The organism is Halomonas pelophila, assembly GCF_040196315.1.
Classification (GTDB): domain Bacteria; phylum Pseudomonadota; class Gammaproteobacteria; order Pseudomonadales; family Halomonadaceae; genus Halomonas; species Halomonas pelophila.
This window is the reverse complement of record NZ_JBEGCI010000007.1, coordinates 56764-112018: the sequence shown is the minus strand read 5'-3', so window position 1 is coordinate 112018 and position 55255 is coordinate 56764. Positions and strand designations below refer to the sequence as shown.

The 55255-nt window shown below is 68.0% G+C and carries 52 protein-coding genes (2 of these 52 running past the window's edge); 21 read left to right on the top strand and 31 right to left on the bottom strand.

Annotated features, from left to right (window positions below; all coding sequences use genetic code 11):
* Window positions 1-211, top strand: partial view of a glycosyltransferase gene (locus ABE957_RS09755; protein ID WP_349758484.1) — the final stretch only. The gene continues 1118 nt to the left of window position 1, outside the view; the window shows 211 of its 1329 coding nt (coding positions 1119-1329); its start codon lies off the left edge, out of view; the stop codon is at window positions 209-211.
* 6 nt (window positions 212-217) lie between these two features.
* Here the strand turns inward: ABE957_RS09755 and ABE957_RS09750 are convergent, their stop codons facing one another.
* Window positions 218-898 (bottom strand): TVP38/TMEM64 family protein, encoded by a 681-nt coding sequence (locus tag ABE957_RS09750; RefSeq protein ID WP_349758483.1) that lies wholly within the window; start codon window positions 896-898, stop codon window positions 218-220.
* A 95-nt stretch (window positions 899-993) separates the two neighbouring features.
* Window positions 994-2166 carry a TauD/TfdA family dioxygenase gene (locus ABE957_RS09745; protein WP_349758482.1) on the bottom strand — a complete coding sequence of 391 codons (1173 nt, stop codon included), beginning with the start codon at window positions 2164-2166 and terminating at the stop codon, window positions 994-996.
* A 108-nt stretch (window positions 2167-2274) separates the two neighbouring features.
* Between ABE957_RS09745 and ABE957_RS09740 the strand changes: the two genes are divergently transcribed.
* Window positions 2275-3150: a LysR substrate-binding domain-containing protein gene (locus ABE957_RS09740; protein ID WP_349758481.1), complete on the top strand. Its 876-nt coding sequence runs from the start codon at window positions 2275-2277 to the stop codon at window positions 3148-3150.
* A gap of 36 nt (window positions 3151-3186) precedes the next feature.
* On the opposite strand, the gene ltaE is transcribed toward ABE957_RS09740, so the two are convergent.
* From ltaE to glcD, 9 genes are all read right to left on the bottom strand, one after another.
* Complete coding sequence (gene ltaE, locus ABE957_RS09735; RefSeq protein WP_349758480.1) at window positions 3187-4191, bottom strand: low-specificity L-threonine aldolase; 1005 nt, start codon at window positions 4189-4191, stop codon at window positions 3187-3189.
* Window positions 4192-4271: 80 nt separating this feature from the next.
* On the bottom strand, window positions 4272-5093 hold the full coding sequence (locus ABE957_RS09730) for a M90 family metallopeptidase (RefSeq protein WP_349758479.1): 822 nt from the start codon (window positions 5091-5093) through the stop codon (window positions 4272-4274).
* Between the two features lie 4 nt (window positions 5094-5097).
* A complete protein-coding gene (locus ABE957_RS09725) occupies window positions 5098-6669 on the bottom strand; it encodes a GNAT family N-acetyltransferase (protein ID WP_349758478.1) in 1572 nt (523 codons plus the stop codon).
* Window positions 6670-6842: 173 nt separating this feature from the next.
* A complete protein-coding gene (locus ABE957_RS09720) occupies window positions 6843-8615 on the bottom strand; it encodes a PHA/PHB synthase family protein (RefSeq protein ID WP_349758477.1) in 1773 nt (590 codons plus the stop codon).
* 176 nt (window positions 8616-8791) lie between these two features.
* Window positions 8792-9058: a DksA/TraR family C4-type zinc finger protein gene (locus ABE957_RS09715; protein WP_349758562.1), complete on the bottom strand. Its 267-nt coding sequence runs from the start codon at window positions 9056-9058 to the stop codon at window positions 8792-8794.
* 155 nt (window positions 9059-9213) lie between these two features.
* Window positions 9214-9615 carry a heme-binding protein gene (locus ABE957_RS09710; RefSeq protein ID WP_349758476.1) on the bottom strand — a complete coding sequence of 134 codons (402 nt, stop codon included), beginning with the start codon at window positions 9613-9615 and terminating at the stop codon, window positions 9214-9216.
* A gap of 291 nt (window positions 9616-9906) precedes the next feature.
* A complete protein-coding gene (gene glcF / locus ABE957_RS09705) occupies window positions 9907-11151 on the bottom strand; it encodes a glycolate oxidase subunit GlcF (protein WP_349758475.1) in 1245 nt (414 codons plus the stop codon).
* A 22-nt stretch (window positions 11152-11173) separates the two neighbouring features.
* The gene (gene glcE / locus ABE957_RS09700; protein ID WP_349758474.1) at window positions 11174-12277 is read right to left on the bottom strand and encodes a glycolate oxidase subunit GlcE; all 1104 of its coding nucleotides are present in this window, start codon (window positions 12275-12277) and stop codon (window positions 11174-11176) included.
* A 9-nt stretch (window positions 12278-12286) separates the two neighbouring features.
* A complete protein-coding gene (glcD, locus tag ABE957_RS09695; RefSeq protein WP_349758473.1) occupies window positions 12287-13786 on the bottom strand; it encodes a glycolate oxidase subunit GlcD in 1500 nt (499 codons plus the stop codon).
* 192 nt (window positions 13787-13978) lie between these two features.
* On the opposite strand from glcD, the gene glcC reads away from it, so the two are divergent.
* A complete protein-coding gene (gene glcC, locus ABE957_RS09690) occupies window positions 13979-14758 on the top strand; it encodes a transcriptional regulator GlcC (protein ID WP_349758472.1) in 780 nt (259 codons plus the stop codon).
* A gap of 126 nt (window positions 14759-14884) precedes the next feature.
* Here glcC and ABE957_RS09685 read toward each other — a convergent pair whose 3' ends face one another.
* Complete coding sequence (locus ABE957_RS09685; RefSeq protein ID WP_349758471.1) at window positions 14885-16585, bottom strand: L-lactate permease; 1701 nt, start codon at window positions 16583-16585, stop codon at window positions 14885-14887.
* A 341-nt stretch (window positions 16586-16926) separates the two neighbouring features.
* On the opposite strand from ABE957_RS09685, the gene ABE957_RS09680 reads away from it, so the two are divergent.
* Both ABE957_RS09680 and ABE957_RS09675 read left to right on the top strand, forming a co-directional pair.
* The gene (locus ABE957_RS09680; RefSeq protein ID WP_349758470.1) at window positions 16927-17634 is read left to right on the top strand and encodes a glutathione S-transferase N-terminal domain-containing protein; all 708 of its coding nucleotides are present in this window, start codon (window positions 16927-16929) and stop codon (window positions 17632-17634) included.
* Between the two features lie 236 nt (window positions 17635-17870).
* Window positions 17871-18227, top strand: coding sequence for a phasin family protein (locus tag ABE957_RS09675; RefSeq protein ID WP_349758469.1), 357 nt, complete (start codon window positions 17871-17873; stop codon window positions 18225-18227).
* 118 nt (window positions 18228-18345) lie between these two features.
* Here ABE957_RS09675 and ABE957_RS09670 read toward each other — a convergent pair whose 3' ends face one another.
* Window positions 18346-18969, bottom strand: coding sequence for a phosphoribosyltransferase (locus ABE957_RS09670; protein ID WP_349758468.1), 624 nt, complete (start codon window positions 18967-18969; stop codon window positions 18346-18348).
* Window positions 18970-19253: 284 nt separating this feature from the next.
* Between ABE957_RS09670 and ABE957_RS09665 the strand changes: the two genes are divergently transcribed.
* Both ABE957_RS09665 and ABE957_RS09660 read left to right on the top strand, forming a co-directional pair.
* Complete coding sequence (locus tag ABE957_RS09665) at window positions 19254-20117, top strand: hypothetical protein (protein WP_349758467.1); 864 nt, start codon at window positions 19254-19256, stop codon at window positions 20115-20117.
* A gap of 185 nt (window positions 20118-20302) precedes the next feature.
* The gene (locus tag ABE957_RS09660; protein ID WP_349758466.1) at window positions 20303-21739 is read left to right on the top strand and encodes a uracil-xanthine permease family protein; all 1437 of its coding nucleotides are present in this window, start codon (window positions 20303-20305) and stop codon (window positions 21737-21739) included.
* Window positions 21740-21954: 215 nt separating this feature from the next.
* On the opposite strand, the gene uraD is transcribed toward ABE957_RS09660, so the two are convergent.
* Complete coding sequence (gene uraD, locus ABE957_RS09655) at window positions 21955-22479, bottom strand: 2-oxo-4-hydroxy-4-carboxy-5-ureidoimidazoline decarboxylase (protein WP_349758465.1); 525 nt, start codon at window positions 22477-22479, stop codon at window positions 21955-21957.
* A 200-nt stretch (window positions 22480-22679) separates the two neighbouring features.
* Here uraD and uraH point away from each other — a divergent pair, with 200 nt between their 5' ends.
* From uraH to ABE957_RS09640, 3 genes are all read left to right on the top strand, one after another.
* The gene (uraH, locus tag ABE957_RS09650; protein ID WP_349758464.1) at window positions 22680-23033 is read left to right on the top strand and encodes a hydroxyisourate hydrolase; all 354 of its coding nucleotides are present in this window, start codon (window positions 22680-22682) and stop codon (window positions 23031-23033) included.
* Between the two features lie 76 nt (window positions 23034-23109).
* Window positions 23110-24348: a urate hydroxylase PuuD gene (locus ABE957_RS09645; protein ID WP_349758463.1), complete on the top strand. Its 1239-nt coding sequence runs from the start codon at window positions 23110-23112 to the stop codon at window positions 24346-24348.
* A 125-nt stretch (window positions 24349-24473) separates the two neighbouring features.
* The gene (locus tag ABE957_RS09640) at window positions 24474-25214 is read left to right on the top strand and encodes a GntR family transcriptional regulator (protein WP_349758462.1); all 741 of its coding nucleotides are present in this window, start codon (window positions 24474-24476) and stop codon (window positions 25212-25214) included.
* A 113-nt stretch (window positions 25215-25327) separates the two neighbouring features.
* Here ABE957_RS09640 and ABE957_RS09635 read toward each other — a convergent pair whose 3' ends face one another.
* The 11 genes from ABE957_RS09635 to ABE957_RS09585 form a co-directional block, all read right to left on the bottom strand.
* Window positions 25328-26803: an amidohydrolase family protein gene (locus tag ABE957_RS09635; protein ID WP_349758461.1), complete on the bottom strand. Its 1476-nt coding sequence runs from the start codon at window positions 26801-26803 to the stop codon at window positions 25328-25330.
* A 29-nt stretch (window positions 26804-26832) separates the two neighbouring features.
* Complete coding sequence (locus tag ABE957_RS09630; RefSeq protein ID WP_349758460.1) at window positions 26833-28020, bottom strand: amidohydrolase family protein; 1188 nt, start codon at window positions 28018-28020, stop codon at window positions 26833-26835.
* Window positions 28021-28046: 26 nt separating this feature from the next.
* Window positions 28047-28748 (bottom strand): flavin reductase family protein, encoded by a 702-nt coding sequence (locus tag ABE957_RS09625; RefSeq protein ID WP_349758459.1) that lies wholly within the window; start codon window positions 28746-28748, stop codon window positions 28047-28049.
* A gap of 32 nt (window positions 28749-28780) precedes the next feature.
* On the bottom strand, window positions 28781-29878 hold the full coding sequence (locus tag ABE957_RS09620) for an ABC transporter ATP-binding protein (RefSeq protein ID WP_349758458.1): 1098 nt from the start codon (window positions 29876-29878) through the stop codon (window positions 28781-28783).
* 13 nt (window positions 29879-29891) lie between these two features.
* Window positions 29892-30932, bottom strand: a complete 1041-nt coding sequence (locus ABE957_RS09615) for an ABC transporter ATP-binding protein (protein WP_349758457.1) — start codon at window positions 30930-30932, stop codon at window positions 29892-29894.
* Between the two features lie 11 nt (window positions 30933-30943).
* Window positions 30944-31879 (bottom strand): ABC transporter permease, encoded by a 936-nt coding sequence (locus ABE957_RS09610; protein ID WP_138182070.1) that lies wholly within the window; start codon window positions 31877-31879, stop codon window positions 30944-30946.
* An 11-nt stretch (window positions 31880-31890) separates the two neighbouring features.
* Window positions 31891-32880 carry an ABC transporter permease gene (locus tag ABE957_RS09605; RefSeq protein ID WP_349758456.1) on the bottom strand — a complete coding sequence of 330 codons (990 nt, stop codon included), beginning with the start codon at window positions 32878-32880 and terminating at the stop codon, window positions 31891-31893.
* Between the two features lie 81 nt (window positions 32881-32961).
* Entirely contained in the window at window positions 32962-34536 is a 1575-nt protein-coding gene (locus ABE957_RS09600; RefSeq protein WP_349758455.1) for an ABC transporter substrate-binding protein, read from the bottom strand.
* Between the two features lie 744 nt (window positions 34537-35280).
* Window positions 35281-36732, bottom strand: coding sequence for an NCS1 family nucleobase:cation symporter-1 (locus ABE957_RS09595; protein ID WP_349758454.1), 1452 nt, complete (start codon window positions 36730-36732; stop codon window positions 35281-35283).
* 99 nt (window positions 36733-36831) lie between these two features.
* Window positions 36832-38208: an NCS1 family transporter gene (locus ABE957_RS09590; protein ID WP_349758453.1), complete on the bottom strand. Its 1377-nt coding sequence runs from the start codon at window positions 38206-38208 to the stop codon at window positions 36832-36834.
* A 103-nt stretch (window positions 38209-38311) separates the two neighbouring features.
* Window positions 38312-39058, bottom strand: coding sequence for an aspartate/glutamate racemase family protein (locus tag ABE957_RS09585; RefSeq protein ID WP_349758452.1), 747 nt, complete (start codon window positions 39056-39058; stop codon window positions 38312-38314).
* Window positions 39059-39493: 435 nt separating this feature from the next.
* On the opposite strand from ABE957_RS09585, the gene ABE957_RS09580 reads away from it, so the two are divergent.
* The 5 genes from ABE957_RS09580 (at window position 39494) to ABE957_RS09560 (ending at window position 43382) form a co-directional block, all read left to right on the top strand.
* Complete coding sequence (locus tag ABE957_RS09580; RefSeq protein WP_349758451.1) at window positions 39494-40153, top strand: aspartate/glutamate racemase family protein; 660 nt, start codon at window positions 39494-39496, stop codon at window positions 40151-40153.
* A gap of 122 nt (window positions 40154-40275) precedes the next feature.
* Window positions 40276-41208 (top strand): allantoinase PuuE, encoded by a 933-nt coding sequence (puuE, locus tag ABE957_RS09575; protein WP_349758450.1) that lies wholly within the window; start codon window positions 40276-40278, stop codon window positions 41206-41208.
* A gap of 66 nt (window positions 41209-41274) precedes the next feature.
* On the top strand, window positions 41275-41811 hold the full coding sequence (locus ABE957_RS09570; RefSeq protein WP_349758449.1) for an ureidoglycolate lyase: 537 nt from the start codon (window positions 41275-41277) through the stop codon (window positions 41809-41811).
* Window positions 41808-42647 (top strand): bifunctional allantoicase/(S)-ureidoglycine aminohydrolase, encoded by an 840-nt coding sequence (locus tag ABE957_RS09565; protein WP_349758448.1) that lies wholly within the window; start codon window positions 41808-41810, stop codon window positions 42645-42647. Before ABE957_RS09570 ends, ABE957_RS09565 begins: the two co-directional genes overlap by 4 nt.
* Before the next feature lie 225 nt (window positions 42648-42872).
* Entirely contained in the window at window positions 42873-43382 is a 510-nt protein-coding gene (locus ABE957_RS09560) for a GlcG/HbpS family heme-binding protein (protein WP_349758447.1), read from the top strand.
* Between the two features lie 67 nt (window positions 43383-43449).
* Here the strand turns inward: ABE957_RS09560 and ABE957_RS09555 are convergent, their stop codons facing one another.
* The 6 genes from ABE957_RS09555 to ABE957_RS09530 form a co-directional block, all read right to left on the bottom strand.
* Window positions 43450-44157, bottom strand: coding sequence for a GntR family transcriptional regulator (locus ABE957_RS09555; RefSeq protein ID WP_349758445.1), 708 nt, complete (start codon window positions 44155-44157; stop codon window positions 43450-43452).
* Window positions 44158-44291: 134 nt separating this feature from the next.
* The gene (locus ABE957_RS09550; RefSeq protein ID WP_349758444.1) at window positions 44292-45056 is read right to left on the bottom strand and encodes an aspartate/glutamate racemase family protein; all 765 of its coding nucleotides are present in this window, start codon (window positions 45054-45056) and stop codon (window positions 44292-44294) included.
* Between the two features lie 107 nt (window positions 45057-45163).
* Window positions 45164-46444: a TRAP transporter large permease gene (locus tag ABE957_RS09545; RefSeq protein WP_349758443.1), complete on the bottom strand. Its 1281-nt coding sequence runs from the start codon at window positions 46442-46444 to the stop codon at window positions 45164-45166.
* Entirely contained in the window at window positions 46441-46998 is a 558-nt protein-coding gene (locus ABE957_RS09540; RefSeq protein WP_349758442.1) for a TRAP transporter small permease, read from the bottom strand. Before ABE957_RS09540 ends, ABE957_RS09545 begins: the two co-directional genes overlap by 4 nt.
* On the bottom strand, window positions 46995-47993 hold the full coding sequence (locus ABE957_RS09535) for a TRAP transporter substrate-binding protein (protein ID WP_349758441.1): 999 nt from the start codon (window positions 47991-47993) through the stop codon (window positions 46995-46997). Before ABE957_RS09535 ends, ABE957_RS09540 begins: the two co-directional genes overlap by 4 nt.
* A gap of 452 nt (window positions 47994-48445) precedes the next feature.
* On the bottom strand, window positions 48446-49144 hold the full coding sequence (locus tag ABE957_RS09530; RefSeq protein ID WP_349758440.1) for a GntR family transcriptional regulator: 699 nt from the start codon (window positions 49142-49144) through the stop codon (window positions 48446-48448).
* A 194-nt stretch (window positions 49145-49338) separates the two neighbouring features.
* On the opposite strand from ABE957_RS09530, the gene ABE957_RS09525 reads away from it, so the two are divergent.
* From ABE957_RS09525 to ABE957_RS09500, 6 genes are all read left to right on the top strand, one after another.
* Entirely contained in the window at window positions 49339-50076 is a 738-nt protein-coding gene (locus ABE957_RS09525) for a maleate cis-trans isomerase family protein (protein ID WP_349758439.1), read from the top strand.
* Window positions 50077-50143: 67 nt separating this feature from the next.
* Window positions 50144-51196, top strand: coding sequence for a TRAP transporter substrate-binding protein (locus ABE957_RS09520; RefSeq protein ID WP_349758438.1), 1053 nt, complete (start codon window positions 50144-50146; stop codon window positions 51194-51196).
* A 52-nt stretch (window positions 51197-51248) separates the two neighbouring features.
* Window positions 51249-51884 (top strand): TRAP transporter small permease subunit, encoded by a 636-nt coding sequence (locus tag ABE957_RS09515; RefSeq protein ID WP_349758437.1) that lies wholly within the window; start codon window positions 51249-51251, stop codon window positions 51882-51884.
* Complete coding sequence (locus ABE957_RS09510) at window positions 51881-53182, top strand: TRAP transporter large permease (RefSeq protein WP_315586331.1); 1302 nt, start codon at window positions 51881-51883, stop codon at window positions 53180-53182. Before ABE957_RS09515 ends, ABE957_RS09510 begins: the two co-directional genes overlap by 4 nt.
* Window positions 53183-53250: 68 nt before the next feature.
* A complete protein-coding gene (gene hydA / locus ABE957_RS09505; protein WP_349758436.1) occupies window positions 53251-54681 on the top strand; it encodes a dihydropyrimidinase in 1431 nt (476 codons plus the stop codon).
* A gap of 2 nt (window positions 54682-54683) precedes the next feature.
* Window positions 54684-55255, top strand: partial view of a 2-keto-4-pentenoate hydratase gene (locus ABE957_RS09500; protein ID WP_349758435.1) — the 5' portion only. 190 nt of this gene lie beyond the right edge of the window; 572 of the gene's 762 nt are visible here — the first part of the coding sequence; it begins with the start codon at window positions 54684-54686; its stop codon lies off the right edge, out of view.

Here is a 55255-nt window from a genome sequence, read left to right as displayed (position 1 = left end):
TCGCCAGGCGATCGCCCGGGGCGGGCCCTTCACCCATGCCGACGAGGGGGGCTGGGAGCGGATCCGCCATCGGCTGGGCGCCGAGTGGCAGATGCTGCGCCACCGCGGTCGCCTGCTGCGTCACCTGGTGCAGGAGGAGTGGGAGCAGGAGCGTCCCGCCTGGTGGCCCGGCCACCGCGAGGAGGACGAGACCGAGGCGCCGCGGGAGTAGCGCGCCTCAGCGGGCGCGGCGTCGGCGGTCCGACCAGCGTTTCAGCCCGACCAGCAGGGCCACCCCGACCAGCAGGCCGCCGACCGCCCAGTAAAGCTCGCTGCGGCTGTCGGCGGTGGCCAGCTGGCCCAGCTGGCTGCCGAGCAGGGTGACGCCGGCGAGCCCCGGGGCGATGCCCAGCAGCGAGCCGATCATGTAGTCGCGAAAGCGCAGGCGGAAGGCCCCGGCCATCATGTTGGTCAGGGTGAAGGGCGCCAGCGGCAGCAGGTTGACCAGGGTCATGGTGCGGATGCCGCGCCCCGAGAGGTAGCGCGACAGGCCGTGCAGGCGCCGGCCGCCGTGGCGCATCAGCGCCTCGCGACCGAGCCGGCGCCCGACCCACCAGGTCAGCATCGAGGCGGCCAGGGTGCCGGCCAGCGCGTAGCCAAAGCCCCACCAGGGACCGAACAGCAGGCCGGTCAGTGCCACCAGCAGGCTGAGCGGGAACATCACCAGCGAGGCGCCGGCGTAGATCCCCATCACCACCAGCACCGCCCAGGGCGCGTCGCGCCAGGCCACCGCCCCCGTCACCAGCGTCATCAGGGTCTCCACCGTCAGCAGGTCGTGCATGGCGAGCCACTGCCAGAGCAGGCCGAGGGCCAGCAGGGCGACCAGCAGGCCGGTGACGAGGACGAGGCGGTGGCTCATGGCGCGCGGTTCCGTGGAGGCGGGGCCCCCAAGCATACGGCAGCGCGGGCGAGCGCCAAAGCGGGGCGCCTCGCCGCCTTCCTCCGGGCGTGTCGTCAGTTCCGGCGGGCCAGCACCCGCAGGCGGGACTCGCACATGTCGAGGTCGAGGTAGGTGCCCTGCAGATGGCGCCGGCCGGTGCTCGGGTCGAAGGCGTTGCGCCCGTGCATCACCCGGCGGTTATCGAAGGCGACCATCTCGCCCGGGGCCAGGGAGAACTCGAGCCGGTTCTCGGGATCCTGTGCCAGCGCCCAGAAGGCGCGGTAGGCGTCGTACCAGGCATCGATCTCCTCTAGGGGGAGGCGCAGGGTGTCGCGGATCCAGTTGTTGAGCCGGACCTCGACGACCCGGCCCTGCTCGTCGAGGGAGAGCAGCGGTGCGCTCCACACCAGGTCATGCGCCTCGTCCTGGAAGCGGAAGTCGATCTCGGTCTCGCTGAGCCGGCGGAACGCCTCTGGGTCCTGGCGACGCAGGGCCTCGGCCGCGGCGAAGCCGTCGAAGAAGGTGGACTCGCCGCCCTCGGCGTCGTTCTCCAGGCAGTAGAGCAGCTGGATGTCCGGCGGATGGCGCCAGTTGGGCAGGTCGGTGTGCAGCGCCAGGCCGATGGTGGTGTAGGCGGCGTTGTTCGGGTTGGGCTTGGACTGCACGTCGAAGCGGGCTCCGAAGTTGGTGGCGCGCAGCGGCCCGATGCGGCCCGCCAGGCGGCTGACCTCCTCGTCGGCCAGCGGGCCGTTCTCGAGCAGCACCAAGCCATCGCGCAACAGGGCGGTGAGCCAGGCGCGCTCGCCCTCGGCGCCGGCCACGAAGTCGGCGTGGTCGACGCGGGTCGGGCGATAGTCCGGGGCCCAGGGGCGGCGAGCCGGCACGGCATCCTCTCGCGCCTGGCCCGGGCGGCGCTGATGCAGCCAGACGGCGTCGAAGTGGCTGACGTGGCCGTCGGCCCAGGTCAGGATCAGGTTGCCGTCCTCGAGCCCCGTGGCCGGCGCCTGTTCCGGCACCTCGAGGGCCATGTAGAGGCGCTCGCGGGTCATCGGGTGGCGGCACTCGGCGCAGGCGCAGTGGTCGCGCAGCCAGGTCAGCGGAAACCGGGCCCGGTCGCCGTTGCGCCAGCGCAGGGCCAGCTGTCGTCCGGCCTCCGTGGCCTCGATGAGCTCCGGCCCCTCGGCGTGCGGGGCAAGTTCGCCCATGGGCAGCACGGCACGTGCCTCGGCAATCGGCGTATCGGTCATGATCGGCTCCTCCCTTATCGAAGGCGCTCATGGTGGCGGCTGGTCGGTACGCCGACAAACGATTAATCTGGCCCCTATGACCCCATTCAGCTTATGTGTAGGTTATTCATGAATCGGCTTCCTCCCCTGCTGTGGCTGCAGGCCTTCGAGACGGCGGCGCGCACCCTGAGTTTCACCGCTGCCGGCCAGGAGCTGGGCGTGACCCAGGCGGCGATCAGCCAGCGGGTGCGCCTGCTCGAGGATCGCCTGGGCCAGAAGCTCTTCGTGCGTCATCCGCGCAGCCTCGGTCTGACCCCGGCGGGGCAGGCCTGGTTGCCGTGCCTGCAGGATGGCTTCACGCGCCTGGCCGAGGGCACCGAGGAGGTCTTCGGCGGCGGCGGGGACGCGCCGGTCACCCTGCGCACCACGCCGGTGGTGCAGCAGAACTGGCTGGCGCCGCGCCTGTGCGCCTTTCGCCGCGAGCATCCCGAGGTGGCGCTGAGGCTCGTCAGTGCCATCTGGCCGGATGACTTCGGTCCCGAAGGCGCGGATCTGGAGATCCGCTACGGTCAGGGCAACTGGCCAGGCATGGAGGCGGTCTCCCTCGGCAGGGAGACGATGCTGCCGGTGTGTGCCCCGGCGCTGGCCGAGCGCATCACCGAGCCGGCGGACCTGGCGGAACACACCCTGCTGCACGCCGTGGGGTTCGAGGTGGGCTGGCCCACCTGGCTGGAGGCTGTGGGGGTGCCGACGCTGGCCTCGCGCTGCGCGCCGCTGACCTGCGATACCCAGACCATGACGCTGTCGCTCGCGGCGCTGGGCGAGGGCGTCGCCCTGACCCATCGCCGTCTGGTGGAAAACCGCGACGATCTGGTGGCGGCGCTCGATTGGCCGGTCGATAGCGATGAGGCGTTCTGGCTGGTACGCCCGGCACGCGCGCCCGCCCGGCCGGAGGCGGCGATGCTCTGGGACTGGCTGAGGGAGCGTCTGGCCCTGGACGCTTGAGGAGGCCACCGGCCGCTGGCGCCCCGGGCCAGGGCGCTACCCCGCCAGATAGCCCCTGAAGGCCGCCAGGGTCGCGTCGATGGCGGCATCATCCAGGTCGCGGTGCACCACCAGGCGTGTGTCGTAGAGCACGTCGATCAGGATCTCGCGCTCGGCCAACCAGGCCCGCAGCGGGGTAATGTGCCGCTCCGGCATCCGCAGGAACACCATGTTGGTGGCCTGGGAGATCACCTCGATCTCCGGCAGCGTGCGCAGGCCCTCGGCCAGATGCTCGGCGCGGCGATGGTCCTGGGCGAGATCCGCCACCTGGTGGTCCAGCGCGTAGTGACAGGCGGCGGCGATGATGCCGGACTGGCGCATGCCGCCACCCAGCATCTTGCGCCAGCGGCGCGCCGCGTCGATCAGCGCCTGCGAGCCCGCGAGTGCCGAGCCCATCGGCGCGCCCAGCCCCTTGGAGAAGCACAGGGAGACCGTGTCGAAGGGCGCACAGAGCCTGGCCAGCGAGGTGTCGGTGGCCACCGCGGCGTTGAACAGTCGGGCGCCGTCCAGGTGAGTCGCCAGGCCGTGCTGCCGGGCCAGGTCGGTGGCCTGGTGCAGGTAGTCGGCGTCGATCACGCGTCCGCCGATGGTGTTCTCCAGCGCCAGCAGGCGGGTACGGGCGAAGTGGAAGTCGTCGGGCTTGATGGCGGCCCGAATGCGCTCCAGCGGCAGCGAGCCATCGGCGGCGTGCTCCACCGGCTGTGGCTGGATGCCGCCCAGCACCGCCGCGCCGCCGGCCTCGTACTTGTAGGTGTGGGCCTGCTGGCCGGCGATGTACTCATCGCCACGTTGGCAGTGGGCGAGCAGGGCGGCCAGGTTGCTCTGGGTGCCGCTGGGAAAGAGCAGGGCGGCGGCCTTGCCGGCACGCCTGGCCACGGCGGCCTCGAAGCGGGCCACGCTGGGGTCATCGCCCCAGACGTCATCGCCCACCGGGGCGGCATGCATGGCGTCGCGCATGGCGGCGCTGGGGCGGGTGACGGTATCGCTGCGCAGATCGATCATGGGGGCTTCCTTGCGGTGACGGGCGTTGGGGTCCGTGGCGCTTGGCCTCGGGAGGCTGATCCATCGAGGCCGGCGCGGGTCTACCAGGGGCGCAGGGCACCGGCGTCGGCCGGGAGGCGCGCCAGCGGGTCCTGATGGAAATAGCGCGAGAGCAGGCCGTAGAGCGCCGGGTAGGCCCGGTGGAGACGGGCGGGATCGCTGAAGAAGTGCTCGCAGCAGACCGCGAAGCACTCGCCGGGGTGGCTCGCGGCGTAGTCGTCGATGGGCGTCGGCTCGCCGCGGGCGAGGCGCGCCTGGAGATCCTCCCAGACCCCCATGAAGATGCGATACCACTCCCGCGGGTCGATCTCTCTCGGTAGCGGCGGGAAGCCGTCGACGTCCAGGGAGTTGCCGAGGTCGAGCTTGTGGGCCAGCTCGTGGATCAGCACGTTGAAGCCGTCGAGCCCGCCGCTCGCCATCAGGTCGGGCCAGGCGACCACCACCGGGCCCTGCAGGGAGGTCTCGCCGGCGCGCTCGTCGTCGTACTCGTGCACCACGCCGAACTCGTCCATCTCCTCCACGCGGCGCTGGAAGGCGTCGGGCAGGATCAGGATCTCGTGGACGTTGGCGAAGGCATCAAGGTGTTCGCTGTCGCACCAGCCCAGGGTCAGCAGGCAGGCCTGGCCGGCCAGGGCGAGCCGGGCCGGGGCGTCGAAGGTGACCGTCCCGGCGAGCTCCGGGTGCAGGCTCAGCCGCTTGGCATGCACGAACGCCCAGGCTCGCTGACCCAGCCGCTCGGCCTGGTCGTCGGGCAGGGCGGCGAGCAATGCCACCCGCTCCCGGGCCTCGGCCCACTCGGCGGCGGGGAAGGGGTGGCGCGCCTCGAAGCGCCGGCTCCCCAGGCGCAGCAGCCGGCCGAGCATGGCGTCAGCTCTCCTCCAGGTTGGCCCCGGACTTCCAGGACCAGTCGCGCCAGCGCAGGTCGAACAGATCCTTGCGCCGATCCTTGAGGTTGGTCACCGAGCCCTCGGCGCGCACCACGGTCAGCCGAGTCAGGTCCAGATCCGAGAACATGATCATCTCGGTGTTGGGCGTGGTCTCGGAGAGCACGGCGTCGTGGGGGAAGGCGAAGTCAGAGGGCGAGAAGACCGACGACTGGGCGTACTGGATTTCCATGTTCTCGATGGAGGGCACGTTGCCGACGCTGCCGCACAGCACCACGTAGCACTCGTTCTCGATGGCCCGGGCCTGGGCGCAGTGACGCACCCGCAGGTAGCCGTTCTTGGTGTCGGTCCAGAAGGGCACGAAGAGGATGTCCATGTCCTGGTCGGCGAGCAGGCGCGAGAGCTCGGGGAACTCGACGTCGTAGCAGATCAGGATGCCCACGCGACCGGCGTCGGTGTCGAAGACCTTGAGCTCGTCACCGCCCTCGATCACCCAGTCGCGGCGCTCCTGGGGGGTGATGTGCAGCTTGGACTGGGCATCCACGCTGCCGTCGCGATGGAACAGGTAGGAGACGTTGTAGAGCCGGCCATCCTCGTGCTCCTCGATCATCGACCCGGCGATGATGTTGATGTTGCAGGAGATCGCCATGCGCGAGAGCTCGGTCTTGAACTGCTCGGTGAAGCCGGCGAGGAAGCGGATGGCGGCCATCTGGTCCTGCTGGGCGGCGCGGTCCTGCAGCCCCATCAGCGGCGCGTTGAAGAGCTCGGGGAAGACGGCGAAGTCGCTCTGGTAGTCGGAGAGCGCATCGACGAAGTACTCGACCTGCTGCAGCACCGACTCCACCGATGAGAACTCGCGCATCTGCCACTGCACCGCGCCCACGCGCACCTGGGTCGGGCGATTCTCCAACACCCGCTCGGCCGGCTCGAAGAGGATGTTGTTCCACTCCAGCAGGGTCGCGTAGCCCTGGGACTTCTCGTCCTCCGGCAGGTACTTGCGCAGCAGCCGCTTGACCTGGAAGTCGTTGGCCAGCTGGAAGGAGAGGATCGGGTCGTGGATCTCCTTGCGGGCCACCTTGTCGAGGTACTCGGCCGGGGAGAGCTCGTGGGCGTGCTGGTAGTAGTGGGGGATGCGCCCGCCGGCGAGTATCGAGCGCAGGTTCATGGAGCGGCATAACTCCTTGCGCGCCTCGTAGAGGCGCCTGCCCAAACGGTAGCCGCGATAGTCCGGGTGGATCAGCACGTCGAGGCCGTACATGGCGTCGCCATCCGCATCGTTGAGGATGGTCTCGCGCTTGCCGATCAGGTCGTCGTAGCGGTGCGGGTTGGAGAAGGTGTCGTAGTCGACCAGCACGGTCAGGGCCACGCCGACGATGGTCTCGTCGTCCTCGATGAGGATCTGGCCGTCGGGGAACTCCGTGATCAGCTTGTCGATGGTGGCCTCGGGCCAGGCGCCGCCGATGTCGTGGTAGACCCGGTCCATCAGGGCCTTGAGCTGCGGGTAGTCGTCCGGGGTCAGGTTGCGCAGGTTGAGGTGCAGGTCGTCGAGGGACATGTGTGCCGGGGCTCCCGCCTAATAAATGGTTGCAGTCTACCATGGGGTCGAGCCGCGCATGATGCAACGCCGCGGCGGCTCGTGACGGGCCAGCGGGACGTTTCCGGCCACGTCGATGCCATCGTCTGCCGCGTGATCGGCGCCTGATCCAGCGATCGTCAGTCCATCAACCGCTAGTCCATCAAGACATAGCGTCCGGGCGCCTCGTAAAGCGGCGGGTAGTCGGCCGAGCCCATCGCCGGCGGCGGCTGTAGGCCACCGGAGTGCGCGGCCAGCCAGCCCTGCCAGGCGGGCCACCAGGAACCCGCATTCTGCGGCGTGCGGGCAAGCCAGGTGTCGGGATCGACATAGGCCTCGCCCTCAGTGGTGGTGGCCATGCGGTAGTGGCGCTTGGCGTCGGTGGGCGGGCAGACGATGCCGACGTTGTGACCGCCGCTGGTCAGCAGGAAGGTGAGCGTTGGCGTGTCGGCAAGCAGGTGAATCTTGTAGGTCGAACGCCAGGGTGCCACGTGGTCCCACTCGGTGCCCACCGCGAAGATCGGCACCCGGATGTCGCTGACCGTCACCGGTCGACCCTCGACCTGGAAGCGGCCCTCGGCGAGGTCGTTGTCGAGGAACAGCCGGCGCAGGTACTCGCTGTGCATGCGGTAGGGCATGCGGGTGGCATCTGCGTTCCAGGCCATCAGGTCGTTGAGCGGGCGATGCTCGCCCAGCAGGTATTCGCTGATCAGGCGCGACCAGATCAGGTCGTTGGAGCGCAGCAGCTGGAAGGCACCGGCCATCTGCTTGGTGTCGAGCACCCCCTGGGCCCACATGGTGTCCTCGAGGAAGGAGAGCTGCTTGTCGTCGATGAACAGCATCAGTTCGCCGGCCTCGCGGAAGTCGGTCTGGGCGGCGAGCAGCGTCATCGAGGCCAGGCGAGGATCGCCATCGCGGGCCAGGGTGGCGCCGGCGATGGCCAGCAGGGTGCCGCCCAGGCAGTAGCCGACGCCGTGCACCGGCGCGCCGGGGCAGATCGACTCGATCATCGCGAGGCTCTCCATGATGCCCAGGCGTCGGTAGTCGTCGAGCCCGATATCCCGATCCTCTCCGGTGGGGTTGCGCCAGGAGATCATGAACACCGTATGGCCCTGTCCGACCAGGTGGCGCACCAGGGAGTTATCCGGCGAGAGATCGAGGATGTAGTACTTCATGATCCAGGCCGGCACGATCAGCACCGGTTCGGGGTGCACCTGGTCGGTGGCCGGGGCGTACTGGATCAGCTCGATCAGGTGGTTGCGGTAGACCACCTGGCCGGGCGTCACGGCGACCGCCTCGCCGGGCACGAACTGTTCGGCCCCGGCCGGCTTCTCGCCCCGCAGCTGGCGCTGCCAGTCGTCGGCGAACTGCTCGGCGCCCCACCTCAGGTTGGCGCCACCGGTCGCCAGGGTCTTGTCCAGCACCCGCGGGTTGGTGAGCAGGAAGTTGGCGGGGGAGACGGTGTCGAGCAGCTGGCGCGCGCCGAACTCCAGCGCCTGTTCGTGGTGCGGCGACAGGCCGGCGAGCCCCGTGGTGGCGTTGTACCACCACTGCTGCTGCAGCAGGAACGACTGGTAGAGCAGGTTGAAGGGGAAGCGGCGCCAGGCCGGATCGCGGAAGCGTCGATCCTGGGGCAGCGGTTCGATGCAGGGAGCGGCCTCGGGATCGAGCGCCGACTGGCTGGCCCATAGCGCCAGGCGCAGCTGTTTCTTCAGCGCCTTGTGGACCAGGACCGCCTGCTTGCCCGGCGACACCGCCACGCTGGTCAGCCAGTCGACGTAGCTGAGGATCATCGCCGCCGGCGAGAGGCCGAACGTCAGCCTCGATAGCGAGGCCCGCATCAGCCGATCGGTGCTCTCGGCAAGGCCCGTCTCCTCGAGGCTCGGGCCGGTATCGCTCGCCTTGGCCTGGCTGTCGGGTTCGATCATGGCGGTTCACCTCGGGCTGGCGGGGCCTCTCGGCCGATGCCCTTCAGTGTAGCCAGCCCTGGCGGCGCGACGGCCCCAGGCTAAGGGCAGCACGAAAGGCGTGAGTCCCGCCGGCGCCCTGCACAGAACGCCGCCCCGCTTCCGGCCGGAAGCGGGGCGGCGAGAGTAGTGGCGCGTCAGCGCAGCTGGCTGTCCTTGCTGCCGCGGCGGTTGTATCCGGCGGCTGGGCCTTGTCGCTTGTCCCGTTCGGCCTGGCACCTGATACAGAAGCGCACTCCCCGTATTGCGTCGCGGCGGGCCTGGGGGATCGGTTCCCCGCACTCCTCGCAGTGCTCGGCGCTCTCGCCGTCCGGCAACTGTTGCCGCGAACGTGCCAGGGCATCCTCGACGGTGCTGTCGATCTGCTCCTGGACGGCACCATCCTTCGACCATCCACCTGCCATGAGCTCCTCCGAGACGCTTGAGGCGTCGACCCGCGCGGACATGGCCTCAGTCTGGACCACGCCCGGGATGAGTTCCATGTCCTGCCGGCCCAGGGTGGCCGGCACCAAAAGGCCCCGCCATGGCGGGGCCTCGAGAAGGGCAGGGCGGTCGGCGCTCAGCCGAGGGCGGCGACCGCGGCCTTGGCCACCTGGACGTCCTGGGGCGGCGTGACGCCGGAGATGCCGACGCTACCGGTCACCTGGCCCTCGACGATCACCGGCACGCCGCCGGCCAGCAGTGCCTGCATCGGCGCGGTGACGAAGGCGGTGCGGCCGTTGTTGATCATGTCCTCGAAGACCTGGGTCTCCTTGCGGCCGATGGCGGCGTTGCGCGCCTTCTCGGTGGCCACGTTGGCGCTGAAGGGCGGCGCGCCGTCGAGACGACGCAGGCCGAGCAGGTGGCCGCCGTCGTCGGCCACGGCGATGGTCACGGCCCAGCCGTTGGCCTCGGCTTCCTTCTGGCCGGCGTCGAGCAGGGCGTTGACGTCGTCCAGGGTCAGCATGGGTTTGGTTTTCATCGGAGAAACTCCTTGGTTTGATGGAAAGCTACTACGAATTGCAGGTGACTCGGAGCTGCTTCGGCGGCAAGCCAGCGGGGAGGCGCTATGAATACATCCTTGTACGCTACCGACGCCATCCCTGGCGTAGGACCTCCCCCTCTGCTTGCCACCGACGCCCCTCGTTATGAGTGCGAGGCGAGCATCAGGCCAGTGCCTCGTCGACGATCTCGATCCAGTGTCGCACCGGGGTGCGGTTGGCGCCGGCGAGGGGAGTCTGGCAGCTGAATGATTGAGCGCGGTGACGATCCGTCATGCCAGTGCCTCGTCGACGATCTCGATCCAGTGTCGCACCGGGGTGCGGTTGGCGCCGGCGAGGTGGGTCTGGCAACCGATGTTGGCGGTGACGATCACCTCCGGGTTGCCGGCCTCCAGCGCATCGAGCTTGTTGTCGCGCAGCTCGGTGGCGAGCGCCGGCTGGGTGACGGAGTAGGTGCCGGCCGAGCCGCAGCAGAGGTGGGCGTCCTGGACCGGGGTCAGGGTGAAGCCGAAACCCCGCAGCACCTGTTCCACGGCGCCGCTGAGCTTCTGGGCATGCTGCAGGGTGCAGGGGCAGTGGAAGGCGAGGCGGCGACTCTCCTTGGCCTCGAGGGCCGAGAGGTCCTCGTCGCGCAGCACCTCCACCAGGTCCCTGGCCAGCGCGCTGACGCGTTCGGCCTTCTCGGCATAGTCGGGGTCGTCGGCGAGCATCTCGGCGTACTCCTTGACGAAGGCGCCGCAGCCGCTGGCGGTCTGCACGATGGCTTCCACGCCGGCCCCGCTTGCCGGTGCGATATGCGGCCACCAGGCATCGATGTTGGCGCGCATGCGGGCCCGCCCGGCCGCCTGGGCATTGAGATGGAAGTCGACGGCGCCGCAGCAGCCGGCCTCGGGGGCCGGGGTCAGGCCGATGCCGAGCCGGTCGAGCACCCGCGCGGTGGCGGCATTGGTGTTGGGCGAGAGCCCGGGCTGCACGCACCCCTCGAGGATCAGCATCTGCCGCGCATGGCGCTTGCCCTCGGGACGGGCTCCGGCATCCACCGGCGTCGGGGGCATCTTGTTGGCCAGCGCGCCGGGCACCAGTGGGCGGAAGGTCTGACCCAGCTTGAGCAGTGCCTTGAAGCGCGCGGGCTCGACCAGCGCCTTGCGCAGTCCGAAGCGCAGGGCACGGTCGGCGGGCTTGCGCGGCACCCGCCGCTCGATCTCGGCGCGGCCGATGTTGAGGAGCTTGTGGTACTCCACCCCGGAGGGGCAGGTGGTCTCGCAGTTGAGGCAGGTGAGGCAGCGGTCGAGGTGCAGCCGAGTCTCCTCGGTGACCTGGGTGTCGTCTTCCGGACTCTCGAGCATCTCCTTCATCAGGTAGATGCGTCCGCGGGGGCCGTCGCGCTCGTCGCCCAGCAGCTGGTAGGTCGGGCAGGTGGCGTTGCAGAAGCCGCAGTGAACGCAGGTGCGCAGGACCCGGTCGGCCTCGCGGATATGGGGTTTCTGGAGGTCTTCCTCGGTAAAGTGCGTCTGCATCTCGGCTGTTCCCCCTAGTGTCTCAGATCGCCGCGTAGAGTCGGCCAGGATTGAAGATGCCCTTCGGGTCCAGCTGGGCCTTCAGATTGCGATGGTACTTCTCCACCACGGGTTCCAGCGGCATGAAGGGGTCGGCCTGGCCACGGCCCTCGCGGGCTCCCAGGCAGGTCGCGTGGCCGCCGGCGCGGGCGCAGGCCTCGCGCAGAGTGGCCGCGTCGAGGTCGCTGCGCAGCCAGCGCTGGGTGCCGGCCCAGTCGTAGAGCAGGTCCGCCTCCTCAACGCCGGGCAGGCGCAGCGACGGGGTGTTGTGTGGCAGCGAGAGGCGCCAGAGGGGACGCGCGTCCTCGCGGGAGAAGAAATCCAGGCGCTGCTCGCGCAGCGCCTCCCAGAAGCCGTTGTCCAGGTCGTCGCCCCCCAGCCGCTCGCGGGTGGCGGCCACCGAGCTCGGCCCGCCCTCCAGGCGCAGGTGCAGGGCGCCGTCGTGCCAGGCGGCGGCGGTGAGGGGCAGCGGCGAGCGGCCCCACTCGGCCAGCCTGGCCATGGCCTCGGCCAGCGACATCTCCAGGCGCAGGCTGTGGCGGGCGCCGGGGCGCGGCAGCACCTTGAGCGAGACCTCGGTGACCAGCCCCAGGGTGCCCTGGGCACCGACCATCAGCCGCGACAGGTCGTAGCCGGCGACGTTCTTCATCACCTCGCCGCCGAAGCGCTGCTGCTGCCCGTCCTGGGTGATCAGGCGGATGCCCAGCACGAAGTCGCGCACGCTGCCGGCCCAGGGGCGGCGCGGGCCGGAGAGGCCGGTGGCGACCATGCCGCCGACGGTGGCGTCCGCGCCGAAGTGGGGCGGCTCGCAGCCGAGCATCTGGCCCTGCTCGGCCAGGGTCGCCTCGAGCTCGGTCAGCGGCGTGCCGGCGCGCACCGAGACGATCAGCTCCACCGGGTCGTAGGAGCTGATGCCGCGGTGCTCGCGGGTCGAGAGCGTCTCGCCCTCGACGGGGCGGCCATAGAAGGCCTTGGTGTCACCGCCGGCGATGCGCAGCGGGGTGCCCGCCTCGGCGGCCCGACGCACGCGCTCGCCGAGCGCCTCGCTGATGTCCTGGTCGGTCGATGTGGGGCGTGTCTCGGCCATGGAAAATCCTCAGAATCGGGGCAGCTCGGGGTGCGGGAGCTCGTTGTTGTGGACGTGCATGGCGCCGAACTCGGCGCAGCGGGCCAGCGTCGGGATGTTCTTGCCCGGGTTGAGCAGGCGGCCGGGATCGAAGGCGGCCTTCACCGCATGGAAGACGGTCAGCTCGCTCGGCGCGAACTGGGCGCACATCTGGTTGATCTTCTCGCGGCCCACCCCGTGCTCGCCGGTGATCGAGCCGCCGGCCTCGACGCACAGCTCGAGGATCTTGCCGCCAAAGGCCTCGGCCTGCTCGAGCTCGCCGGGACGGTTGGCATCGAAGAGGATCAGCGGGTGCATGTTGCCGTCGCCGGCGTGGAAGACGTTGGCGACGCGCAGGCCATACGCCTCGGAGAGCTCGGCGATGCCCTTGAGCACCCGCGGCAGCTCCCGGCGGGGGATGGTGCCGTCCATGCAGTAGTAGTCCGGCGACATGCGCCCCACCGCCGGGAAGGCGTTCTTGCGCCCGGCCCAGAACAGCGCGCGCTCGGCCTCGTCGCGGGCCTGCTGGATATCGGTGGCGCCGGCCTTCTCGAGCACCGCGCGCACCGTGGCGCAGTCGTCGTCGACGTCGGCCTCCACGCCGTCGAGCTCGCAGAGCAGGATGGCCTCGGCCTCGACGGGGTAGCCGGCCTTGACGAAATCCTCGGCGGCGCGGATGGCGAGCTTGTCCATCATCTCGAGCCCGCCGGGAATGATGCCCGCGGCGATGATGTCGCCGACCGCGCGGCCGGCCTTCTCGACGTCGTCGAAGCTCGCCATCAGCACCTTGGCGGTCTCGGGCTTGGGCAGCAGCTTGACGGTGATCTCGGTGACCACGCCGAGCATGCCCTCGGAGCCGGTGAACAGCGCCAGCAGGTCGAGGCCCGCGGCGTCCAGCGCCTCGCTGCCGAGCGTCATGCGCTCGCCCTCGATGGTGATCACCTCCACCTTCATCACGTTGTGCACGGTCAGCCCGTACTTCAGGCAGTGTACGCCGCCGGCGTTCTCGGCGACGTTGCCGCCGATCGAGCAGGCGATCTGCGACGAGGGATCGGGGGCGTAGTAGAGGCCGTAGGGCGCCGCCGCCTCGGAGATGGCCAGATTACGCACGCCCGGCTGGAGGCGAGCGATGCGGGCATCCGGGTCGACGTCGAGGATGCGATTGAAGCGCGACATGACAAGCAGCACGCCCTGCTCCAGCGGCAGGGCACCGCCGGAGAGGCCGGTGCCGGCGCCGCGGGTCACCACCGGCACGCCCATCGCCCGGCAGCGCTTCATCAGCGTCTCGACCTGCTCGAGAGTCTCGGGCAGCGCCACCAGCATCGGCAGCACCCGATAGGCCGCGAGGCCGTCGCACTCGAAGGGGCGCAGGTCCTCCTCGCGGTGCAGCAGCGTGAGGCCGGGCGCCGCCTGCTGCAGGTCGGCCAGGACCTCGGCCTTGTCGGTGTGGGCCAGCTCGCCGTCGAGCCGCTCGTCGTAGAGGATGTTCATGGGGCTTCCTCGCTTGCGTGCCCATCGCCCACCCGGGCCGGGCACATGACCTGTGTAGCACCAATCTGTGCCTTAATGGTGGGCGTGTCCAGCCTCTGGTTCGCTGGTCAGACCAGTCGTTGGTAGCATTGTGGAAAGTTTTTCCACAATACACCCTTGAGGCTCGCCCTGGCATCCCCGGAGAGCACGATCATGCCCCGATATCATGAAGAGCTGCGGATCACCTCGCGCACGCCCGACGCCATCGCGGCCCGGCTCGAGGAGCTGATCCTCGACGGCGTGTTCCGCCCGGGCCAGCTGCTGCCCTCCGAGCGGCGGCTCAGCGAGCGCCTGCAGGTGTCGCGCGCCTCCCTGCGCGAGGGGCTGCGGACGCTGCGCAGCAAGGGCGTGATCGAGACCCGACAGGGTCGGGGCTCGGTGGTCGCCCCGCTGGTGGCGAGGCCCCTGGACTCCCCGCTGATGTACCTCTTTCGCGACCACCCGCGGACCCTTTTCGACCTGCTGGAGGTGCGCGCGCTGCTCGAGGGGGAGTCGGCCAGCCTGGCGGCCAGCCGCGGCACGGCCTCGGACCGGGTGCTGATCACCCGCCGCTACCAGGAGATGGTCGACTACGTGGAGGCCGCCGAGACGATCGATGCCGAGCGCCTGGCGCGCCTCGATCACGGCTTCCACCTGGCCATCTGCCAGGCCTCCCATAACCCGGTGCTGGTCCACACCCTGCAGAGCCTGACCGACCTGCTGCTGAGCTCGGTGTTCGCCTCGGTTAAGAACCTCTATCACCGACCTCGGTCCCGCGAGATGATCAATCGCCAGCACGCCCGGCTCTATCGCGCGGTGGTCGAGGGCGAGCCCGAGCTCGCCCGCCGCGCCGCCCTGGAGCACCTCTCGAGCATCGGCGAGCAGCTGGGCGAGATCGAGGCGGAGGAGCAGCGCCTCGAGCGCTCGGCCATGCGCCTCGAGGGCTGGGAGTAGTGGTCCTGCGCCGAGCGCCTGCAGCGCCTGCGAAAACGCACCGCCCCCCCCGGCCAGGCCGTGGGGGCGGTGCGTCGTTGTGGGCTCGCCTGGCCTCGGGCCAGGCTCATGCCAGGACAGGGCCGATCAGCCGAGACCCAGCAGCGGGTCGCCGATGCCCAGCACGTAGAAGGCCACCAGGCCGATCGCGCCGGCGGCGACGAGGTAGTAGAGCGTCGGCAGGATGGTCTTGCGGATGGTCTCGCCCTCGCGGCCGAGCAGGCCCACGGTGGCGGAGGCCGCGACCACGTTGTGGATGGCGATCATGTTGCCCGCCGCGGCGCCCACGGCCTGCAGGGCGACCATCATGGCGGTGGAGACGCCGAGCTGCTGGGCGACGTTGAACTGGAAGTCGGAGAGCATCAGGTTCGAGACGGTGTTCGACCCGGCGATGAAGGCCCCCAGGGCGCCCACGGCCGGCGCGAAGAGCGGATAGACATCGCCCACCCCGTCGGCGACGAGCTGCGCCATGGCCACCGGCATGGAGACCAGGTCGGCGCCGTTGACGCCCGAGTTGATCAGGATCCGTACCATGGGGATGGTGAAGATCAGCACGAAGCCGGCGCCCAGCAGGGTGCGGCTGGACTCGCCGAAGGCTGCCTTGAGCTCACCCAGACGCATGCGATGCAGCACGGCGGTGACCAGCACCACCGCCAGCAGGATGCCGCCGGGCAGGTAGAGCGGCTGGATGCTGCCGGAGACGCCGGCCTCGCCCAGGATGTCGCTCCAGCCGAAGGCGAACGAGGTGAGCGCACTCTTGAGCGGCTCGATGGTGCGCGAGGCCACCAGGAACACGGCCAGCAGCACGTAGGGCACCCAGCCCATGACGGTAGTGATCGGGGTCTTGCCCACCACGTCATCGGTCTTGATCACCAGCTTGCCGATCCACTGGTCCGGCCAGGCGGAGGAGGGTGGGAAGTCCCAGGTGTCCTTGGGGAGCAGGAAGCCGCGACGGGCCGCCGGCACGACGATGGCGAGGCCCACCATGGCGCCGATCATCGACGGGAATTCCGGCCCCAGCAGCACGCCGGCCAGCGCGTAGGGCACCACGAAGCAGATGCCGGCGAAGAGCGCGAAGGGGGTGATGGAGAGCCCCTCCTTCCAGGAGCGGTTGGCGCCGAAGAAGCGCACCATGATCACTACCATGATCAGCGGCATCAGCACGCCGACGATGGCGTGAATCACCGCGACCTCACCGGCGATCAGGTGAAAGTACGCAAGCCAGCTCTGGCCGCCGGCGTCCAGGGCCTCGGTGATGCCGGCGCGGTCCAGGCCACCGGTGACACCGACCACGATCGGCGTGCCCACCGCGCCGAAGGAGACCGGCGTCGACTGGATCATCATGCCCACCACCACGGCGGCCAGCGCCGGGAAGCCGAGCGCCACCATCAGCGGCGCGGCCACGGCGGCCGGGGTGCCGAACCCCGAGGCGCCCTCGATGAAGCAGCCGAACAGCCAGGCGACGATGATCGCCTGCACCCGGCGGTCCGGGCTGATGCCCGAGAAGCCGTTGCGGATGGCGGTGATCCCCCCGGAGTGCTTGAGGGTGTTGAGCAGCAGGATGGCGCCGAAGATGATCCACAGGATCGCCACGGTCAGCATCAGCCCCTGCAGGGTCGAGGCCAAGACCCGAGTGAAGCTCATCTGCCAGGCGAGCAGGCCGATGAGCGCGGTGACCACGAAGACGATCGGCATGGCGACCCGGGCGGCCATGCGCAGGCCGATCAGCAGCACCCCGGCCAGCACCAGAGGCACGAAGGCGAGCAGCGCGAGTGTGGTTTCGTTCATGAAGAAGTTCCTTTCGCGTGGGAACGGTGGAGCGTTGGCGTGCCCGCTCAGGGCATGGTGAGCGGGCGACCTTAAGCGCAAGCCGCGGCCTTGACCACTGCTGGGACATTGGTATGACCAATGGGGATGGCCTCGGTTGCCTCGTTGTCGGCACGTGAAATGATTGCCTATTCAATAGCTTGTCTTGCGCATGGGCGCCTCGCTGAGGCCGCGAGGAGCGCGGAGCATTAGACTAATGGGCAAGTCGCTGTCGCCGGATTACCGCGTGCGCGCGGCGTTTGGCGGCGGCCGCAAAGGCTGGCACTATCGAGGATCCCTGAACCCGACACTGAGGAGGCGGCATGACACGGGTGCTCTATGATCTCTGCGGCATCGACGAGGGGCTGCGTTTCTCGCCCTTCTGCTGGCGCGTGCGCTACGCCCTGGCCCACAAGGGCCTCGAGGTGCAGACCCGGCCCTGGCGCTTCAACGACACCGAAGCCTTGGCCTTCGCCGATCACGACAAGGTGCCGGTACTGGTCGACGGCGAGGAGGTGATCACCGACAGCTACGAGATCCTGCGCTACCTGGATCGCGCCTATCCCGAGGCGCCGCTGCTCGGCGAGGGGTTGGCCGAGGCGCGGGGACGCTTCTTCAAGCACTACGCCGAGCGGGTGATAGCCCCGGCCATGCTGCGCACCATCATCATGGACCTGCTCAACGCCATTCATCCCGACGACCGCGCCTATTTCCGCGAGACCCGCGAGAAGCGCTTCGGCCGCACCCTCGAGGAGTTCCACTCCCCGGCCAAGGGGCTGGCCCAGCTGGATGCCGCCCTGGAGCCGCTGCGCGCCCAGCTCGCGGATAGCGACTTCCTCGACGGCGATGCCCCGGCCGGCGCCGACTACCTGGTCTTCGGCAACTTCATGTGGGCGCGCTGCGTCTCCAGCGCCGACCTGGTCTCCAACGCCGACCCGGTGCACGGCTGGCTCGAGCGCATGCTCGACCAGCACGACGGCCTCGGGCGCCGGGCCCTGCGCGTCACCGACATCGAAGGCGCCTATCGCTGAGGGGCGGGTCTTGCTCTGCGGAGAGCGCTTGTCTCCCGTTGAGGGCGCTTGTGTCACATGCTGAAGGCTCTCGCCCCTCGCAACGCCCGGCCTCGGCCGGGCGTTGTCGTTCTGTGCCGTTCAGGGACGTGAAGCATCGAGCATCCTGGGATATTGCGCTGCACAAAACTGACTGCTATGTTGCATTGCAGCACGGGGCCGAATCCCCCGCTGTCCACTACCGATGGAGGTGTTACATGAGCAAGGCAACCACACAGCAAGCGACCGAACAGCTCGAGTCCACGTTCGTGGCACCCGCTCGCCGTCTCGGCGCCCTCAACCTCGACTACACCGAGAAGCTGGTCGCCGCCCAGTTCGACGCCGTGCGGGCCCTGACCGACCTGGGGCTCTCCCAGGCCCGCGGTTGGCTCGACGTGCGTGACGCCGAGGGTCTCAAGAAGGCCGTGGACGCCCAGCAGAAGGCCAGTCAGGACATGGGCGAGCGCCTGCGCGGCGACGCCGAGAAGATCATGAACCTGAACCAGGAATACGTTCGCGAGAGCCAGAAGCTCGCCGAGGACGGCCTCAAGGCCGCCACCCCGGCCGCCAAGTAAGGCTCTCGCCACCGAGCATGGCAAGCACCGGCATCGCCGGTCTTCACGGGTCGTCACCTTCGGGTGGCGCCCGTGTTCTTTTTTGACCCTCCTCCCGGTTTGATCCTCCTTCTGGTCTTCAGCCGTGCTTGCGTCCCAGCAGCGCGATCACCTCCTCGTCTTCCACCTGGCCGAAGTCGGCGAAGAACTGCCCAACGGCCCGGAAGTGGGGGGAGGCCTCCAGGCAGACCACCTCATCGGCCAGCGACTCGAGCCGTGCCACGGTCTCGGGCGGCGCCGCCCCCAGGGCGGCGATCAGTCGCCGCGGGCCCCGGGCCCGCAGGGCGGTGAGGGCGGCCGCCATGGTCGCCCCGGTGGCGCTGCCGTCGTCCACCACCACCACGATGCGCCCCTTGGGGTCGATGGCCGAGCGCACCGGGGTATAGCGCCGGCGGCGCTCCTCGATCAGGGCCTGCTGGTGCTCCACCTCTCGATTCACCGCATCCTCGCGGTAGTAGGCGGCGGCGGGCTCGAGTGCCACGCGGCCGTTCTCGTCGACCGCGCCGATGGCGTACTCCGGGTTGCCCGGCGCGCCCACCTTGCGCACCAGCACCACGTCCAGCTCGCCGTTCAGGGCATCGGCCATCCAGCGTCCCATGGGCACCGCGCCGCGGGGGATGGCCAGGATCAGCGGGTTCTCGGTCTTCAGGTAGGCGAGGCGGTCGATGAGGTGCTCGGCCGCCTCGCGGCGATCACGAAACATGGCGGGCTCCCGGCAGGCAGGTGTTCTCTCAGTGTAGGCCCTCGCTCCCAGCAGTCGCCCCTTCTTGCCGCGCTTCTCGCCCCGCCGGGTGGGTGCTTGGCGGGCGTCTGCCGGCCGCCCTGCTGCGGGAATGTGTCCCGTTTATGTATTTAACGGAAATCATTTCCAGTATACAAAATTGTTCGGTAGGGTTGGACATGTTATCCGTCCGGTGGCGACATCCCTTGGATGCACATCGGCGCGGAACGGTCTCGGTATAACACCAACAACCGGAGATGCTTTCCATGTCCCACAGCTCCTCCCTGCCGCTGGCCGCGGGTGCGGCCCTGTGCCTCGCCGTCGCGTCCGTCACGGCTCAGGCCGCCACCTGGAGCGATACCGCCATCGGCTATCGCTACGGCACCCAGTTCCAGGAACCCGGCAATTCCGATGACGTTGCCAAGCACGTTCTGCAGCTCACCCACGCGAGCGGCTATTCGCTGGGCCAGAACTTCTTCAACCTCGATCTGCTGCAGTCCGACAGCGCCGATCCCGCCCGCAACAGCGACGAGGGGGCGACCGAGGCCTATCTGGTCTATCGCCACCAGCTGCACGTCGGCAAGGTGTTCGGCGTGCCGCTGGCCTTCGGGCCGGTGAAGGACGTGGCGCTGAGCGGCGGCTTCGATCTCAACACCAAGAACACCGCCTTCGCGCCGCGCAAGCGGCAGGTAGTGGTAGGGCCGACCCTGAAGTTCGACGTGCCCCGGGGCTTTCTCGACGTGAGCCTCTTCTACTCCTACGAGTGGAACCACTGCGGCCTCGACGCCTGCGCGGCGCCGGGCAACGAGACCGACATCAGCTTCGACCCCTACTACCAGCTCAACCTGGCCTGGGGCCTGCCGTTCGAGGCGGGGGCGCTGCCGATGAAGTTTCAGGGCTTCTACAACCTCAACGGCGAGAAGGGCGACGACTACTTCGGTGCCGAGACCGCGGCCGAGCAGCTGATGCGCACCTCGCTGATGCTCGACGTGGGGCAGCTCGGCGGCATGGGGGAGAACACCCTCTGGGTCGGCGCCGGCTATGAGTACTGGCGCAACAAGTTCGGCAATCAGGACAAGCCGGGCGTGGATACCGATGCCCTGATGCTCCAGCTGGAGTGGCACCTCTAACACGCGCAGGCGAGGCCTGCGGGCCATCGCGACCTGCTGTCGACGATAAATGTATACGTTTGCCTACCGTCACTGTGTACGACTTTGTATTTAGTTGCATTTCAAATCGTACGACAATGTGGCAGCTTTGCTGGCATACAACAATTATCGCTCCCTCCCCTCATAACAAAGGCTGTGGTCCAACCATGCCAACCAATCCCAGGAATACCTCGATCTTCGATTTCCACGGCAGGCCACCCTTCGCGAAGGCCCTGCCGCTCTCCCTGCAGCACGTGCTGGCGATGATCGCCGGCGTCATCACCCCGCCGATCATCATCGCCGGCGTGGTGGGGGCGACCCCGGGAGAGAAGCTGCTGCTGATCCAGATCGCCGTGCTGGCCTCGGGGATCTGCACCCTGTTCCACCTCTATGGCGTCTGGAAGTTCGGTGCCCGCCTGCCGGCCATCTTCGGCGTGGGCTTCGCCTACGTGCCGACCCTGATCGCCGTGGGTGGCCAGTTCGGCATCGAGGGCATCCTCGGCGCCCAGTTGGTGGGCGGCATCACCATGATGGTGGTGGGCTACTTCATCCAGTACATCCGCCATCTGTTTCCGCCGGTCGTCGCGGGCACCGTGGTGCTGGTCATCGGCCTCTCGCTCTACGACATCTCGATCCGCTACATGGCCGGCAGCGGCAACGTCAACGCGCCGAACTTCGGCGAGCCGCTCAACTGGCTGGTGGGGATCGTCACGCTGCTGACCGTGCTGGCGGCCTCCCAGTTCGGGCGCGGCGTGGTCAAGCTCTCGGCGATCATCGTCGGCATCCTGGTCGGCTACCTGCTGTCGCTCTCGCTCGGCATGGTCAGCTTCGACGCCGTGGCCAACGCCCGTTGGATCGCCGTGCCGGAGGTGATGCCGTTCGAGATGGAGTTCCACACCGCCGCCATCGTCTCCATGGTGGTGATCTGCGTGATCAACTCGGTGCAGACCATCGGCGATCTCTCGGCCACCAGCGTGGCGGGCATGAACCGCGAGCTGAAGACCAAGGAGCTGACCGGTGGCCTGCTGGGCAACGGCCTGACCACCGCGGCCAGCGCCTTCTTCGGCGCCCTGCCGACTTCCACCTTCAGCCAGAACGTCGGCATCGTGGCCATGACCAAGGTGATCAGCCGCTCGGTGCTGGCCATCGCCGGCCTGTTCATGATCGCGGCGGGGCTCAGTCCCAAGTTCGGTGCCATCATGACCACCATCCCCTACCCGGTGCTGGGCGGGGCCACCATCACGGTGTTCGGCATGATCACCATGACCGGCATCCAGCTGCTGATCAAAGACGAGCTCTCCGCCCGCAACATGACCATCGTCGGTCTGGCGCTGGCGCTGAGCCTGGGTATCTCCTCGGTGCCCTCGGCCATCGAGCAGTTCCCGGCGATGCTGCAGAACGTGATCGGCGGTGCGCCCATCGTGGTGGCGGCGATCACCGCCTTCGTGCTCAACATCGTGCTGCCGAAGAAGTCGCTGTCGGACGAGGCGCGAGAGCGTGAGGAGATCGCCAAGGCGGATGCCGAGGCGGCCGCCGCGGCGGCTGGCGAGTCGATCGATGGCGGCAATGGCCGCTCGGCTGCCACCCCCGGCACCACGAAGTAACGACGCGACACGCGACTCATCGCGAGTAAGTCGCGGGCGCCCGGCCAAGGATCGGCCGGGCGCCCGCGTCTTCGTGTCGGAGAGGGTGTCATCGCGGAGTGGATGAGACGGCGATGCGTGGGTCGACATGAAAAACGAGCCGCCGGCGGGTGCCGGCGGCTCGTATGTGCAAAGGCGATCTCGGCGGGCCCCGAAGGACGCCGATCCGCCGGGGCTCAGCCCAGGCGGGCCTCCAGGCGGAAGCGGGCGATGTGGTTGATCTGCTCGACCGCGGTGCGGCGCTCCTCGGCCTGGTCGTTCTCCAGGCGCGTCTCGAAGGCGGCCAGGATGTCGTGACGATCGTTGCCCTTGACGGCCATCACGAAGGGGAAGCCGAACTTCTCCTTGTAGGCGGCGTTGAGGCGCTCGAACCGCGCCATCTCCTCGGGGGTGCACTGGTCCAGGCCGGCGCCGGCCTGCTCGCGGGTGGAGTCGTCGGTGAGCTCTCCGGCGATGGCCGCCTTGCCGGCGAGGTCCGGGTGGGCGCGGATCACCTCGAGCTGGCGCTCGGGGCTGGCGCTAGCGAGCACCCGACCCATGGCCTCGGCCAGGCCCTGGGGGGTGTCCTGTTCGCTGCCAAGGCCCTGCTGCCAGGCCAGCTCGGCCACCCAGGGGGAGTGCTCGTAGATCTCGCCGTACTGCTCGATGAAGCGCGCCTGATCGAGCTCGCTGGGGCGAGGGGAAAGGGTGTTGTCGCTCATGCCGTGACCTCCGTTGCGGGTGGTGATGCGTGTCTCGCAAGACAGACTTCGACTGTATACAAAAAATGCTTTGAAATGTACTCCCTTTCGAGCTAAAAATGTGTGTATCGACATCCGGAAGGACGACCCGGTCGTCGCCATACACTTGCTCGCCGGCCACCCGCGCCATGGGAGCCGGCTATCGCGGAGAGGAGAGACTCATGGGACGCTTGACCACACACGTGCTGGACACGGCACAGGGCCGGCCGGGGCAGGGCATTCGTATCGAGGTCTATCGCCTCGAGGGCCAGCGCCGCCACCGGATCGGCGAGGTCGTGACCAACGACGACGGCCGCTGCGATGCGCCGATCCTGGAGGGCGAGGCCCTCACGACGGGCGAATACGAGCTGGTCTTCCACGCCGGTGAGTACCTCGATCGTCAGGGCCTGGCCGGCGACACCCCGCGCTTTCTCGACGTGATCCCGCTGCGCTTCGGCGTCGCCGACGCCTCCCAGCACTATCACGTGCCGCTGCTCGTATCGCCCTACAGCTACTCCACCTATCGCGGCAGCTGAGCCCACTCGGCGCCGCCTGCCCGGGTCTCCCCCTGCCCGGGCGATGACTAACAACGCACAAGACGAGAGCTGACTCATGCAAGCGTATCTACTGGACTTTGCCAACCTCCTGTTGCGGTGGTTGCATGTGATCGCCGCCGTCGCCTGGATCGGCGAGTCCATCTACTTCGTGATGCTGGACAACGGCCTGCGACCGCCCAAGGCCGACGAGGACAAGCAGAAGGGCGTGTTCGGCGAGATGTGGGCCGTGCACGGCGGCGGCTTCTACCACAACCAGAAGTACGCCAGCGCCCCGGCCAAGCTGCCCGCGGACCTGCACTGGTCGTTCTGGAAGGCCTATACCACCTGGCTCTCCGGTTTCGGCCTGTTCGTGCTGCTCTACATGACCAACCCCGGCTTCTATCTGGTCAACCCGGGCAGCGACTGGGCCTGGGCCGCCGAGCTGACCGGCTGGCAGGCCAACGCGGTGGCGGTGCTCTTCCTGCTGTCGGGCTGGGTGGTCTACAACGAGCTGTGCAAGCGCATCAGCCCCAACATGGAACGCGACGGCATCCTGAGCCTGGCCGTGGCGGTGATGATGGTGGTGGTCGCCTACCTGAGCACCCAGATCTTCGCCGGCCGCGCCGCCTTCCTGCTCACCGGCGCGGTGATGGCCACGGCCATGTCGGCCAACGTCTTCTTCTGGATCATCCCGGGCCAGCGCCGCATGGTGAAGGCGATGAAGGCCGGCGAGACGCCGAACCCGATCGACGGCAAGCGCGGCAAGCAGCGTTCGGTGCACAACACCTACTTCACGCTGCCGGTGGTGCTGCTGATGCTCAGTAACCACTACTCCTTCACCTACACCCACGAGCTCTCCTGGGTGATCATGGCGCTGTTCATCTTCGCCGGCGCGCTGATCCGCCAGTTCTTCGTGCTGATGCACGCGGGTTCCCTCCAGCCGGCCTACCCGGCGGCGGGCGTCGCGCTGATCCTGGTGGCGATCTGGGTCGGGGCGCCGAGCGCCGACGACAACGTGGCCACCGCCGCCGTGTCGTCCTCGGTGAGTGACGAGAAACAGGTGCAGACCGCCTCGGGCTCGCTCAGCGAGGTGCACGCGATCATCGAGCAGCGCTGCGTGAGCTGCCATGCCCAGTCGCCCGAGCATGCCGGCTTCGCGGCGGCCCCGGCCGGGGTGATCCTCGAGACCGAGGAGCAGCTGTTGCGCCAGATCGATCAGGTCCGGCAGGTCGTGGCGAGCGGCTACATGCCGCTGGGCAACATCACCAAGATGACCGACGAGGAGCGTGCCGTGGTGGCCGCCTGGACCCCCTGAGCTGAGGTCGCGCCATCACGTCGTTGACAGCCGCCCGCCTTTTTGGCGGGCGGCTGTCGTGTTGGGGGTCTGAAAGCGTATACAATGATCGGCATATCGGGTTTTTTCAGGGAGGCGTAGCGTCCATGAACCAGCGTCAGTTCGTTGCCGAGGGCAAGTCCAGCGACGGCGGCGGTCGCCCCGGCAAGAACGGCGACGGCCCCAAGCGTCACGAGGCGATCTACCAGTCGATCAGCGATGCGATCATCGAGCATCGCCTCAAGCCCGGGGCGCGCCTGCGCGAGGATGCCCTGGCCGAGGTGTTCGGCGTCAGCCGCACCGGGATCCGCAAGATCCTGCAGCGCCTGGCCCTGGAGCAGCTGGTGACCCTGACGCCGCGCCGCGGGGCCAGCGTGACGCGGCCCACCGCCGACGAGGCCAAGGACGTCTTCGATGCGCGGCTGATGGTCGAGTGCGGCCTGATGCCCGAGATCGCCAGGCGCATCACCGCCGAGGACCTGGCCGCGCTGCGCGACATGGCCACGCGCGAGCGACAGGCCCTGAGGTCCGGCGAGCAGAGCACGGCGATCCGGCTCTCGGCGGACTTCCATACGCGCCTGGCGAGCATCTCGGGCAACGCCACCCTGGCCGACTTCGTCGAGCGGCTCTGCTCGCGCTCCTCGCTGATCCTCGCGGTCTACGGCAACGCGGGCCATCTCGGCTGCGAGTCCCACGACCACGACGACCTGATCGGCTATCTGGAGGCCGGCAACGGCGAGCGCGCCGAGGCCTTCATGGGCCGCCACCTGAAGGCCATCGAGGCCTCGCTGTCGATCCATGTCGAGGAGGACGAGGCGCCGGACCTGTTCGAGATCTTCTCCGGCTAGCGCCTTTCCTCTCGTCTCCTCTCCCATCTCAGCGCCCGAACGACGACGCGCCCCGTGCCACTGGCACGGGGCGCGTCGCGTTGTGGGCCGCCTCTCGGCCGCCGGGGTCGGCGTTACAGAGAGGTGCGGCGGAGCGGAAAGGCGCCGGGAAAGATCTCGTGTTCCGGCGGGTGGAGGTGGGTGCGTTCCGGATAGGAGGCGCGCAGGCGATCGAACTGACGCTGCGCCTGATCGGCCAGTCGAGTGAGGTCGATGCCCTTGATCTGCCGATCGTGGACGATCGTCCTGCCGTTGACGATGACCCGCGTGAAGTCCCGCCCGGAGCCGCTCATGATCATGGTCTGGATGGGATCGATGAGCTGGCCGAGGTGGAAGCCACTCAGGTCGAAGACCGTGATATCGGCCTTGGCCCCCGGCGCGAGCCGGCCCAGGTCGGGACGGTTCAGGGCCTTGGCCCCGGCCAGGGTGGCGGCCGTGTAGTAGTCGGCCGCCGAGCAGGCCGACTCGTCGCCCTCCATCAGCCGGGTCGCCATGATGCCCGTGTGCAGGTTGGTGATGACGTCCGGGGGAAAGGTGTCCGTGCCCAGGCCGACGTTGATGCCGCGGCGCTGCATCTTGGCAAACGAATCCATGAAGTGCCCCATGCGCGCGCTCACCAGCGGACACTGCACCAGGGTGGCGTCGGCGGCCGCCAGGGCGTCGAGGTCCCGCTCGATAGTCGCGGGGGTCGGCTGCTGGCCGCCGAGGCGGATGCCGTGGGGCAGCAGGGCGCGGCGGTCCAGGAAGCCGATCTCGTCCAGCAGGCCGATGGAGGAGCGGCCGAAGCGCGCCTGCATGGTCTCGACCTCCAGCGGCGACTGGCAGCAGTGCAGGCGCACGGGGCAGTCGAGGGCGCGGGCGGCCTCGGCCGTCTGCTCCAGCAGGTCCCGGGTGCAGCATTCGATGCGATCGGGCGCCAGCATGCCGCGCACCAGGCCGTCGGCGTAGCCCTCGTAATCCTTGATGAATTCGATGGCGGCCTCGAGGCCACGTCGGCCCCGCGCCTCGTCCCAGTGGATGTCGAAGCGCCCGTCGGGGTGGATCACCGAGGCCCCGGTGCGGTAGGCCGGCCCCAGGTAGAGGCGGATGCCGAGCTCGGCGCCGATCGCCGCGGCGCTGGCGAACTCCGTGTAGGTCTCGTCCCACTCCCGGTAGAGCAGGGAGGTGATGGGCAGCGCCGTGGTCACGCCGTTGAGCAGCAGCTGCGTGAAGGCGTACTCCTTCTTGGCATCCTCCTCTTCTCTCGTGTAGGCCTCGCGCGGGCCGCGCTCGACGTAGGAGCTGGCCCAGACCCGGCCGTGGCGCCATCCCGGCGCGTTGTCGAAACCGAGCACCGTGGAGTCGAGATCCGCCAGGGCGTCCAGGTCGATGAAGCCGGGGCCGACCACGGCGTTGCCGGCGTCGATGCGCTCGTCCACCGGCCCCGCGTAGCCGTAGCCGACGTGGATGATGGTGTCGCCCTCATAGACGACCTCCCCGTCGGGGAGGATGACATGGCCCTGGCCGTCGTAGCCGACGACGTAGCGGCCGGTAATCAGTGTCCTCGTCATCGAGGCCTCCTGTATGGGATCGGTCGGTCTCAGATCAGGCAGTCGCCGTTGGCGGCCACCAGGCGGCCGTTGTTGATCACGGCGATGCGCGGGGCACGATTCATCATCGCCTCGACGCGGGTCTCGCCCGCCACCACGACGAGGTCGGCCCGGCAGCCTGGCGCCACCCCGTAGGCCTCGGCCTCCATGACCGTTGCGCCGCCCTGGGTGACGATGCCGAGGGTGTCCTCGAGGTCCTCGTCGCGCCGAAAGCCGCTGCGAAAGCCCACCAGCATGGCGCGCTCCAGCATGTCGGCGTTGCCGTAGGGTCCCCAGGAGTCGCGGATGCCGTCGGAGCCGCAACACAGGGTGACGCCGGCGTCGAGCAGACGGCGCACCGGGGGGAACTCGATGTGGCCGGGGCCGTGGGTCATGATGGCGACGCGGTTGTCGATCAGCAGCGTCGTCAGCTGCTCGAGGTAGGCGTCGTCGACCATGCCCAGGCAGAAGGCGTGGCTCACCGTGACCCGTCCCTGCATGCCCAGCGCCGCGGTGCGCTCGGCGATCAGCTCGAGGGCGAAGGCGCCCAGCATGCCGGGTTCGTGCAGGTGGATGTCCACGCCGCGTCCCTGCTGGTCGGCAAGGGCGAAGATGCTGTCGAGGTGCCCGACCGGATCCCGGTCCATGCTCGAGGGGTCGATGCCGCCCACCAGGTCGGCGCCGGCGCGCAGCGCCTCGGCCATCAGCTCCCGGGTGCCGGGGCGCACCAGCAGCCCGCTCTGGGGAAAGGCGACGATCTGCATGGTCAGGGCGTCGCGGAAGCGCTCCCGGGTCGCCAGCACGCCCTCGAGATGGGCCAGGCCGACGTCGGTATCGATATCGACGTGAGTGCGGATATGGGTGGTGCCCATGGCGATGGCCTGGCGCACCTGGTTGGCCGACTGCTCGGCCGGCGAGTAGCCGAGCCGGCGCCTGACCTCGCGTTCGTTGGCGATGCGCTCGGCGATGGTCGGGCCGGCGCTGTGGCGGTGCCACGGCTGGCCCCAGTGGGTCTTGTCCAGGTGGGTGTGGGCATCCACCAGGCCGGGGAGCAGGATGCCGCCTCGGCCGTCCACGACGCGCGCCTCGGGCGCCTCGAGGGCCGGGCCGACGCGGCTGATGTGGCCATCGCGGATCAGCACGTCCTGGGCCTCGCCCTCGAGCGGACGAACGTTGCGCAGCAGCAGGGGATTCGACATGCACGCCTCCTTGTTGTGTCGATGCTCTAGTCGACCGTCTGGTCGATGTCATGGCTCATGACGGGGGTAGCGCACGCTGCGGCGGCGCCGTGCTCCGCCACGGTCTCCTGGGTGGCCCGCCACTCCTCGAGGCTCGGCCGCGGCAGCTCGAACTGCGTCTCGGCGTAGAGGTAGGCGTCGGCGTGCAGGCGTGCCAGGGGATGGTAGGCCTCGGGGCGGACCCGCAGCGTGGCCGGGTCGATGTACTCGTCCTGCACGTGCATGTGCAGCACCTCGCCGACGATCACCGAGCGGTTGGGATACTCCAGGGATTCGGTCTTGCGACACTCCAGGGACACCGGCGCCTCGAGGATACGCCCGGCGCGCAGGTGGCGGCTGGTCACCAGGGTCAGCCCCGCGGCCGAGGCCTCGTCCTCCTCGGGGGCGAAGTCCAGGGAGGTGGTGATCATGTGCGGCGCGATGCGCTCATTGACCAGGTTCACCACGAACTCCCCGCTGTCGTGGATGTTGCGGGTGGTGTCCTTGAAGCGTCCATCCGGGCGGTGCTGGATGCCCAGGATCAGGATCGGCGGCTCGTCGCCGAACACGTTGAAGAAGCTCATCGGCCCGGCGTTGGACACCCCGTCGGCATCGACGGTGGTGACCAGGGCGATGGGCCGCGGGACGATGAAACTGACCAGCAGCTTGTAGCGCTCCTGCTTGGTCAGCTGGCTGAAATCGAAGTCCATGAGTGGTTCCTTTGTCGGTGATCGAGCGCGACTCAGTCGGTGGCGATGAGTCGCCCTTCCTCGACCGCGTGGCAGGCGACGAAGCCGCGTTCGACGTTGTGGATCGGCAGGGGCACCTCCTGCTGGCAGCGCGCCGTGGCGTGCGGGCAGCGCGGATGGAAGGCGCAGCCGCTGGGGGGATCCAGCGGGCTCGGCACCTCGCCGCCCACCGGCGTGCGCGCGCGGCCGGTCATCTCCAGGTCGGGTATGGAGTCGAGCAGCATGCGCGTGTAGGGGTGCTGGGGCCGGCGGAACAGCTCGTGCTTCTCGCCGACCTCGACGAGCCGCCCCAGGTACATGACGCCCACCCGGTCGGAGATGTGGTAGACCACCGAGAGGTCGTGGCTGATGAACAGGTAGGTCAGGTCGTGCTGCTGCTGCAGCTCCTTCATCAGGTTGAGGATCTGCGCCTGCACCGAGACGTCCAGCGCCGAGGTCGGCTCGTCGCAGACGATGAACTCGGGGTTGCTGGCCAGCGCCCGGGCGATGGAGATGCGCTGGCGCTGGCCCCCCGAGAACTCGTGGGGATACTTCTCGCTGTCCTGGGCGTTTAGGCCGACCCCCTCGAGCAGCTCCTTGACGCGCTGCTTGATCTCGGCCTTGCCCTCGAGCAGGCCGAAGGTCCGGATCGGCTCGGCGATGATCTCGCCCACCCGCCAGCGCGGGTTGAGGCTGGCATAGGGGTCCTGGAAGATCATCTGCAGCCGGTGGCGCACGGCGTCCATGTCCCGCCGGCTGTGGCGGGCGATATCCTGCCCCTCGAACTCGATACTGCCGTCCGTGGTGCCATTCAGCCCCACGACCAGCTTGGCGATGGTCGATTTCCCGCAGCCGGACTCGCCGACCAGGCTGAAGGTCTCGCCGCGGTAGATCTCGAAGTCGACGCCATCCACGGCCTTGACGATCTGCCTGCCCTTGCGCTCCAGCAGGCGGTTGAGCAGCGGCGGTGAGACGTCGAAATGGCGTTTCAGGTTGGTGATGCGAAACACCGGTTGCTCCGCGGACGAGTCGACGCTCGCCCCGGCGTTCTGCGAGGCCGCCAGCGGCGCGGCCTCGCGCATGCTTGCTGACATGGTTTCGGTCATGTTCATGGTCCCTGCCTCCTTAGTCATGGTGCTCGACCAGCGTGTCGGCGGTGGCTCGCGCGGGCGATGCCGGAGCGGCGCCCTCCTCGACGAGCCAGCAGGCGGCCGCGCCCTCGTCGACGGCGATCAGGTCGGGGCGTTCGGCTCGACAACGTTCGAAGGCATGCGGACAGCGCGGGTTGAAGGTGCAGCCTTCGGGAATGGCGGTCAGTCGCGGCATGGAGCCCTCGATCTGCTCGAGGCGTTCGACATCATGGAGGATGGTGGGAATGGAGTTCATCAAGCCCTGGGTGTAGGGGTGCTTGGCATGCTTGATGACGTCGGCAACGGGGCCGACCTCGACCAGCCGCCCGGCGTACATCACCGCCACGCGATCGGCGGCCTCGGCGATCACCCCCATGTCGTGGGTCACCAGCATCACGGCGGTGCCATGCTCGCGACACAGCCGCTTGAGCACCGTGATGATCTGCGCCTGCACCGAGACGTCCAGGGCGGTGGTCGGCTCGTCGGCGATCACCAGCTTCGGGTCGGCGCACAGTGCCAGGGCGATGACCACGCGCTGGCGCATGCCCCCGGAGAACTGGTGCGGGTACTGGTCGATGCGCGTCTCCGGCGCCGGCAGGCCGACCTCGGCCAACAGCTCGATGGCGCGCTGGCGCGCCTGGGCCCTGTTCATCGGCAGGTGGGTGCGGATGGTCTCGATGAGCTGGCGGCCGACCGTGTAGAGCGGGTTCAGGCTGGTCAGCGGGTCCTGGAAGATGGCGCCGATGCGCCGACCGCGCAGCCGGCGCATCTCGTCCTGGGAGAGGTTGTCGATGCGCTGGCCTTCCAGGCGAATCTCGCCGCCGGATATGCGACCGGGGCTCTCCAGCAGGCCGGTGATCGCGGTACCGGTCAGCGACTTGCCGGCGCCGGATTCGCCGACCACACCGAGGATCTCGCCCGGGGCGATCTGCAGCGAGATGCCGTCGATGGCCTTCAGGGCGCCGTGGCGGGTATCGAATTCGATGTGCAGATCATTCACATCCAGCACGGGGGAGGTGTTGTTGTGTGTGCTCATGATTGCCTCGCTCAGCGCAGTTTGGGGTTGAGGGCATCGCGGAGCCAGTCGCCCAGCAGATTCACCGACAGCACCAGCAGCACCAGTACGGCGGAGGGGAAGATCACGACCCACCAGACGCCCGAGAACAGGAACTCGTTGCCGATGCGAATCAGCGTGCCGAGTGAGGGCTCGGTGGGCGGCATGCCTACGCCCAGGAAGGAGAGGGCGGCCTCGATCAGGATGGCGATCGCCAGGTTCACCGTGGCCACCACCAGGATCGGTCCGATCACGTTGGGCAGGATGTGCTTGGCCATGATCGAGCGCGAGCGCAGGCCGATGACGCGGGCGGCCAGCACGTATTCGCGGTTCTTCTCGACCAGCGTGGAGCCGCGCACGGTGCGCGCATACTGCACCCAGGTGGTCAGGCCGATGGCCAGTATCAGCACGAAGATCACGGCGTCGTGCTGCATCTCGGGCGGCAGGACGCCGCGGGCGACGCCGTTGATCAGCAGGGCCACCAGGATCGGCGGGAAGCTGATCATGACGTCGGCGATGCGCATGATCAGCGCGTCGACGGTGCCGCCCACGTAGGCGGCCAGCAGGCCCAGACAGACCCCCAGCGTCATGGCGAAGGCGACGCTCGCCAGGCCCACCAGGATCGAGATGCGGGCGCCGTAGAGCAGCGCCGACAGCACGTCGCGTCCCTGGCCGTCGGTGCCCAGCAGGAAGGCCGGGTCGCCGCCCGCGACCCAGGCGGGGGGCAGCTCGCTGTTGAGCAGGCTCAGCGTGCTGACATCGAAGGGATCGTGGGGCGCGATCCAGGGGGCGAAGATTGCCGCCAGGATCAGGGTGACCACCACCACGAAGGCGACGATGGTGATCGGTGAGCGACGAAAGCTGTAGAACAGGTCACTGTCGATGAACCTGCGCCAGTCGTCGTTGAGTCGTTGCGTTACGGTGCTCATAACTAGGCTCCTCAGGCGCCGGTGGTGTTCTTGCCCGCATCGACGCGCAGGCGCGGATCGACCACGAAATAGAGCATGTCGACGATGGTGTTAATGACCACGAAGATCAGCGACACCATGACCAGGTAGGCGGACATCACCGGGATATCCACGAAGCTCACCGCCTGCATGAACAGCAGTCCCATGCCCGGCCACTGGAAGACGGTCTCGGTGATGATGGCGAAGGCGATCAGGGCGCCGATCTGCAGGCCGGTAATGGTGATCACCGGCATCAGGGTATTGCGCAGGGCATGGCCGAAATGCACGGCTCGGTTGGTCAGCCCGCGCGCCCGGGCGAAGCGGATGTAGTCGGTCTTGAGGACCTCCAGCATCTCCGCTCTGACCAGTCGCATGATCAGGGTGATCTGGAACAGCGACAGGGTGATCACCGGCATGATCAGCGCCTTGATGCCGCTGACGGTCAGCAGGCCGGTGCTCCAGCCGCCGATCTCCACGACCTCGCCGCGGCCGAAGGAGGGCAGCCAGTTGAGCCACACCGAGAACACCAGGATCAGCAGGATGCCGGTGACGAAGGTCGGCACGGAAATCCCGGCCAGCGAGACGCCCTGTAACAGGTGGCTGAGCCAGCTGTCGCGCCGCAGGGCGGTGTAGACGCCCATGGGAATGCCGATCACCAGCGACAGCACCACCGCGGCGAAGACCATCTCCATGGTGGCCGGAAGCCGCTCGGCGATCAGGTCCGAGACCGGCCGCTGGTTGCGATAGGAGATGCCGAAGTCACCCTGCACGGCGTTGGTGACGAAGTGGCCGAACTGGAGGGGCAGCGGGTCGTTCAGGCCGAGCCGCTCCTGCAGTTCGGTGCGCTGCTCGAGCGTGGCGTCCTGGGGCAGCATGTTGGTGACCGGATCACCGACGAAGCGAAACATGCTGAAGGCGATGAAGGCGACCGTGAGCATGACCAGCGCGCCCTGCAGTAGCCTGCGAATCAGGAATGCAATCATGATATTGCCCTATCCCGTTGGGAGGTGAGGGGGTGGGCGACGGCCCGGTTCGGGCCGTCGCCTGCCAGCGCAAGGGCGGGCTTATTCGACGGTGGCGTACCAGAGTCGCACCTTGTTATCCGGCGTCTGGGGCAGCTGGATGTTGTCGTTGGTGGCCCAGATCAGCGGCTGCTGGTGGAGGGGAATCAGCGGGACCTCGGCCTTGGTGATGGCGAAGGCCTCGGCGATCATCGACAGGCGTTCCTGCTCGTCCTGGGCGACGGAAATCTTCTCGACGAGGGTGTCGACCTCGGCGTTTTCATAGCCGCCGGGGTTCCAGGCGCCGTACTTGTCGTGCGGGCTGGTCAGCACCTGGGAGAGGATGCTGAAGGAGTCGAGCATCGGCAGGGTGGCCCAGCCGAACATCCAGACGTCGGAGCCACCGTTCAAGGCCGTCTGCCAGTGGTTGCTGGCATTGCGCGCATTGACCCGGGTCTCGACGCCGACCCGCGCCCACATGGCGGCGATCGCCTGGCAGATCTCCTCGTCGCGGACATAGCGATCGTTGGGGCAGTCCAGGCCGATGCTGAAGCCATCGGGGTAGCCGGCCTCGGCGAGCAGCTGCCGGGCGGCCTCGGGATCATAGGGGAAGCGTTCATCGAGCGAGGCATCGTAGCCGGGCACGGCCGGGGCCACCGGCAGGGCCGCGTTGCGCGACTTGCCGCGCATCAGCTTGTCGCGGATCAGCTCCATGTTGATGGCCTGATAGAGCGCCTTGCGCACGCCCAGGTCGCGCAGCGGGTTGTCGCCGGCACCGCTGTCTCCCAGCGTCTCCGGTGTCTGGTTGAGCGCCAGCATGATGGTCCGCAGTCCCGGCGTCTCGAGGATGTTGAACCCCGGGGCGTTCTCCAGTCGCGAGATATCCTGCAGCGGCACGCTCAGCATCATGTCGATCTGCCCGGAGAGCAGGGCCGAGACCCGTGTGGCGTCCGAGGCGATGGGGGTGAACTCGATGCGCGTCAGGTTGTGCTGGGCCTCGTCCCACCACTGCTCGTTGACGGTGAGCACCGTCTCGGCGTCGGGACGGCGGGTGTCCAGCACGAAGGGGCCGGTGCCGTTGGTGTGCGTGGTGGCGTAGCTCTGCTCGCCCTTGCTGGGATCGACGGGATCCAGCGCGCCGTGCTCGTCCATCCACGTCTTGTCGAGGACATAGACGTTGGTGAGATCGTTGAGCAGCAGCGGGTAGTTGCCGTTCAGGTGAATGTCGACCGTCCGCTCGTCGACCTTCTCGACGCGTGCCACCGCGGGCAGGTTGCCGCGGATGGGGGAGTCCGGATGGGTGGCCCGCTGCAGCGATGCGACCACGTCCTCCGCGGTGAAGGCACTGCCGTCATGGAAGGTCACCCCCTCGCGGAGGGTGAAGCGCCACAGGTCAGGTTCCACCACTTCCCAGCCGGTGGCCAGCGCCGGCTCGATCTCCAGCTCCTTGTTGTAGCGCACCAGCGGTTCGTAGATATGGTGCAGGAAGGCCAGCGTCGGGCTGATGGCCTGCCCGTGGGGATCCATCGAATAGACGTCGGAGGTGTCCGCCCAGGTGATGGTCTTCGCGTGTGCCGCGCCGGTCGCCATGCAGGTGGCGAGCAGCGTCATGGCTAGGGTCTTTTCAATTGGCTTCATGGTTGACTCCCAGGAGTTGTTGTTGTCGATTCCACCGTTGCTCTCGATTCTTGTCGATATTTATGGCTCCTCGGGTGGTGGGATGATGGGTGATTTTTTCCTCTTTATCTGACGTATGTCATGGACCCTATAGGGATCGTTGTGACAGTTAACACTCCGCAATTAACGGCTAATAGGTCCAGTTTATTGTGGGCTTTGGTGCCAGATTTATCCGGCCATAATTCGTATGTTAATGCATAATATCGACGAAAAATTATGGGTAAGTTTTTTGCCAGAAAATGAAAGGGTTGTCCTCCGTTTTTCGGCGGATGTTGGTGTCGATTAGGCGAGACATGTATACAGTTAGTGACCGTCATGCGTCGATAGGTGGTATTGATAAGTAGTTATTTTCGATGAGGCTTTTAATGATGAGTCTTGCCAAGTGGTGACAAGCGAAGCGCCACTATGACGTGACGGAGGCAAGGCCTTGTCAGGTGCTGTGTTTTTCGGAATAAAGAAGTCACTTTTGTGCGAATTTCAGGCGATATGTCCTGTGCAAGAGAAGGCGAGGCTTTCTGTAGAAAGTGCGCGAGGATCCAGGGGAGGTCGGGACGAGAGGGTGGAAACCTGGGGAGTGAAAACCCGGGGAGGAAAGGCGAAAAAACGGCGCCCCGTACCGCGGGTACGGGGCGCCTTTTTTGGCCCGCTTTATTCTCGAGGATACCCTTGAGAGTGACTCCCGGGAGTTGCCCCGGGAAGTGACCCTCAGGAGTGAGCGGTGAGCGGCTGTCGCTGGCCCTTCATCAGCAGGAAATAGAAGGCGCCGCCCAGGGCGGCCCCGATCAGCCAGGCATAGCCGCCCAGCGCTTCCAGGGCCGGCACCCATACCGAAGAGACCGAGAACAGCGCGGCCAGGCCGAAGGCGGCGAGTGCCCGCTTGTTCCAGCCCTTGACGTAGTGGTAGGCGCCGTCGGGGTCGCTTGAGAACATGTCCTGGATGTTCAGGCGTTGGCGCTTCACCAGGTAGTAGTCGACCACGATGATGCCGTAGAAGGGGGCCACGATGGCGCCCAGCGCATTGACGAAGCCGGCGATACCAATCTGGCTGATCACCGAGACCCAGAGTGCGCCGACGAAGAAGGCCACTCCGGCGGTGATCAGGCCGCCGATACGAAAGCTGATCTTGCGCGGGAAGAGGTTGGCCAGGTCATAGGCCGGTGGAATGAAGTTGGCCACCAGGTTGATGCCCACGGTGGCGGCGAAGAAGGTGATCGCGGCGATAATGGTCAGCGGCAGCGAGTCGACCCGCTCGATGATGTCCGAGGGATTGGTCAGGGTCTCGCCGAACAGCGCCAGGGTACCGGCGGTGATGATCAGCGCGATGAACGAGAAGAAGGCGACGTTGAGCGGCAGGCCCAGCAGGTTGCCGAGCTTCATCTCGCGCTCGCTCCTGACGAAGCGGGTGAAGTCGCCGAAGTTGATCACCACCGCGGCGAAGTAGGCGATCATGGTGCCGGTGATGGCCAGGAAGGCGCCGATGGCGCTGCCCTGGTACTCGCTCTCGCCACCGAAGATGGTGCCCACCGCGGGCAGCAGGTCGCTGCCGGCCTGGAACCAGACGATGATCATCAGCGCCACCATCACCACGTAGACCAGCGGCCCCGCCCAGTTGAGGAAGTGCTTGATCTTGTCGATGCCCTGCCAGAACAGCGCGATCTGGAAGACCCAGACGATCACGAAGGAGAGCCAGCCGATCAGCGACATGCCGAGGAACTCGCCGCCGGGATCGCCGAACAGCGCGGTGAGCAGCAGCGCCATCGCGGTGGAGGCGAAGTAGGTCTGCACCCCGTACCAGAAGATGCCGATGATGGCGCGCAGCATCGCCGGGAAGTTGGCGCCGCGTACCCCCATGCTGGCGCGGATCATCACCGGGAAGGGGACGCCGTACTTGACGCTCGGCTTGCCGGTCAGGTTGACCAGCCACATCACCACGAAGCCGGCCAGGATGATCGCCGCCATCACCGCCCAGCCGTTGAGGCCGTAGGAGATGAACAGCGAGGCCGCCAGGGTGTAGCCGAACAGGCTCTGGATGTCGTTCGACCAGACGTTGAAGATCTCGAACCAGCCCCAGTTGCGGTCGCGTTTCTTGATCGGGGCCAGGTCCTCGTTGTAGAGGCTCGGGTCGCGATGCTGGATCTCCAGCTCTTGGTCCGTCATGTCCGTCATGGGAGAGGCCTTGTGTTCTTGTGGTGATCCCGGCCCCCTCCCTCGGGAAGGGGCCGGGCAGCAGGAGAGACTATCCCCGCTGTCGGCGAGTTACTGGCAGAAGCGCTGGCAGGGGGCCCAATGCTTCATCAGCAGGTAGTAGGTAAGGCCGGCCGGGATCAGGCTGGCGTACCAGGAAACCGAGGAGAAGGAGAGGGCAGCGGCGATGCCCACCACGGTGGCGATCAGGGCCGCCGGGTTGACGCCGCGGTAGGGCCCCTGCTCGTCGTAGAGCTTGCCGAGGTCCAGGGTGCGGCGGCGCACCAGGTAGTAGTCGACCACCAGGATGGCGAAGATCGGGCCGAGGAAGGCGGAGTAGGTCTGAACGAACAGCTGCAGGCCGTCGGCGGAGTCCGGCTGCACCAGCTCCCAGGGGAAGGTCGCGAAGGCCAGCAGGCCGACGATCACGGTGGCGGTACGGAACTTCAGCTTGAAGGCGTCCATCAGCACGTAGGTCGGCGGCACCACGTTGTTGAGCACGTTGGTGGTCACCTGGGCGAAGGCGATGAACAGCAGGGTGGTCATCAGCAGCGGGGTGTTGTCCACGGCGTTGGCAAACACCTGGACCGGGTCGGCGACGCCGGTGGCCTCGGAGACCATGTAGCCGATCAGGCCCATGAACAGGGTGCAGGGCAGGATCGACATGGCGTACAGGGTGGTCAGAAGCCCCGGACCGCTGCCCTCCTTGTGCTCGCGGGAGTAGTCGCTGACGTTGAGCATCATGGTGCTGTAGATGCCCAGAAACAGCATGGTGGCGCCCCAGAACGGCATGCCCCAGGAGCCTTCCATGGTCAGCATGCTCGCCGAGAGCTCGTCGCCATAGCGCTGCACGGTGCTATAGAACATGTAGACCAGCGAGGCCAGGATGAAGGCGCTGCCGATGTTCTCCAGCCACTTGATGCCCTGGAAGCCCAGCACCGACAGGGCGATCTGCAGGAACTGGAAGGTGATGAAGAAGAAGATCAGGTTGTCGAAGCCGAACAGGGTCGCCGAGACCATGTTCAGCGCGCCGGCGCCGATCCAGCTCTGGAAGCCGTACCAGACGATGGCGGGCACGGCGCGCACCAGCCCCGGCAGGCGGGTGCCGGCGAAGCCGAAGGCGCTGCGCGCCTGGACCATGAAGGGGATGCCGTACTTGTAGCCGGCGGCGCCGTTCAGGGCCAGGGCGATGCCGATCACGAAGCAGCCGATGGCGATCGCCAGCGTCGCCTGAAGCAGGTTCAGGGTGCCGACCACGCTGGAGCCCATGGTGAAGGTGCCGATCGAGACGCAGCCGCCGAACCAGGCCAGCAGGTAGGAGGTGCGCCCCATGATGCGGGTCTTCTGGGGGGCCAGCGATTCGCTGCCGGCGGCCTTGGTGTCATGGGAAGCGTCGTGGCTCACCCGGGTATCATCGCCGGGGACGGCGCGGGAGGTCGAGAGGGTCATGGTGCTCTCCTCGCAAGATGCTGCAGTCGTTGTGGTTGTTGTCCGACCCGTTCAGGGGCCGGGGTCGCCTGCGCGATGCGCGGCTCGGCTCGAAGCGTCGGCGTCAGCGCAGGCCGGCGCCGTGGGACAGGTGCTCGAAGCGCCCGGTGAAGGCCTTGGCGCGCGGGAAGGCCAGGTCGCCCACCTTGCTGGTGCCGAGTCCCAGGCCGACCAGCGCCTCGCTGAGCTTGACCGCGGCGGTCACGCCCTCGACCACCGGCAGGCCGACGGCCTCGCTGATCTCGTCGGTGAGGTCGGCCATGCCGCCGCAGCCCAGCACAATGGCGCCGATGCCGTCCTCGTCCCGGGCGCGGCGGCCCTCCTCGATGATGCGGGTGAGCGCGGCGTCGCCGTCGTCTTCCAGGTCGAGCACCGGGATCTCGGCGGCGCGGACCCGCCGGCAGTGATGGCTGAAGCCGTACTGCTCGAGCAGGTGCTCGGCGATGATGCCGGTGCGGCCCAGGGTGGTGACCACCGAGAAGCGGGTGCTGATCAGCGTAGCCATGTGGAAGGCCGCCTCGGCGATGCCGATCACCGGGGCCCGGGTCAGCTCGCGGGCGGCCAGCAGGCCCGGGTCGCCGAAGCAGGCGATGATGTAGGCATCCACGCCGTCGCGCTCGCCGGCCATCACCTCCTCGAGCACGCCCACGGCGCTGATGGCCTCGTCGAAGTGACTCTCGATGGAGACCGGCCCGTGCGCCGGCTGGGTGGCGGTGATGACGGTGCCAGGGGCGGCGATGCCCTGGGCGGCGGTACCGATGGTGTCGGTCATGCCGCGGGTGGTGTTGGGGTTGATGACGCGAATCTGCATGGGGTCTCTCGCTGTCTCGTTATTTTTGTGAACAAGTAATTTGTTTCTTGTACACAAAATAGGATGCCGAGATCGGCAAATCAAGTCCGAATCGGATGGCAGGGGTGTCCAGTAAATCCTTTAAAATCAGTAATATAAATAATAATTAGAGAAAAAATTGTGCCGCCATTCAATGTATACAGCTGATCGTCGCTATTTTTCCTAGCAAAATGCATACATTTTTAATTGTGTAATGAATACAATGGCGGCGGTAGCGATTTATTGCCCGCCATCCCGGGTCCCTCCCGGGATCCACCGGCGCCGAGCAGGGCAGCGACGCGGGCCGTCGCGGTGGGACACGACGGCTCGGCAGCTTTCCCTTGGCTCGGGGGTTGATTTCTTGTATACAAAAATGGAGTCTGAGGGACGCGCCCCAGCTCGACCGGAGGAGAGGCGATGCGCCTGCTGATGCTTAACGGCAACACCAATGCCGCCATGACCGCCGCCATGGCCACGCGGGCCAGGGTGTTTCTCGGCGAGGCGATCGAGGTGGACGCCGAGACGGCCGAGCAGGGCGTGGCCTACATCGGCTCGCGACGCGACTGTGCCCTGGCCGGCGCCGCCGTGGTCTCGAGCCTCGAGCAACGCGAGACACGGGATCACGCGGCCGTGCTGCTGGCCTGCTTCGGCGAGCCGGGGCTGGCGGCGGTACGCGAGATCAGTTCGGTGCCGGTGGTCGGCCTGCTCGAGGCCTCGGTGCTCTCGGCGCTGCAGCTTGGCGCGCGCTTCGCGATCGTGACCCCGGGGCGCCGCTGGCCGCGGATGATCGAGGATGTGCTGCACGACCTGGGCGTCGCGCGCCACTGCCTGGGCATCACGCCGGTGGAGATCGGCGACCTGGTCCTGCCGGCCGAGCGCGAGGCCGCCCGCGAGCGAATCCAGGCGGCCATCGACGACCAGCAGGCGCGGCTCGCGCCCGATGCGATCATCGTCGGCGGGGCCGCCTTCGCCGGCCTGGCCGCGGCGCTCTCCGCCCCGCCCGGGACCCGGCTGATCGACTCCCTGGACGCCGGCCTGGCCCAGAGCCTGGCGCTGATGCGGCTGACCGCCGACTGAGGGTGGGAGGATCTTGCAACGACAATGGGCACACCCTATCCTTTAATTGTATACATTTAGTGTTGCTCAAAATGGCCGCCATGCGCCATCGAGTCAGCCCCTAACAAGAAGGAAGCTACGCCATGACCTCACCGACCCGAGGGGACTATCCGCGTGACCTGATCGGCTATGGCCGCACGCCGCCCCAGGCCAACTGGCCCGGCAAGGCACGCATTGCCGTGCAGTTCGTGCTCAACTACGAGGAGGGCGGCGAGAACTGCGTGCTGCATGGGGACGAGTGTTCCGAGCAGTTCCTCTCGGAGATCATCGGCGCCCCCGCCTTCCCCGATCGCCACCTGAGCATGGAATCGATCTACGAGTACGGCTCCCGCACGGGCGTGTGGCGGATCCTGCGCGAGTTCGAGCGCCGCGGCCTGCCGCTGACGGTGTTCGGCGTGGCCATGGCGCTGGAGCGCAACCCCGAGGTGGCCCACGCCTTCAAGGAGCTGGGTCACGAGATCGCCTGCCACGGCTATCGCTGGATCCACTACCAGAACGTCCCGGAAAAGCTCGAGCGCGAGCACATGCGCAAGGCGATCGAGATCTTCCAGTCGCTCTACGGCGAGAAGCCGCTGGGCTGGTACACCGGCCGCGACAGCCCCAACACGCGCCGGCTGGTGCTCGATGAGGGCAACTTCCTCTACGACAGCGACTACTACGGCGATGACCTGCCATTCTGGACCCGCGAGGCGGACAGCCAGGGACGCGAGCAGTCACATCTGGTGGTGCCCTACACCCTGGACACCAACGACATGCGCTTCGCCGCCCCTCAGGGCTTCAACACCGCGGATCACTTCTTCACCTACCTGCGGGATGCCTTCGACGTGCTTTACGCGGAAGGTGAGGACACCCCGAAGATGCTCTCCGTGGGCATGCACTGCCGGCTGCTCGGCCGTCCCGGACGCTTCCGCGCCCTGCAGCGCTTCCTGGATCACATCGAGGCCCACGATCGCGTCTGGGTCACCCGCCGCGTGGACATCGCCCGCCACTGGGCCGAGCACCACCCGGCGCCCTGAGTCGGCGTCATATACCGAGCCGGGCGGTGCGCCGCCCGTCCCGCCCCGCATTCTTCAGGAGCCGTCATGCTTGAACTCGAGGCCCAGCCCCTCACCCCGGAGGCCTTCGCGCCCTTCGGCGACGTGATCGATACGCGCACGTCCGACTACTTCCATATCAACGCCGGCCGCACCCGGCGCTACCACGACCTGGCCCGGGTCGAGACCCTCGGCGAGCAGGCCCATACGTTGATCAGCATCTTCGTCAGCCAGCCGGTCCAGGCGCCCCTCGAGCTGCCGTTTCTCGAGCGCCATCCCCAGGGCAGCCAGGCCTTCGTGCCGATGCATGAGGAGCGCTTCATCGTGGTGGTGGCGCCGCCCGGCGAGACCATCGAGCCGAGTGACGTGCGCGCCTTCGTCACCGACGGTCGCCAGGGCGTCAACTACCGCGCCGGCACCTGGCACGCCATCCAGTCGGTGCTCGAGCGCGAGGGCGAGTTCCTGGTGGTCGACCGCGGCGGCGAAGGCAACAACTGCGACGAGCACCCCATCGACATCCGCGTGACCCTGCCGCAAGGCGAGGCCGTCGCGCCGACCAGTAGCGAACAGGAGTCCACTTCATGAGTCAGCCGCGTCAGTACTACGCGCCAACGGGCGGTCACCCGAGCCAGAAGGTGATGACCACCGACCGCGCCATGTTCACCGAGGCCTTCGCGGTGATTCCCAAGGGCGTGTATCGCGACATCGTCACCAGCAAGCTGCCCCACTGGGAGAAGACCCGGCTGTGGGTGCTGTCGCGTCCGCTGTCCGGCTTCGCCGAGACCTTCTCCCAGTACATCATGGAGGTCTCCCCGGGCGGCGGCAGCGAGCGTCCCGAGACCGACGCCGGCGCCGAGGGCGTGCTGTTCGTGGTGGACGGCGAGATGACGCTGACCATCGAAGGCGAGAAGCACCGCATGGTGCCTGGCGGCTACGCCTTCCTGCCGCCCGGCAGCGACTGGCAGCTGCGCAACGAGGCCGACGCCCCGGTGCGCTTCCACTGGATCCGCAAGGCCTACGAATACGTCGACGGCATCGACGTGCCCGAGGCCTTCGTGGTCAACGAGAACGACATCGCGCCCTCGGTGATGCCGGACTGCAACGAGGTGTGGGCGACCACCCGCTTCGTCGACCCGGACGACCTGCGCCACGACATGCACGTGACCATCGTCACCTTCCAGCCCGGCGGCGTGATCCCCTTCGACGAGACCCACGTCATGGAGCACGGCCTCTACGTGCTCGAGGGCAAGGCGGTCTACCACCTCAACCAGCAGTGGGTCGAGGTCGAGGCCGGCGACTACATGTGGCTGCGCGCCTTCTGCCCGCAGGCCTGCTACGCGGGCGGCCCGGGGCCCTTCCGCTACCTGCTCTACAAGGACGTCAACCGCCACATGGCGCTGCCCTACAGCCAGCGCCGCTGAGGCGACCCACGGCCACGCCACACGCCGACACCCGCCAATAGGCGGGTGTCGGCGTTTCAGGGCTGCGCTCAGTACTGGCGGTCGATCTCGGTGATGGATTCGCCGGTGTGCCGGGCGTGATCGGCCTCGCTATGCTCTAGGAACGCCCGCACCGACCTGACAGCAGGCCAGCAGACGCGGACTGTCCCGACCGGATCACCACAGACACGTAACAGGGAGTTTCCCATGACGTCCTTTCGTTTCTCACGCCTGGCTTCCCCCCTTGCCGTCGCCGTGGCACTGCTTCCGCTGTCCGCTTTCGCGGCCTCGTTGCCGACGATGCCCTACCTGCCTCTGGAGATGGCGCAGCAGGCTGCCAATGCCGCCATGACGCACTGTCTGGGCGAGGGCGAGCGGGTCAGCGTGGCTGTCGTCGAGCGCGGCGGCGCCACCAAGGTGCTGATCAAGGCGGATGGCTCGGGGCCGCACACGGTCAACAGCAGCACCGGCAAGGCCTTTGCCGCCGCCAGCCTGGGCCGCGAGACCCAGGCCTTCGCCGAGTTTCTCAAGGAGCATCGCGAGTTCGACGGTCTGCGCGACATGGACGCACGCATGGTGATCCTCGGTGGGGGGCTGCCGATTCGCATCGAGGGGGCACTGATCGGCGGCATCGGCGTCGGCGGAGCGCCGTCGGCGGCGATCGACGAAGCCTGCGCCAGGGCGGGGGTCGAGGCCATTGGCGGCGAGTCGCCTTAACCATCGAACCGCTGACAAGGGGCCGCGCAGGGAGGGCCCAGGCGGATGCCGACGCGGCGGTCAGGTCTCAGCCGCGATTGATGTCGGTGATCGACTCGCCGGTGTGCTGGACGTGATCGGCGAGCAGGCGCCGCGCCCGCTCGCCGTCGCGGGCCTTCAGGGCCTCGAGGATGGCGCGGTGCTCATCGGTGGACTCCTGCCAGCGGCCGATACGATCCAGCGCCAGGTAGCGGGCGCGCTCCAGGCGGCCGAGCAGCCGCCGGTGGGTCTCCTCCAGGACCGGGTTCTTGGCGCCGGCCACCAGCAGGGCGTGGATCCGCTGGTTGAGCGCGAAGTAGCCGTCGCGGTCGCCCTTCTCATGGAGCTTCTCCAGGCGCTCCTGCAGGGCCTCCAGCTGCTTGAGCTCGGTGTTGGTCATGCGCTCGGCGGCCAGGCTCACGGCCAGGCTCTCGATGCCGGCCTCGACCTCGAACAGGTGCTCGAGCTCGCGGGGGTCGATCAGCGTGACCACGGCGTTGCGGTTGCGCCGGGTGGCGATCAGGCCGTCGCTGGCCAGCATGCGCAGCGCCTCGCGCAGCGGCGTGCGGGAGATGCCCAGCTGCTCGCAGAGCGCCGGTTCGGCGATGCGCTCGCCGGGGGCCAGTTCGCCGCGCACGATCATGCGCTGCAGCACCTCGTAGGCCTCCTGGGCCAGCGAGGTGGTCTGGATGCGGCGTCGGCCGGGCGGCGAGTCGGCGATGTCGGATGCGGGGACGGCATCGCTGTCCATGGTCATGGGCAGGGCCTCCTTGGAGGGGCAGGAGCGGTGAGCAGGAACAAGCCCGTCGGGCGAATGGGCTCAGTATAGGGCGCGTCATGGCGGGGCGGGAAGGCCGCCGGGGGTTCCCCGGCGGCCCGCATTGCTCGTTCTCAGGCCCGGGTGGTGGCCAGCGGCTGGCGGCCGACCAGCCGCGAGAGGGCCTCGCCCAGGCCCTGGCAGTCCTTGCTGGGCGGCACGGCGAAGCTGCCGCCGCGGGGCGCGGTGGGGGCCAGGTCGACCATCGCCTGGGCCTGGTGCAGAGCGCAGGTCACCCCGTCCAGGGCCGGCACCGGCAGGCGATGCGCCACCGTGCGGGCGAGGCCCGCCAGCGGCGCACCGGCCAGTATCAGCACGTCGGCGCCGTCATCGGCCACCGCCCGCTCGGCCAGCGCCACCAGGCGATCGCCCTGATCCTCCTGGACGCGGCCGATGTGGGCTAGCGGCTCGTCCAGGGCACGGATGCTGGCTAAACGGTCGGCGAAGCCGTAGTTGGCGATGGTCTCGCGGTACCAGGCCTGGATGCGCTGGGAGATGGCGATCACCGAGAAGCGGCTGCCCTGCTGACAGGCGGTGACCAGGGCGGCCTCGGTCATGCCGACCACCGGGATGGGCAGGATCTCGCGCAGTGCGGCAAGCCCGGGGTCGCCGAAGGCGGCGACCACCACGGCGTCGTGGCCGGCATGGGCCTCGGCGGCGACCTGCATGGCCGCATAGCCGCCGACCTGGGACTCGGCCCGGGTCTCGATGTAGGCCACGCCGAAGGGCGCGGTGGCCAGGGTCAGCTCGGTGCCGGGGCGGGTGCTGCGCCGCGCCTCGGCCTCGATCAGGCGGGTCACGTCGGTGGAGATGTTGGGGTTGATGACCAGGAGTTTCATGGCGTGCTCTCGTGTTCGGGTGTCGATGCCGCGCTCTGGGCGCAGGGGCCCTCGCAACCCGCCCGTGAGGGCGGGCGGCGCGGGGTTCTCGTTATGGTCGGGTTCCGTCAGTAGCCCAGGGTGCGGGGCAGCCAGGTGACGATGCCGGGGAAGGCGATGCAGGCGATCAGCACGGCGTACTGGAAGAGGATGAACGGCCAGGCACTCTTCATCAGCTCGTTGAGGCTGATGTTGGAGATGCCGCACATCACGAACAGCAGCACGCCCACCGGCGGCGTCATCATCCCGACCACCAGGTTCATCACGAACAGGAAGCCGAACAGCAGCGGGTCGACGCCGTAGGCCAGCGCGATGGGAGCCAGCAGCGGAACCAGCATGATGTAGGCGGCGTTGGACTCGATGAACATGCCCACGCCGATCAGCAGCGCCATGACCAGCAGCAGGAACATCAGCGGGTCGTCGGTGAGCCCCTGGATCCAGTTGGTGAGCTGCATCGGGATCAGGTCGATGGTGAAGGCGAAGGTCATGGTCGAGGCGAAGGCGATCAGCGCGCCCACCATGGCGGCGGTCACCGCGGCGTTGAACATCGCCTTGGGCAGGTCCGAGAGGCGCAGCTGGCGGGTCACGAAGAAGCCGATCAGCAGCGCATAGACCACGGCGATGGCGGCCCCCTCGGTGGGGGTGAAGGCGCCGGCGACGATGCCGCCGACCACCACGATGGGCATCAGCAGGATCGGCAGGGCACGCCAGGTCTGCACCAGCACGTGGCGCAGCCCCACCACGCCGCCGACCAGCGGATAGCCGCGGCGCATCGACAGGAAGCTCGCCAGGCCCATGAAGCCCAGCGCCAGGATCACGCCGGGGATCACGCCGGCCATGAACAGCCCGCCCACCGAGACCGAGGAGCCGGCCATCAGGGCGTAGATGATCATGGCGTTGCTGGGCGGGATGATGGCGCCCAGGTTGGCGGCCGAGGCCACCACGGCGCTGCTGTAGCCGGTGTCGTACTGCTGGCGCATGGAGGGCACCAGCGAGCTGCCCAGGGCACTGGCGCTGGCCACCGCGGCGCCGCTGACCGCGGCCAGCACCATGCCGGCGACGATGGCGACGTGGGCCAGGCCGCCGTGGACGCGACCGATCAGCGAGTTGGCGAAGTCGACCAGGCGCTGCAGGATGCCGGCGGCAACCATCAGCTCGCCGGCCAGCATGAACAGCGGGATGGCCATCAGCGGGAAGCTGTTGACCGAGTGCATCATGCGCTGGGGCATCACCGAGAAGTCCATGCCGCCGACGTAGAGGCCGACCAGCGAGGCCAGGCCCAGGGCGAAGGCCAGCGGCATGCGCAGCAGGGCGAAGCCCATGAAGGTGAAGATGATGGCGGGGGTCATGAGGCGCTCCCTCCTTGACGACCGGGCGGGGCGCTGGGCAGCGGCTCCAGCCGGCAGGCCTGGGCGATCAGGTGCAGGCAGCAGTGGACGGCACAGATCAGCACGGCGATGTAGAAGACGGCGGCGGTGATCGGCAGGGTCGGCATCATCTCCTGCCACTTGTCGGCCACCGCGCCGACGCTGATCCAGGCGAGGACCGCCATCAGCGCGGCGCCGATCAGCGCCATCAGGCGGGCCAGCGCGTCCTGCAAGGTCTTCGGCAGCAGGCTGACCAGGGCGTCGATGCCGACGTGGATGCCGACCTTGATGCCGTGGGGAATGGCCAGGAAGATCGCCCACACGAAGCACAGGCGCGACAGCTCATCGGCGGAGTCGATGGAGGTGCCGAGCACGTAGCGGGCGAAGACCTGGGCCGAGACCAGCACGGTCATCAGGGTCATGGCCAGCAGGATGGCGAAGTAGGAGGTGCGATCCAGCAGCGCCAGGCCATGCAGGAAATGTCGGGTGAACGGGCTGGAGGCATGCGCCTCCAGCCGGTGCCAGGCGGGTGTCATGACCCCAGCTCCTCGAGCACCCGGTCAACGATCTCCGCGCCGATCTTGTCGCGCAGGTCATCGACCACGCCCTGGCTCGCGTCACGCAGCGCGCTGCGGGTCTCGTCGCTGATCGGGGTGAACTGCATGCCGCGCTCGATCAGCGTCTCGCGGGCCGCCGTGTCCTCCTCGGCGGCGGTCTCGCGCTGCCAAGCCACCGCCTCGGCCATCGCCTCGTGCACCGCCTGCTGCTCGTCCTCGCTCAGTCCCTCGAACTTGTCGCGATTGGCGACCACCACGATGTAGTCGTAGAAGTGGCCGGTATCGGAGAGGTACTGCTGTACCTCGTCGAGGCGCTTGGTGCTGATGATGCTGTAGGGATTCTCCTGGCCGTCGAGCACGCCCTGCTGCAGGGCCCCGTAGACCTCGTTGATGTCCATGGAGACCGGGTTGGCGCCGATGGCGCGGAAGGTGTCCAGGTGGGTCTGGTTGGGCTGCAGGCGGATCTTGAGGTCCTGGAAGTCCTCCACGGTCTCGAGGGGGTGGGCGTTGTTGGTGACGTGGCGGAAGCCGAGTTCCATGTAGCCCAGGGCCGTGAAACCGGCCTCGGCGAGCTTCTCGTCGAGCAGCTCGCCGACCTCGCCGTCGATCAGCGCGAAGGCGTCCTCGCGGCTGTCGAAGGCGAAGGGCAGGCTCAGCGCCTCGAGTTCGGGCACGGTGCGCGACAGGTAGGAGATGCCGATCCAGGTGCCCATGATGGCGCCCGAGTTCACCTGGTCGACGTTCTCGCCGGCGCCACCGAGCTGCATGTTGGGGAACAGCTGGGCGGTCAGGTCGCCGTCGGTACGCTCGGCGAGCTGCTCCTGGAAGATCTCCATGGCGCGGCTGCTGGAGTGATCGTCGGTGAAGTTGCCACCGAAGCGCAGGGTGTCGGCGCCGGCCATCAGCGGCGCGCCGAGGCCCAGGGCCAGCAGCAGGGGGGTGGTGTAACGAACGTTGCGCGTTGTTGTTGTCATCCGAAAATCCTTCGCGGCAAGTGAGGAGGAAGCGGGGCGTGCCCAGGGGCATGCCGACGACTCAGGGAAACCATAGGTCAGGGTTTCTCAAAATTCAAAATACAGAATACGTTTTTTTCACTTATTCAATAAAATCAATTGACTATATTTTTAAAAATATGCGAGCGCGGGATGCTTTTCCGTGGAGCGGCGGGCCGGGCCTGCGCGGGGCGGGTGCCGTTGGCAGTGGGGTGCGGATCGAGGGGACAGCGGCGGGTAGGCGGCAGGGTAGGCGGCTGGGCGAAGGCGGGCATGCGACCGCATCACTCGCCCGAGATGGCCCCCGGCGCACCAGACGACCCTCGGTGGGCGATGGGTCGAGGGGCGATGGGTCGAGGGGGCGAGGCGACGATGGGGCGTGAGGGCGATGGCTCGGGTGACCCAAGCCAACGGCCGACGAGCGCCGGCAGGGCTCAGCGCGTCGCCAGGCCCTCGAGCACCGCGTCGCCGGTATAGCGCATGTGGTCGCGCATGGCGTTGGCCAGGGCCTCGCCGTCGCGGCGCTCCAGGGCGTCGAGGATGCGTTCGTGTTCGCGGGCCGACTCGTCCCAGCGACCGAGCTTCATGTTGGCCGCGTAGCGGGCGCGGGTGATCTTGAGGTTGAGCGTCGTCTCGAGCTCGAGCAGCACGCCATTGCCCGAGATCTCGGCCAGCCGGCGATGGATCCGCTGGTTGAGGCGGAAATACTCGACCCGCTCCTGGCGCCGATAGTGATCCAGCATCTGGTGGTGCAGCGCGCGCAGCTCGGCGATCTCGGCGTCGCTGGCGCGCCGCGCCAGCAGGTGCCCGGACAGCGCCTCCAGCTCCACCATCACCTCGAACAGGTCGGCCACCTCTCGGGGATCCACCTCGGTCACCTTGGCGCCGCGATTGGGCAGCAGCTCCACGAGCCCCTCGTTGGCCAGCACCTTGAGGGCCTCGCGCAGCGGGGTGCGCGAGACCTCGAAGGACTCGCAGAGGCGCTTCTCGGAGATCCGGCTGCCCGGCGTCAGCTCGCCCTCCAGCACCATCTCGCGAAGCTGCTCCGCCACCACCTCGTAGAGCGACAGGCGGCGAAGCGGCGCCGAGCCGGCGAGGGCCTCGGGGGCCTTCACATCTGCGGTGTCGTCCATGGACATCTCCTGTTGGAAGGCGACGCGATGCCGCGTCGCCGGTTGCCGAAAAGTGTACTTGCAAAATCTGGATCTTGTGCGACTCTTTGCATACTGTATTTTGAATTCAAAATTCAAAGCACGCCAAAAACCCGAAAAGCACGTCCGATAACAACGCCCGACAAGAACACTCGATAAGAACAAGGATCCTGCCCATGCCACGCACCCTGATCGGGATGCTCACTCCCTCCTCCAATACCGTGCTGGAGCCCTATACCGCGGCCCTGCTCGGCGAGCTGATGCCCGAGGTGACCGCCCACTTCCAGCGCTTCACGGTCAAGGAGATCACCCTGAGCGACCAGGCGCTGGCGCAGTTCGACCCGGCCCCGCTGCTCGAGGCCGCCGGCCTGCTCAACGACGCCCGCATGGACGTCATCGCCTGGAACGGCACCTCGGCGAGCTGGCTGGGCTTCGAGGCCGACCGCCGGCTGTGCGCCGCCATCACCGAGGTGACCGGGGCGCCGGCGACCACCAGCGTGCTGGCGCTCAACGAGGCGCTCGATCGCACCGGTGTGACCCGGCTCGGGCTGGTAACGCCCTATCTCGACGACATCCAGGCGGCGATCATCGCCAACTACCGGGCCGAGGGGATCGAGGTGGTCGCCGAGCGCCACCTCAACGATCGCGGCAACTTCTCCTTCTCCGAGTACGACGAGGCGACCCTGGCCGAGATGGTGCGCGAGGTGGCCAAGGCGAAGCCCCAGGCCATCACCATCCTCTGCACCAACCTGCGCGGCGCGGGCATCGTGCCCGAACTCGAGCGCGAGCTCGGCATTCCCATCTACGACTCGGTCAGCGTCACGGTCTGGAAGACCCTGGCCCTGGCCGGGATCGATCCGGCCCGCATCACCGGCTGGGGAGGGCTGTTCCAGGACCCGCGCCTGACGGCGTGAGGCCGGCAGCGCTCCCCGACCTCCACGGCAAGACCACCATCAACAATCCCAATCACGAGGTGACCCGATGCCAACCATGACCCCCAAGAAGATCGCGCTGGGCGTATCGCTGGCCGGCGGCCTGCTGCTCGGCGGCCTGGCCCAGGCCGAGACCATGCTGCGCACCGTCGGCAACTTCTCCGGCAACAAGCTGCACGTCGAGGAGGTCGAGCGGCCCTTCTTCAATGAGCTGAACGCCCGGGACGACCTGGCCGTCGTCTACAACCCCATGGACGCCATCGGCGTCGAGGCGGCCGACGCCCTGCGCCTGATCCGTTCCGGCGCCTTCGACGTGATGTCGGTGCAGATCGGCATGGCCTCCCGGGACGAGCCGTTCTTCGAGGGCATCGACCTGGCCGGCGTGTCGCCGAGCCTGGATGCCCAGCGCGAGGCGGTGGATGCGGTACGCGAGGCGTTCGATGCGCGCCTGCAGGAGCGCTTCAATGCCAAGCTGATGACGCTGTGGCCCTTCGGCCCGCAGATGATGTTCTGCAACGGCGACATCGACGGCGTCGAGGACCTCGCCGGCAAGAAGGTGCGCGTCTTCACCCCCTCCATGTCGCGCCTGGTGGAAGGCCTCGGCGCCACCCCGGTGACGCTGCAGTTCAGCGAGGTCTACCTGGCCCTGCAGCGCGGCGTGGCCGACTGCGGCGTGACCGCCCCCTCCGCCGGCAACAACGGCAAGTGGCCGGAGGTCACCGACACCTTCGTGCCGCTGCCGCTGGCCTACTCGGTGCAGGGGCACTTCATGAACCTCGAGACCTGGAACGGCTTCAGCGAGGACCAGCAGCGTGAACTCACCGAGGCCTTCGCGCGCCTGGAAGAACAGATGTGGGGGCTGGCCTCCGACGTCAACGATGACGCCATCGCCTGCAACACCGGCCAGGAGAGCTGCACCAACCACGAGGCCTACGACATGGACCTGGTGGAGATCGATCCGAGCTCTCGCGAGCTCGTCGAGCAGATCACCAGCGAGGCGGTGCTGCCGGTGTGGGCCGAGACCTGCAGCAAGCAGTACGACGACTGCGCCGCGGTCTGGAATCGCACCGTGGGTGAGGCCTCCGGCCTGAGCATCCAGTAAGCGTCGTCAACCCGCGCCCCGGCCGCGGCCGGGGCGCCCCTGGAGGTGCCCGATGCTATCCCGGAATCCCTACTGGCTCGCCCGCAGCCTGGCCCACGGCGCCGCCGTGGCCGCCGGCTACGCCGCGCTGGGCCTGTCACTGTTGATCACCTTCGAGGTGATCGCGCGCAAGCTCTTCAACTTCTCCCTGCAGGGCGTCGACGAGATCGGCGGCTACGTGCTGGCGATCGGCGTCTCGTTCAGTTTCGCCTACGCCCTGCTGCACCGTGCCCACACCCGGGTCGACGTGCTGATGGCGCGGTTGCCGGCCGTGCTGCAGGCGCCGCTCAATGCCGCGGCGATGCTGATGCTCGCCGCCTTCTCGCTGTTCATGCTGTGGCGGGCGATCGAGACCCTCCACGAGACCCTGGAGTTCGGCAGCCTGGCCAGCACCCCGCTGCAGACCCCGCTGTGGATTCCCCAGAGCCTGTGGGTGATCGGCCTGGGGGTCTTCGCCCTGCTCACCAGCCTGCTGGCCCTGCACGCCCTGGCGCAGCTGGTCACCGGCCGCGTGCGTGCGCTCAACCGGGATTACGGTCCGCGCAGCGCCCAGGATGAACTGGACGAGGCCCAGCATGACTACGGCGACAGCGTGTCCACGACCGCCACCTCCGCCACCCCCGCCACCCAGGGAGGAGACGCGACATGATCGGCGCATTCGAGGTCCTGATCGGCTTTGGCATCATGCTGGGCATGATGGCGGCCGGTATCCACGTGGCGGTGGCGATCTTCTCGGTCGCCGCCCTGGGCACCCTGATGTACCTGGGCACGCCGCTGCTCTACTCCTTCGGCGACACCCTGTGGGGAACCCTCAACGACTTCATCCTCACCGCCATCCCGCTGTTTATCCTGTTGGGGGAATTGCTCCTCCGTAGTGGGATTACCGAGCGGATGTACAGCGCGCTGTCGGTATGGCTCAACCGCATGCCCGGCGGGCTCCTGCACACCAACATCGGCGCCTCCTCGGTGTTCGCCGCCATGTCCGGATCGTCGGTCGCCACCGCCGCCACCATCGGCACCGTGGCGCTGCCGGCCTTCGCCGAGCGCGGCTACAGCGAGCGCCTGGCGCTGGGTACCCTGGCCGCCGGGGCGACGCTGGGCATCCTGATCCCGCCCAGCATCAACATGATCATCTACGGCGCGATCACCAACACCTCCATCGGCAAGCTGTTCATCGCCGGCATCCTGCCGGGGCTGGCGCTGGCCGGGGCCTTCATGCTGGCGATCATGGCGTTCAGCCTGCTGCGCCCCGAGGTCGCCGGCGAGCGCGAGCCGCGGGTGCCGCTGCGCGCGCGGCTCGCCTCGCTGGTGGACCTGCTGCCGCCGGCCTTCGTCTTCGCCATCGTCATCGGCAGCATCTACAGCGGCTGGGCCACGCCCACCGAGGCCGCCGCGCTCGGCGTGGTCGCCGCGCTGCTGCTGGCCGCGATCAATCGCAAGCTGACGCTCACCATGCTCCACGAGTGCTTCCTGTCGATGGCGCGGACCACGGCGATGATCATGCTGATCATCGTGGCGGCCTTCTTCCTCAACTACATCGTCGGCATCCTCGGCATCCCCCATACCCTGACCCAGTGGGTCGCCGACCTGGGGCTCTCGCCGCTGGGGCTGATCCTCGCGCTGGTGATCTTCTACCTGGTGCTGGGCTGCTTCCTCGAGACGCTGTCGATGATGATCGCCACCGTGCCCATCGTGGTGCCGATGGTGGTGCAGTTCGGCTTCGACCCGGTGTGGTTCGGCATCTTCCTGGTGATCATGATGGAGATCTCGCTGATCACCCCGCCGATCGGCATGAACCTTTACGTGGTGCAGGGCGTGCGCGGACGCGGCTCGATCTCCGACGTGATGATCGGCAGCCTGCCGTTCCTCGCCATCATGCTGGCCTTCGTGGCGCTGATCATCATCTGGCCGGGCCTGGTGCTGTGGCTGCCCGAGGCCATGGGCTAGGGCCCTGACGTCATTTAACGGCCGGCGCCCCGCCGGCCCATTCCGACACTTCAGACGAGGCACGCGACATGTCACGCTTCGACACCATCATCAAGAACGGCCAGCTGATCACCGCGGCCGATCGCTACACGGCCGATATCGGCATCAAGGACGGGCGCATCGTCGCCCTGGGCCAGGCGCTGGGCGAGGCCAACGAGGTCATCGACGCCCAGGGGCTCTGGGTGATGCCCGGCGGCATCGACGCCCACTGCCACCTCGACCAGCCGCTCGGCGACGGCGCGGTGATGGCCGACGACTTCCTGACCGGCACCCGCTCGGCGGCCTGCGGCGGTACCACCACGGTGATCCCCTTCGCCGCCCAGCAGAAGGGCCAGAGCCTGCGCGCCGCCGTGGAGGACTATCACCGGCGCAGCGACGGCAAGGCCTTCATCGACTACGCCTTCCACATGATCGTCACCGACCCCACCGAGACGGTGCTCAAGGAGGAGCTGCCGGCGCTGATCAACGAGGGCTACAGCTCCTTCAAGATCTACCTGACCTACGACGACCTGAAGCTCAACGATCGCGAGGTGCTCAACGTGCTGGCCATGGCCCGCCGCGAGGGCGGCATGGTCATGGTCCACGCCGAGAACGCCGACTGCATCGCCTACCTGACCGAGCTGCTCGAGGCCCAGGGTCAGACCTCGCCGTTCTATCACGGCGTGGCCCACTCGGCGATCGCCGAGCGCGAGGCCACCCACCGCGCCATCTCGCTGGCCGAGCTGATCGATGTGCCGCTCTTGATCGTGCACGTCTCCGGCCCCGAGGCGATCGAGCAGATCCGCTGGGCCCAGGGCCGCGGGCTGCGCGTCTACGGCGAGACCTGCCCCCAGTATCTGATGCTGACCGCCTCCGACCTGGACAAGGAGGGCTTCGAGGGCGCCAAGTGCGTGTGCAGCCCGCCGCCCCGCGACAAGGCGGCCCAGGAGGCCGTGTGGCAGGCACTCGAGAGCGGCGTCTTCCAGGTGTTCTCCTCGGATCACGCGCCGTTTCGCTACGACGATGCCCAGGGCAAGAAGCTGCACGGCGAATCGGCCAGCTTCGAGCACATCCCCAACGGCATCCCTGGGCTCGAGACGCGCCTCTCGATCCTGTTCTCCGAGGGGGTGGTCAAGGAGCGCATCGACCCGACGCGCTTCGTGGCCCTGACCGCGACCAACCCGGCGAAGATCTACGGCCTCTATCCGCAGAAGGGCACCATCGCCATCGGCAGCGACGCCGACCTGACGCTGTGGGATCCCGCCGCCCGCTCCACCATCCGCAACGCCGACCTGCACCATGCCGTCGACTACACCCCCTACGAGGGCGTGGCGCTCACCGGCAAGCCGGTGCTGACGCTGTCCCGCGGCCAGGCGGTGTGCCGCGACGGGGCCTTCACCGCGCCGGCCGGCCACGGTCGCTTCCTGACCTGCGACAAGCCCACGCCCGCCCGGCCGCGGGGCCAGGCGAAGGGGTTCTGAGGATGGCGCAAGATGAGCTGATCGATGACGCCGCCCGGCGCCTGCTGGCGGCCTATCCCCCCGCGGCGATGATCCCGGTGCCCTCGGATCTGGCCCTCGCGGACGAGCGCACGGCCTATGCCGTGCAGTCGCGGGTATCCGCCGCGCTGGGCACGCCCAGCGGCTGGAAGCTTGGCGGCATCGTGCCGGGCGAGACGCCGCGCTACTCGCGGCTCTTCGCCGAGTGGAGCCAGGCCTCGCCGGGGCGCTTCTCGCGTGACGCCTTCCATCGCGTCTACCTCGAGCCGGAGCTCGCCGTGGTGATGGGCGAGGCCTTGCCCTGCCGCGAGACGCCCTATCGGCTCGACGAGGTCGCCCCACGGGTCGCGAGCCTGCACGCGGCCATCGAGCTGGTCGATAGCCGTTTCGTCGAGTGGCCGGCGGTGCCGGCGCTGTGGCAGCTGGCCGACGGGCTCAGCCACGGCGCCTTCGTGCTGGGCGAGGCGGCGCCGGCGGGGGATCTTGGTCAGATGTGCGACGCCGCCTACCGCCTCGAGCTCGACGGCGAGCCGGTGCTCGAAGGCCAGGGCGGTCA

What these genes read in the sequence shown, in the direction of transcription:
- hydA (WP_349758436.1), top strand. Translation starts at nt 53,251, where the DNA reads ATGTCACGCTTCGACACCATCATCAAGAACGGCCAGCTGATCACCGCG.
- ABE957_RS09665 (WP_349758467.1), top strand. Translation starts at nt 19,254, where the DNA reads ATGTCCCACAGCTCCTCCCTGCCGCTGGCCGCGGGTGCGGCCCTGTGC.
- ABE957_RS09590 (WP_349758453.1), bottom strand. Translation starts at nt 38,208, where the DNA reads ATGACCCTCTCGACCTCCCGCGCCGTCCCCGGCGATGATACCCGGGTG.
- ABE957_RS09720 (WP_349758477.1), bottom strand. Translation starts at nt 8,615, where the DNA reads ATGATCGAACCCGACAGCCAGGCCAAGGCGAGCGATACCGGCCCGAGC.
- ABE957_RS09570 (WP_349758449.1), top strand. Translation starts at nt 41,275, where the DNA reads ATGCTTGAACTCGAGGCCCAGCCCCTCACCCCGGAGGCCTTCGCGCCC.
- ABE957_RS09675 (WP_349758469.1), top strand. Translation starts at nt 17,871, where the DNA reads ATGAGCAAGGCAACCACACAGCAAGCGACCGAACAGCTCGAGTCCACG.
- ABE957_RS09670 (WP_349758468.1), bottom strand. Translation starts at nt 18,969, where the DNA reads ATGTTTCGTGATCGCCGCGAGGCGGCCGAGCACCTCATCGACCGCCTC.
- glcE (WP_349758474.1), bottom strand. Translation starts at nt 12,277, where the DNA reads ATGGCCGAGACACGCCCCACATCGACCGACCAGGACATCAGCGAGGCG.
- ABE957_RS09685 (WP_349758471.1), bottom strand. Translation starts at nt 16,585, where the DNA reads ATGAACGAAACCACACTCGCGCTGCTCGCCTTCGTGCCTCTGGTGCTG.
- ABE957_RS09630 (WP_349758460.1), bottom strand. Translation starts at nt 28,020, where the DNA reads ATGTCGAATCCCCTGCTGCTGCGCAACGTTCGTCCGCTCGAGGGCGAG.
- ABE957_RS09580 (WP_349758451.1), top strand. Translation starts at nt 39,494, where the DNA reads ATGCGCCTGCTGATGCTTAACGGCAACACCAATGCCGCCATGACCGCC.
- uraH (WP_349758464.1), top strand. Translation starts at nt 22,680, where the DNA reads ATGGGACGCTTGACCACACACGTGCTGGACACGGCACAGGGCCGGCCG.
- ABE957_RS09635 (WP_349758461.1), bottom strand. Translation starts at nt 26,803, where the DNA reads ATGACGAGGACACTGATTACCGGCCGCTACGTCGTCGGCTACGACGGC.
- ABE957_RS09725 (WP_349758478.1), bottom strand. Translation starts at nt 6,669, where the DNA reads ATGTCCCTCGACGACCTGCACCTCAACCTGCGCAACCTGACCCCGGAC.
- ABE957_RS09545 (WP_349758443.1), bottom strand. Translation starts at nt 46,444, where the DNA reads ATGACCCCCGCCATCATCTTCACCTTCATGGGCTTCGCCCTGCTGCGC.
- ABE957_RS09610 (WP_138182070.1), bottom strand. Translation starts at nt 31,879, where the DNA reads ATGAGCACCGTAACGCAACGACTCAACGACGACTGGCGCAGGTTCATC.
- ABE957_RS09565 (WP_349758448.1), top strand. Translation starts at nt 41,808, where the DNA reads ATGAGTCAGCCGCGTCAGTACTACGCGCCAACGGGCGGTCACCCGAGC.
- ABE957_RS09745 (WP_349758482.1), bottom strand. Translation starts at nt 2,166, where the DNA reads ATGACCGATACGCCGATTGCCGAGGCACGTGCCGTGCTGCCCATGGGC.
- ABE957_RS09605 (WP_349758456.1), bottom strand. Translation starts at nt 32,880, where the DNA reads ATGATTGCATTCCTGATTCGCAGGCTACTGCAGGGCGCGCTGGTCATG.
- ABE957_RS09730 (WP_349758479.1), bottom strand. Translation starts at nt 5,093, where the DNA reads ATGCTCGGCCGGCTGCTGCGCCTGGGGAGCCGGCGCTTCGAGGCGCGC.
- glcC (WP_349758472.1), top strand. Translation starts at nt 13,979, where the DNA reads ATGCCCCGATATCATGAAGAGCTGCGGATCACCTCGCGCACGCCCGAC.
- ABE957_RS09515 (WP_349758437.1), top strand. Translation starts at nt 51,249, where the DNA reads ATGCTATCCCGGAATCCCTACTGGCTCGCCCGCAGCCTGGCCCACGGC.
- ABE957_RS09715 (WP_349758562.1), bottom strand. Translation starts at nt 9,058, where the DNA reads ATGGCAGGTGGATGGTCGAAGGATGGTGCCGTCCAGGAGCAGATCGAC.
- ltaE (WP_349758480.1), bottom strand. Translation starts at nt 4,191, where the DNA reads ATGATCGATCTGCGCAGCGATACCGTCACCCGCCCCAGCGCCGCCATG.
- ABE957_RS09600 (WP_349758455.1), bottom strand. Translation starts at nt 34,536, where the DNA reads ATGAAGCCAATTGAAAAGACCCTAGCCATGACGCTGCTCGCCACCTGC.
- ABE957_RS09615 (WP_349758457.1), bottom strand. Translation starts at nt 30,932, where the DNA reads ATGAGCACACACAACAACACCTCCCCCGTGCTGGATGTGAATGATCTG.
- ABE957_RS09535 (WP_349758441.1), bottom strand. Translation starts at nt 47,993, where the DNA reads ATGACAACAACAACGCGCAACGTTCGTTACACCACCCCCCTGCTGCTG.
- ABE957_RS09560 (WP_349758447.1), top strand. Translation starts at nt 42,873, where the DNA reads ATGACGTCCTTTCGTTTCTCACGCCTGGCTTCCCCCCTTGCCGTCGCC.
- ABE957_RS09550 (WP_349758444.1), bottom strand. Translation starts at nt 45,056, where the DNA reads ATGAAACTCCTGGTCATCAACCCCAACATCTCCACCGACGTGACCCGC.
- ABE957_RS09640 (WP_349758462.1), top strand. Translation starts at nt 24,474, where the DNA reads ATGAACCAGCGTCAGTTCGTTGCCGAGGGCAAGTCCAGCGACGGCGGC.
- ABE957_RS09625 (WP_349758459.1), bottom strand. Translation starts at nt 28,748, where the DNA reads ATGGACTTCGATTTCAGCCAGCTGACCAAGCAGGAGCGCTACAAGCTG.
- ABE957_RS09530 (WP_349758440.1), bottom strand. Translation starts at nt 49,144, where the DNA reads ATGGACGACACCGCAGATGTGAAGGCCCCCGAGGCCCTCGCCGGCTCG.
- ABE957_RS09645 (WP_349758463.1), top strand. Translation starts at nt 23,110, where the DNA reads ATGCAAGCGTATCTACTGGACTTTGCCAACCTCCTGTTGCGGTGGTTG.
- ABE957_RS09740 (WP_349758481.1), top strand. Translation starts at nt 2,275, where the DNA reads ATGAATCGGCTTCCTCCCCTGCTGTGGCTGCAGGCCTTCGAGACGGCG.
- ABE957_RS09750 (WP_349758483.1), bottom strand. Translation starts at nt 898, where the DNA reads ATGAGCCACCGCCTCGTCCTCGTCACCGGCCTGCTGGTCGCCCTGCTG.
- ABE957_RS09595 (WP_349758454.1), bottom strand. Translation starts at nt 36,732, where the DNA reads ATGACGGACCAAGAGCTGGAGATCCAGCATCGCGACCCGAGCCTCTAC.
- ABE957_RS09555 (WP_349758445.1), bottom strand. Translation starts at nt 44,157, where the DNA reads ATGACCATGGACAGCGATGCCGTCCCCGCATCCGACATCGCCGACTCG.
- glcD (WP_349758473.1), bottom strand. Translation starts at nt 13,786, where the DNA reads ATGAACATCCTCTACGACGAGCGGCTCGACGGCGAGCTGGCCCACACC.
- uraD (WP_349758465.1), bottom strand. Translation starts at nt 22,479, where the DNA reads ATGAGCGACAACACCCTTTCCCCTCGCCCCAGCGAGCTCGATCAGGCG.
- ABE957_RS09710 (WP_349758476.1), bottom strand. Translation starts at nt 9,615, where the DNA reads ATGAAAACCAAACCCATGCTGACCCTGGACGACGTCAACGCCCTGCTC.
- ABE957_RS09540 (WP_349758442.1), bottom strand. Translation starts at nt 46,998, where the DNA reads ATGACACCCGCCTGGCACCGGCTGGAGGCGCATGCCTCCAGCCCGTTC.
- ABE957_RS09680 (WP_349758470.1), top strand. Translation starts at nt 16,927, where the DNA reads ATGACACGGGTGCTCTATGATCTCTGCGGCATCGACGAGGGGCTGCGT.
- ABE957_RS09585 (WP_349758452.1), bottom strand. Translation starts at nt 39,058, where the DNA reads ATGCAGATTCGCGTCATCAACCCCAACACCACCCGCGGCATGACCGAC.
- ABE957_RS09510 (WP_315586331.1), top strand. Translation starts at nt 51,881, where the DNA reads ATGATCGGCGCATTCGAGGTCCTGATCGGCTTTGGCATCATGCTGGGC.
- ABE957_RS09620 (WP_349758458.1), bottom strand. Translation starts at nt 29,878, where the DNA reads ATGAACATGACCGAAACCATGTCAGCAAGCATGCGCGAGGCCGCGCCG.
- glcF (WP_349758475.1), bottom strand. Translation starts at nt 11,151, where the DNA reads ATGCAGACGCACTTTACCGAGGAAGACCTCCAGAAACCCCATATCCGC.
- ABE957_RS09520 (WP_349758438.1), top strand. Translation starts at nt 50,144, where the DNA reads ATGCCAACCATGACCCCCAAGAAGATCGCGCTGGGCGTATCGCTGGCC.
- puuE (WP_349758450.1), top strand. Translation starts at nt 40,276, where the DNA reads ATGACCTCACCGACCCGAGGGGACTATCCGCGTGACCTGATCGGCTAT.
- ABE957_RS09525 (WP_349758439.1), top strand. Translation starts at nt 49,339, where the DNA reads ATGCCACGCACCCTGATCGGGATGCTCACTCCCTCCTCCAATACCGTG.
- ABE957_RS09660 (WP_349758466.1), top strand. Translation starts at nt 20,303, where the DNA reads ATGCCAACCAATCCCAGGAATACCTCGATCTTCGATTTCCACGGCAGG.